The sequence below is a fragment of the Rugamonas sp. FW305-51 genome, from assembly GCF_058786935.1.
On sequence record NZ_JBYSZG010000041.1, the window covers coordinates 1 to 52,444 of the forward strand.

The window sequence follows — 52,444 nt, forward strand, 5'->3', positions numbered from 1 at the left end:
ACGCCACCGGCGCCTGGACCTACGCCACCGACACTGCCCACAACGAATTTGCGGCCGGCACCGACTACACCGACAGCATCACCGTGGCAACCGCCGACGGCACCACCCAGGTGGTTAGCGTCACCATCCATGGCACCAACGATGCCGCTGTCATCACGGGCACCAGCACCGCCGCGATGGACGAAACCGATGCCATCATCAACGCCAGCGGCAAGTTGAACGCCACCGACGTGGACAGCCAGGCCGACTTCGTCGCTCAAAACAACGTCGCTGGCGACCACGGCTACGGCAAGTTCGGCATCGATGCCACCGGCGCCTGGACCTACGCTACAGACACGGCCCACAACGAATTCGCCGCCGGAACGACCTACACCGATAGCCTGCTCGTCGCGACCGCCGACGGTAGCACGCAAACGCTGACTGTCAGCATTGCCGGAACCAATGACCTCGCCATCCTCGGGGCGGCCAATGTGAACCTGAATGAATCGAATAGCGCAAGCGATATTAGCGCCAGCGGCAAGCTGTCCATCAGCGATGTCGATACGGCCGGCATCTATGTCGCGATGAGCAATGTCACCGGCACCTTTGGCAAGTTCAGCATTGATCAGGCTGGCAACTGGAACTACGCCGCCGACAATGCGCACGACGAATTTGCTGCCGGCACCTTGCATACGGACAGCTTCGATATCTACAGCGCCGACCATACCAAGACGCAGGTCACCGTCAATATCGCCGGCAGCAACGACCAGGCCAGCATTACCGCCTCCAGCAGCGAAGATAACCTGGTCAAGGAAGACAGCGCCGGCAACAATACGGCGGGCGGTACCCTGCAAGTGACCGACCCCGACACGGGCGAAGCGAAATTTCATTTGCCTTCCAGCATGAATGGAACCTACGGCACGTTCAGCTTCAACGCCGACAGCGGCGCCTGGGGCTATACGCTCGACAACACCAGGACCGTCACCAATGCCCTGGCCGACGGGAGCAACGCCACCGATACGCTGGTGGTCCATTCGCTGGACGGCACGGCCGCGCAAACCATCACCGTCAACGTCAACGGCAGCGACGACGCGCCGGACACTTCACCGATCAATTTGTCGACGGTCGAAAACTCGACCATCCTGATTCCGGCCGTGCCCGACTACGTCACCGACCCCGATACGAATGACGTTCTGTCGCTGTCCGGCGTCAGCGGCGTTTCCTTCCATTGGGCAAGTGACACGACGAGCAGCGCGTTGATCAATCCGGTCACCAAGGCGACGGTGTCCTTGTCGGACTTGAGCGCCGACGTCACGATCGTATCCAACAACAGCGCGCTCACCATCACGCCATCGGCCCAACTCGATTGGATGTCGACCGGCCAGAAGCTGGTCGCAACGCTCAGCTACACCGTGCACGACAGCGTAGGCCTGGAATCGTCCAGCAATATTGAATTGACCATTTTGGGCTCGACCATCGACAAGGGCAAGAACCTGGTGGGAGGCAACGGCAACGACATCCTGAGCGGGGACACGAGCAATAACGCCGAAGATGTACTGCAAGGCGCCAACGGCAATGACACGCTGAGCGGCTATGGCGGCACCGACGCCCTGTACGGCGGCACTGGCGACGACAAGCTGTCGGGCGGCGCCGGCATAGACTATCTGTACGGCGACAGCGGCAACGACACGCTGGACGGCGGCACGGAGGGCGACTATCTGTTCGGCGGCAAGGGCAACGATCTCCTGACGGGCGGCTCGGGGGCCGACAAGTTCGTGTTCGAACCCCAGTACGGCAATGACCGTCTCCTGGACTTCCACCTGGCCGAGGGCGACAAGCTGTATTTCGCCGACTTCTTCGCGACACCGATGACGGCCGATGCCTTCGTGACCAAATATGTGACGGACACGGGCAACGACCTGCTCATCAGCTTGCCGGGCGGGTCCATCGTCCTGGTGGGTGTGGCGAACGTGAGCGGGCTGGCGGCCGCCATCAACTTCGGCATGCCGTCCTGACCCGGGAGCCGGCGCGGGGCATGGCGGCAGGCGCAGATTGGTCCTGCGCACGGCCCGCGCGCCGGCCAGCCGTGCCCCAGCTCGGCTTCCGCGCAGCTAGTGGACTGGAACGCTAGAATCGGTCCACTAGTGGTAATGGCCGGCCAGGCTGGCCACCACGGACAACAGCTCGGCCGGATCCACCGGCTTGGCCAGGTGCGACTGGAAGCCGGCCTGCAGGCTGCGCACCCGGTCGTCCGCGCGGGCGAACGCGCTCAGCGCCACCACGGGCCGCGGGTCGCCCCGCGCGCGCAGGGCGGCGATGAAGTCGTAGCCGTCCTGGCCCGGCATGCCGATATCGCAGATGACGACATGCGGATCGCCCTCGTCCACCGCCGCCAGCGCCTGCCCGACCGAGGCGGCGCAACTGGCCTGGGCCTGCTGCTGTTCCAGCATCAGCTGCAGCACGTGGCGGGCGTCCGGCTCGTCGTCCACCACCAGCACCCGCACCCCGTCGAGCATGGGCAGCGCCGTGGCGACCTCGGCCCGTTCGCTGGCGCGGGCCCGTATGGCGCGCGCCTCGGCCTCGTTGCGCACCCGGATGGGCAGGCTGATACAGAAGCTGGTGCCCCGCCCCGGGCCGGCGCTGCTGACGCTGATGTGGCCGCCATGCAGTTCGATCAGGTTCTTGGCCACCGCCAGCCCCACGCCCAGGCCGCCATGCCGGCGCCGGGTGGACGAGTCGGCCTGGCTGAAACGTTCGAACACGAAGGGCAGGAAATCGTCGGGGATGCCTTCGCCATTGTCGGTAATGGTCAGCACCATGTAGCCGCCGGCCTGTTCCAGCTGCAGGGTGATCCGGCCATCCCTGGGCGTGAACTTGACGGCGTTGGTGAGCAGGTTCCACAGCACTTGCTGCAGGCGGGCCGGGTCGCCGCTGACGAGGGGCGCGGCCGGGTCGGCCACGCACTCGAGCGCGATGTTCTTCGACTCGGCAGCCGGCATAATGGACTCGACGGCGGCGCCGATCACGGTGGCCAGCGCCACCGGCTGCATGTCGAGCCGGATCTTGCCCGACACGATGGACGACAGGTCCAGCAGTTCGTCGATGAGCCGGGTCTGCAGGCGCACGTTGCGGTCGATCACTTCGATACCCTTGCGCACGATGGCCGCGTCGCCGCAATTGCTGTCGAGGATCTGGGTCCAGCCGAAGATGGAATTGAGCGGCGTGCGCAGTTCATGCGACAGGGTCAGCAGGAATTCATCCTTCATCAGGTTGACGCGCTCGGCCTCCTTGCGCCCGGCCCGCTCCTTGACCAGCAGCTCGTTCACTTCGCGCTGGGCGGCCAGCACTTCGGCCGTGCGCTCGGCCACGCGCAGCTCCAGGCTTTCGTTCAAGGCCACCAGGGCCGTCTCGACCCGCTTGCGCTCGGCCAGTTCCCGCTCCCGGTCCTGCAAGGCCTGGTTCAACTGGTGCATGCTGGGAATTTTGAGGGCCCTGGGCACGAGCGGCCACAGCAGGAAGGCCGTCACGACGGATACGGAGGCCGTGGCCGCCTTGAGCAAGGCGTCGAGCCAGTAATTGGGATGCCAGATGGTCCAGATCGACAGGAAATGGGTGGTGCCGCAGGCGAAGATGAAGATGGAAAAGCAGACGAAGATCCACGAGAACTGCAGGTCGCTGCGCTTGCGCACGAAGTACAGCATGGCCACCGGGATGCTGTAGTAGGCCAGCCCGATCATGGAGTCCGACAGCACGTAAGTCCATAGCAGGTCGGGCGTCCACAGATAGCAGTGCCCGTGCGGCATGAAGCCGTCTTCGCTGAATTTATCCGCCAAAAAGCCCAACATATGCCGTCTCCGTCTTGTCGTTACCTGCCGGATTGCGCCTTACGCCGTTGCTGCGAATACAGATTGTACTGGCTTGTTACGAGGCCAACATAAATTTGGGCGATGGTGTCACACCTGAGTGACAGGTGTGATTTATCATGTACAAACATGCAAAAATACCCGGACGGCAAGCCGCCGCCCAACCAACCTTGAAAGGAAGCAGGAAATGACGTCATCCGCATTGCCACCGAATGATCTGCCCATCTACCGCCTGCTGACGGGACCGGACGACTCCGCGTTCTGCCGCCGCGTCAGCGAAGCGCTGGCGCTCGGCTACCAGCTCCATGGCTCGCCGGCCGCCACCTACAATGGCAAGCAAGTGATCGTTTGCCAGGCTATCGTCTGGCCCGGTGCCGGCAACGTGGCCGGACGGTGAACTAGTGGACGGGTGGCCACTGGCGCGCGGTATGCACCAGCGTCAGCACCCACACGGCATCGCCATGGATTTCATAAACGAGCCGGTAATGTTCATGCGCCAGCAGTTCGCGCGTGCCCGCGATCTTGCCGGGACGGCCTAACTTTGGGTGTGCCGCCAGCCGGTCGGCGGCAGCGCTGAAGAGACTGTCCATGCGGGCGGCGGCAAGTGGACTATCTGCGGCGATATGGTCCCAGACGTCGGAGCGGTCGTGTACCGCTTGTGGCGTCCAGATTACCTTCATTTCCGGTCCGCGACGGCGGCGCGACGCGCAGCAAACCGAGCTTCGACCTCATCATTGGCATGGCCTGCTCCCGCCGCCATTTCCGCACGGCCCGCTTCGACCTTACGCCGCAGAAACTCGTCATATTCGCGTGCTTCGCGCTGACGCTGTATGAATTCGCGCATCAACTCGCGCAGGATCTGCGATGCCGGGCGATGCGCCGCCTCTGCCTCAGCCATGAAATCGGCCCGCAGTTCAGGCTCCAGCTTCATCGTAAAAACAGCTTCCTTGGACATGGCGCCTCCGTCGAATATACCGCCAAAGTATATACGTTTTCATTACCCGATATCGGGCAACACTTGGGCGAGCCAAACAGAAAAATGGGGACGTAACACATTTTTATTGTGTTACGTCCCCAATTTTTGAGTCGGCATTGACCCCGGTTTTAGTGGTGGCTGCCGCAGCCGTGCGCCTTGGGCGGCGGCGCGGCCAGCGCGGCGCCGGGCTCGCGGCCGCTGTCGCCTTCGAAGCCGGAGGCGTGCAGCCGGGCCAGGTAGTCGGCCCACAGCCGGTCTTGCTCGCGGCCCAGCTTGTAGAGGTAGTCCCAGCTGTACAGGCCCGTGTTGTGGCCGTCCGTAAAGGTGGGCTGGACGGCGTAGTTGCCCACCGGGTCCAGCGCGGCGATGCCGACTTCGCGCTTGCCGAGCTGCAGCACTTCCTGGCCCTGGCCGTGCCCCCGCACTTCAGCCGACGGCGAATACACGCGCAGCAGTTCGAACGGGATGGTGAAGCTGGCGCCGTCGTCAAAGCTGACGTCGAGCATGCGCGACTTGTTGTGCACCGTCAGGCCGGTCGGCAGTGGAGTGGCGGGATTCATGGCTTCGTCTCTTTCAGGCGGTACGGACGCTCAGCCGCCCAGACGGGCGACGATGTCGGCGTGCAGTTGCGGCAGCAACGCGCGGCGCGCGGCCAGCACTTCCGGCAGCGAACTGCGCTGGGCGGCGGCCCACGTCGGGTTGGGGAAATGGGCGTCGTCCAGGTAGCGGGGGATCACGTGCCAGTGCACATGCGGCGTCATGTTGCCGAAGCTGGCCAGGTTGATCTTTTCCGGCACCATGATTTCGCGCTGGGCCAGTTCCACCTGCCACACCACGTCCATGATCCAGTGCCGCTCGCGCGGCAGCAGGTCGCTCATTTCCTTCACGTGGCTGTTCCAGATCACGCGGCAAAAGCCGGGATACTCGGGCTCGTCCACGGCGATCACGGAGACCTGGGCGTCGCGCCAGATCAGCGTGCCGGCCGGCGCCGTGCTGTTTTCCAGCGCGGCGTTCAGCTTGCACAGCTCGCAGCTTGTCGTCATACCAACACCCTTTCAATGCCGCCGTCGTTGGCGCGCTTGACGTAGTCGGGCATCCAGTTCTCGCCCAGCAGGTGGCGCGCGATCTCGACCACGATGTAGTCGGCCGTCGTGCCCGAGTCGTCATTGTAGCGCGACAGGCCCTGCAGGCAGGATGGGCAGCTGGTGAGGATCTTGACGTCGCCGCCGAAACCGTCGGCGCGCAGCTTGTCGGAACCCTTGACCATTTCCTCTTCCTTGCGGAAGCGCACTTGCGTGGAAATGTCGGGACGGGCCACGGCCAGCGTGCCGGACTCGCCGCAGCAGCGGTCGTTCTTTTCGATCTTGACGTTGTCCACGGTGGCGATCAGGGCGTTGACGGTCTTGGTCGACTCCTGGATCTTCATCGGGTTGTGGCACGGCTCGTGGTACATATAGCGGGTGCCCGTCACCCCTTCCAGCCTGACCTGTTTTTCCAGCAGATATTCGTGGATGTCCATGATGCGGCAGCCGGGGAAGATCTTCTCGAATTCATAGGTGGCCAACTGGTCGTAGCAGGTGCCGCACGAGACCAGCACGGTCTTGATGTCCAGATAGTTGAGCGTGTTGGCCATGCGGTGGAACAGCACGCGGTTATCCGTCATCATCTTCTCGGCCTTGTCGTACTCGCCGCTGCCGCGCTGCGGATAGCCGCAGCACAGGTAGCCCGGCGGCAGCACGGTCTGCACGCCCACTTCCCACAGCATGGCCTGGGTGGCCAGGCCCACTTGCGAGAACAGACGCTCGGAACCGCAGCCGGGGAAGTAGAACACGGCTTCCGTATCGGCCGTCGTCTTGCGCGGGTCGCGGATGATGGGGATGACCTTGTCGTCCTCGATGTCGAGCAGGGCGCGGGCCGACTTCTTCGGCAGGTTGCCCGGCATCTTCTTGTTGATGAAGTGGATCACCTGTTCGCGCACGGGCGGCTTGCCCACGGTCGGCGGCGGCGCCTTGGTCTGTTTCTTGGCGAACTTCTTGAGCAGGTCATGGCCCAGGCGCTGCGCCTTGTAGCCCCAGCCTATCATGGTGGTGCGGGTGGCGTTGATGGTGGCCGGGTCGGTCGCGTTCAGGAAGAACATGGAGGCGGCCTTGCCCGGATTGAAGGTGCGCTTGTCCATCTTGCGCAGCAGGTTGCGCATGTTCATCGACACGTCGCCGAAGTCGATGTTGACGGGGCACGGCGTGACGCACTTGTGGCACACGGTGCAGTGGTCGGCCACGTCCTCGAACTCTTCCCAGTGCTTGATGGAGATGCCGCGCCGGGTCTGCTCTTCGTACAGGAAGGCTTCGATCAGGGACGAGGTGGCCAGGATCTTGTCGCGCGGCGAGTACAGCAGGTTGGCGCGCGGCACGTGGGTCGAGCACACGGGCTTGCACTTGCCGCAGCGCAGGCAGTCCTTGACGCTGTTGGCGATGGCGCCGATGTCGCTTTGCTGCATGATCAGCGATTCGTGGCCCATCAGGCCGAACGACGGCGTGTAGGCATTGCGCAAGTCGGCGCCCATGCCTTCCAGGTTCAGCAGCTTGCCCTTGTTGAAGTGGCCTTCGGGGTCGATGCGCAGCTTGTAGTCGCGGAATTCGCCGATTTCATCTTCGGTGAGGAATTCCAGCTTGGTGATGCCGATGCCGTGCTCGCCCGAAATGACGCCGTTCAGGGAACGGGCCAGCTTCATGATGCGGGCCACGGCCTGGTGCGCATCCTGCAGCATTTCGTAGTGGTCCGAGTTGACGGGCAGGTTGGTGTGCACGTTGCCGTCGCCGGCGTGCATGTGCAGCGCCACGAACACGCGACCGCGCAGCACGCGCTGGTGGATGGCCGTCGCTTCGTCCAGGATCAGCTTGAAGGCAGCGCCGTTGAAGATCTGGCGCAGCTGAGCGCGGATTTCCTGCTTCCACGTGATGCGGATGGTGCGGTCCTGCACCACGTCGAACAGGGTGGCGTTGGGCTGGTCCTGCAGGCGCTGCGCGAACACGGGCAGCAGGCGCTCCAGGCCCAGCGCGGCCAGCTGCCCGGTGACGGCGGCCAGCGGCTGGTCCAGTTCCTTGAGCAGGAAGGTCCAGCGCGCCGTGACCTGCTCGAGCAGGTTGCTGGCCTGCTGGGCGCGGTCGCCCAGCATTTCCGCGTCGCCCACGCGGTCGTCGGAGGCGTCGTCGCTCTTGCCCACCGGCAGGTTACCGGCCGCAATGAACTCGGCCAGCTCGGCCGCCAGCTGCAGCTTGTTCTTGATCGACAGTTCGATGTTGATGCGCTCGATACCGTCCGTGTACTCGCCCATGCGGTTGAGCGGAATCACCACGTCTTCATTGATCTTGAAGGCGTTGGTGTGCTTGGCGATGGCGGCCGTGCGGGCCCGGTCCAGCCAGAATTTCTTGCGCGCTTCGGCGCTGACGGCCACGAAGCCTTCACCGACGCGGGTATTGGCCAGGCGCACCACTTCCGAGGCGGCCTGGGCCACCGCGTTCTCGTCGTCGCCCACGATGTCGCCGAACAGCGCCATCTTCGGCAGCACGCCGCGCTTGGACTTGGTGGAGTAGCCGACGGCGCGCAGGTAGCGCTCGTCGAGGTGCTCCAGGCCGGCCAGGCGGATGGTGCGGTACTGCTCGCCCTTGGCCGGCAAGCCGTCCAGGTAATCCTTGATTTCCACGATGGACGGGATGGCGTCGCGCGCCTGGCCGAAGAATTCCAGGCACACGGTACGGGCGTGCTTGGGCATCTTGTGCAGGATCCAGCGGGCCGACGTGATGAGACCGTCGCAACCTTCCTTCTGGATGCCGGGCAGGCCGGCCAGGAACTTGTCCGTCACGTCCTTGCCCAGGCCTTCCTTGCGGAACTTGCGGCCGGCGATGTCCAGCATTTCCGTCTTGAACGGCTGGCCCTTGGCTTCGCCGCGGGCATTCGGATGGGTCCATTCCAGCTTGAACTTGGCCACCGGCGCGTCGTGGATCTTGGACAGGTTGTGCTCGATACGGGTCACTTCCAGCCAGTCACCGTTCGGGTCCACCATGCGCCACGAGGCCAGGTTGTCCAGTGCCGTGCCCCACAGCACGGCCTTCTTGCCGCCCGCGTTCATGGCAATGTTGCCGCCGATGCACGAGGCGTGGGCCGAGGTGGGGTCGACGGCGAACACGAAGCCGGCCTTCTCGGCCGCTTCCGACACCTTGTTGGTGATCACGCCGGCGCCCGTGTAGATGGTGGCGTATTCGTGATCCAGGCCCGGCAGCACCTTCATTTCCACGGCGCCCATGTTGAGCAGCTTTTCCGTGTTGATGACGGCCGACATGGGCGTGAGCGGAATGGCGCCGCCCGTATAGCCGGTGCCGCCGCCGCGCGGGATGATGGTCAGCCCCAGTTCGATGCAGCCCTTGACCAGGCCGGCCATCTCGTCTTCCGTGTCGGGCGTGAGCACCACGAACGGGTATTCCACGCGCCAGTCGGTGGCGTCCGTCACGTGCGCCACGCGCGACATGCCGTCGAACTTGATGTTGTGTTTTTCCGTGTAGCGGCCCAGCACCTTGGTGGCGCGCTTGCGCAAGTCCCAGGTCTGGCGGAACTCTTCGCCAAAATCGGCCACGGCCTTGCCGGCCGCCTTCAGCAGCTGCTCCACGTTGGCGCTGCGGCGGCGGGCCACGTCGGCCGCCTCGCCCGCTTCGGCCGTGTCGACCAGCAGGCGGCGCTTGTCCACTTCCGCCAGGCGGTGATGCAGGGCGTCGATCAGCTCCTGGCGCCGCTTGGGGTTGTCCAGCATGTCGTCCTGCAGGTAGGGGTTGCGCCGTACCACCCAGATGTCGCCCAGCACTTCGTACAGCATGCGGGCCGAGCGGCCCGTCTGGCGCGCGCCGCGCAGCTCGTCCAGCAGACGCCAGGAGTCTTCGCCCAACAGCCGGATGACGATTTCACGATCGGAAAACGACGTATAGTTGTAGGGGATTTCACGCAGACGGGTCGGCGCGGGACCGTGGGGCGTTTCGGCTAGCAAAGCTTGGAGTTGTGCAGGGGCATTCATTATGAGATTGGACGTGTAAACTGAACCCAGAAGGTTCATTCTAGCGTATTGCGACGCACCATGCCGGAACAGCCTTAGCCGGCCTAAGGGCTATCCGTGACGTGCGATGCCGAAATTAATTTGCAAAACGAGGCAATCGTTGGCACGCTTCCGCAAATTAACAACACTTCAACGAACATTATTCAGGCTTATGTAAGGTTTGCGGAACGACGTTTGCCGCAAAAAATCAGCCGAACAGGGCGCCGATCCGGTGCCACAGGCCGTCAGGCACGTACAACAGGGCCGTCGTCATGCAAATATAGCGCGCCAGCTTGCCCAGCGCCATATAGGCCACGCTGGGCCAGAACGGCAGGCGCAGCCAGCCGGCCAGCGTGCACAGGGGATCGCCCACGCCGGGCAGCCAGGACAGCAGCATGGCCTTGGCGCCGTAGCGCTCGAGCCAGTGGAACCAGCGGCTTTCGCGCTCGGCCGCAAAGCTTTCCTTGGCCTGGTAGCCCATCCAGTAATCGACCATGCCGCCCAGGGTATTGCCCAGCGTGGCCACGGCCACCACGGGCACGAACAGGGCGCCGTTGGCCTTGATGACGGCGAACACGGCCGGCTCGGAGCCCAGCGGCAGCAGCGTGGCGGAAATAAAACTGACGAGGAAGACGGAGGTCAGCCCCACTTCGGGCGCGGCCAGCACGTGCAGCAGCCAGGTAATTGCAGAGGCGATCATCAGGTTTTTGAAAGAGGCGAAAGGTGTCCATTATAATTAAGCTCACCCGTTCAGCAGCACCAAGGAACAGTCCGGCCCTGCGCCCACCCGCGCCAGCCCGGCACACTGCCGCCCCCGGTCACCCGCCGGATAGGAGCAAGTCTTTGCATCGACCGCACCGGACTGGCATCCCCAGCCCGGCCCAGAATCACTTTGTTTGCAGACTATGACTATCGACTACCTGAAGAAGATCCTGACCGCCCGCGTCTATGACGTCGCCGCCGAAACCCCGCTGGAACTGGCCCCCACGCTGTCGCAGCGTTACGCCAACCAGATTTATTTCAAGCGCGAGGACATGCAGAGCGTGTTCAGCTTCAAGATTCGGGGTGCCTACAACAAGATGGCCCACCTGAGCGAAGCGCAGCGCAAGCGCGGCGTCATTTGCGCCTCGGCCGGCAACCACGCCCAGGGCGTGGCCCTGTCGGCCGCCCGCATGGGTTGCCGGGCCGTGATCGTGATGCCCACCACCACGCCGCTGGTCAAGGTCGATGCCGTCAAGGCCCGCGGCGGCGCGGAGGTGGAAGTGGTGCTGCACGGCGAGTCGTACACGGACGCCTACAACCACGCGCTGCAGCTGGAAAAGGAACAGAAGCTGACCTTCGTGCACCCGTTCGACGATCCGGAAGTGATCGCCGGCCAGGGCACCATCGGCATGGAAATCCTGCGCCAGCATGCCGGCCCCATCCACGCCATCTTCGTGCCCATCGGCGGCGGCGGGCTGATCTCGGGCATCGCCGCCTACGTCAAGCAGATCCGTCCCGACATCAAGATCATCGGCGTGCAGAGCCTGGACTCGGACGCCATGGCCCGCAGCCTGAAAGCGGGCGAGCGCGTCACGCTGGCCGACGTGGGCCTGTTCGCCGACGGCACGGCCGTGCGCCTGGCCGGCGAGGAAACGTTCCGGTTGTGCCAGCAGTTCGTGGACGACGTGATCCTGGTCGACACGGACGCCATCTGCGCCGCCATCAAGGACGTGTTTACGGACACGCGCAGCATCCTCGAGCCGTCCGGCGCGCTGGCCATCGCCGGCGCCAAGGCTTACGTGGAGCGGGCGGCCCTGACCAAGGACCCGATCGAGAACGTCACCCTGATCACCGTGGCCAGCGGCGCCAACATGAACTTCGACCGGCTGCGCTTCGTGGCCGAGCGGGCCGAGCTGGGCGAATCGCGCGAAGCCGTATTCGCCGTGACGATGCCGGAACAGCGCGGCAGCTTCAAGCGCTTCTGCTCGCTGATCGGTCCGCGCAACGTGACCGAGTTCAACTACCGCATCAGCGACGAGGACCAGGCCCACGTGTTCGTCGGCATCCAGATCGCCGACCGCAGCGAGTCCGGCGCCATGGCCCGCAAGTTCGAACAGAACGACTTCCGCGCGCTGGACTTGACGCATGACGAACTGGCCAAGGCCCACATCCGCCACCTGGTGGGCGGCAAGAGCAGCCTGGCGCAGGACGAGATCCTGTACCGCTTCGAGTTCCCCGAGCGGCCCGGCGCGCTGATGCGTTTCCTCGACAGCATGGCGCCGAACTGGAACATCTCGCTGTGCCACTACCGCAGCCAGGGTGGCGACGTGGGCCGCATCCTGATCGGCCTGCAAGTGCCGCCCGAGGAAATGGGCGATTTCGCCCGCTTCCTCACCACGCTGGGCTACCGCTACTGGGACGAGACGGCCAACCCCGTCTACAAGCTGTTCCTGGGCTAAGCCCTGCTGCAAAGGGGGCCAGTGCAAAGGGGGCCAGGACACTGGCCCCCTTTGCTTGCGCGAATGCGCTACCATGCGCCTTTGCACATCGACTTCCTCACCGCCATGACCAATACCGCCGACCTTGCCGACCTGTCGCCGTTAGGCAAGACTTCCGCCTACCGCACCGATTACGCGCCCGAACTGCTGTTCCCCATCCCGCGCAAGGGCAAGCGCGATGAGCTGGGCCTGCAGGGTACGCTGCCCTTCTTCGGGGTCGATATCTGGAACGCCTATGAACTGTCGTGGCTGAACCAGCGGGGCAAGCCGCAGGTGGCCATCGCCCGCTTCACGGTGCCGGCCGATTCGCCCAACATCATCGAGTCCAAGTCGTTCAAGCTGTACCTGAACTCGTTCAACCAGACCCGCCTCGACAGCCCGGACGCGCTCAAGGCCCTGCTGCAGCAAGACCTGTCGGCCGGTTTCGGCGCCAACGTGCATGTGACGTTGACCTTGCCGGACGCTTTCTCCACCATCGCCATGGGCGAGCTGGACGGCGTGCTGCTGGACCGGCTGGATGTGGAAATCGACAACTACCGCCCCGCGCCGGAATTGCTCAAGGCGAATCGCGACCAGCTGCCAGTGGAGGAAACGCTGGTGTCCCACCTGCTCAAGTCGAACTGCCTGGTGACGGGTCAGCCGGACTGGGCCAGCGTGCAGATCCATTACTGCGGCCCCCAGATCGACCAGGAAAGCTTGCTCAAATACCTGATCGGCTTCCGCGACCACAACGAATTCCACGAGCAGTGCGTGGAACGCATCTTCACCGACATCCTGCGCCAGTGCGCGCCCCAGCAGCTGGCCGTGTACGCGCGCTACACGCGGCGCGGCGGACTGGACATCAATCCCTGGCGCAGCAACTTCAGCAGTGCCCAGCGCCCGCCCAATCTGCGCGGCGCGCGCCAGTGAGCACCAGTGCGCGCCATGCAGCCTGAAGCACCAATAAGCACCCATAAGCGCCGGCGAGCCTGGCGCGCCGATCGCTGCCGGCGCGCATCGTCCGCCGCCCGACATTTGCGCTGGCGCAAGGACGTGCGCACAGGCCGTGGCGCGGCGCGCACGCGGCCGGCGAAAGTAATATAATTTTCAATGGGACAATAAAGCATCGGCGTATGATAGAAACATGACGAGTGCCGTGACCACGCGCTCATCAATTCCGGCCGCTTTATTGAAAACAGGAAAAAATCGGAAAAACGGCCCCGCGGCCTGGCAAAAAGCCGGCTTTTTCCGGATTTTCTGAATGGAAATGGCAAATGCTTACCCCAGTGCATTTTTTACAATGCCAAGACCACCCCTGCGCGCCTCGTGGCGGACGCTCCGGGACGGCCAGCGCAAGCGAATTCATGTTACACGGCGCAGAAACCAGCCTATAATTCTGCTCGCAAGCCACCTTTGTGCGTTGCACCATTTCATGTCGCGTTATGAACAACCTCAGCAAAATACTTTCTCTTGAAAACGTCCTGCTCGACCTGGAAGTGTCGAGCAAGAAGCGCGCCTTCGAACAGGCCGGCCTGATTTTCGAGAACAACTGCGGCATCGCCCGCTCCACCGTCTCGGACAATCTGTTTGCGCGCGAACGCCTGGGCTCCACCGGCCTGGGCCATGGCGTGGCCGTGCCGCACGGCCGCATCAAGGGAATGAAGAGCCTCAAGTCGCCGCTGGCGGCCTTTGTGCGCCTGGCTGAACCAATCCCGTTCGAATCGCCCGACGGCAAGCCCGTCAACCTGCTGTTCTTCCTGCTCATTCCCGACCACGTGACCCAGCAGCACCTGGAGATCCTGTCCGAGATCGCGGAAATGTTCTCCGACGACGCGTTCCGCACGGCGCTGACGACGGATCCCGATCCCAAATCCGTCCACGCGCGCATCATCAACTGGCAACCAAGCCTGCAAGCGGCGGGCTGATCTTCGGCGGGGCCGGGCGGCCATGCTAAACTAGACGCTGCCTATCATTCTTGCAAAGACCGCCCATGCTGCAAACCCCGCTGACGATACAAAGGCTGTACGACGACAATCGCGAAAGTTTGCAGCTCGGCTGGTTTGCCGGCTTCCCCGGTGGCGAACGCCTGATCTCGGGCGACGTCGCTTCCGCCGCCGATCAGGTGGGCCACCTGAACACCATCCACCCGGGCCGCATCCAGGTATTCGGCCACCAGGAAATCAACTACTACCAGCGTCTCAAATCGCTCACCCGCACCCATGTGATCGGCGAGCTGATCGCGGGCGGCCCGCCGGCCCTGATCATCGCCCAGGGCCTGGAAACGCCGCCCGACATTCTCGCCATCTGCGACGAAAAGAACATTCCCCTGTTCTCCACCCCGCTGCCGGCGGCGCAGGTGATCGACTTCCTGCGCGTCTACCTGTCCAAGAAGCTGGCCCAGCGCATCATCATGCACGGCGTGTTCATGGACGTGCTGGGCGTGGGGGTGCTGATCACGGGCGACTCGGGCCTGGGCAAGAGCGAGCTGGGCCTGGAACTGATTTCGCGCAGCCACGGCCTGGTGGCCGACGACGCGGTGGAATTCTCGCGCATCGCGCCCAACATGATCGAAGGCCGCTGCCCGGCCCTGCTGCAGAACCTGCTGGAAGTGCGGGGCCTGGGCCTGCTCGACATCAAGGCCATCTTCGGCGAGACGGCCGTGCGGCGCAAGATGCGCCTCAAGCTGATCGTGCACCTGGTGCGCCGCAGCGCGCTGGAAGAGGAAGTGGAACGGCTGCCGTTCCAGTTCCCCACGGAGGACGTGCTGGGGCTACCGATCCGCAAGGTTGTCATTCCTGTGGCGGCCGGCCGCAACATCGCCGTGCTGCTGGAAGCGGCCGTACGCAACACCATCTTGCAACTGCGCGGCATCGACACGCTGCAGGAGTTCATGGAAAGGCAACGACAGGCGATGAGCGGAGACTGAATGTTGCCAAGGAGTCGCGCCATGCATGGCGCAACCGTTACGCAGGCGCGCGGCATGCCGCGCGAATTCCCTGCTCCACCAACGTCAAGCCATGAGCGGGGATTGACGCCTTCCGCTATCATCTCCCCATGCGCATCGTACTAATCACCGGCATTTCCGGCTCCGGCAAGTCCGTGGCCCTCAACGTCCTGGAGGACACGGGCTACTATTGCGTGGACAACCTGCCCCCGGCCCTGCTCTCGAGCCTGGTCAGCACGCTGCTCAACGAGGGCACGGAAGCGCTGGCCGTGGCGGTGGACGCCCGCAGCGCCGAGTCGCTGGCCACGCTGCCGGCCGACGTCAAGCAACTGCGCGAGGCCGGCCACGACGTCAAGGTCATGTTCCTGACCGCCACCACCCACTCGCTGGTGGCCCGTTTTTCCGAAACCCGGCGCAGCCACCCGCTGTCGCACGAAATGCGGCCAGGCCAGAACCCGGCCTCGCGCCGCACCCTGATCGAATGCATCACCGAGGAACGGGAACGGCTGTCGGCCATCGAGCAGCTGGGCCACGTGATCGACACGTCCGAGATGAGCGCCAACAAGCTGCGCGCCTGGATCAAGGACCTGGTGGCCATCGAGCGGGCGCCGCTGACGCTGTTTTTCGAATCGTTCGCCTTCAAGGTCGGCGTGCCGCTGGACGCGGACTTCGTGTTCGACGTGCGCGCCCTGCCCAACCCTTATTACGACCTGGCCCTGCGCCCGCTGACGGGGCGCGACGCGCCCGTGATCGCCTTCCTGGACGCCCAGCCCAGCGCGGCCGACCTGCTCAACGACATCCGCAACTTCATCGAGAAGTGGCTGCCTTCGTTCAAGACCGACAACCGCAGCTACCTGACCGTGGCGCTGGGCTGCACCGGCGGCCAGCACCGCTCGGTCTACATGGCCGAACGGCTGGCCGCCTACTTCCACCCCACCGAGCGCGTGGTGTTGCGCCACCGCGAACAGTCGTAAATTCCTGCCACCAACTGGCAGGATTTGACTGTTTTTTGTCTTTTTTGCACACTCCGCCTGCCAGATACTGACGCTCATCCCGTCACCCTGGCCCGGAGTATTCCCATGCGCATTGCCAAACACACGCTCGCCGCCGCCCTGTGCGGCGCCGCCCTCCTGCTGGCCGGATGCGCCAGCGGCCCCGCCGCCATCGACGCCAACGCTTCCCAGCTCAATGCGCAGGACGGCATGATCGCGCCCTACCACGCCCGCTTCGGACGCAGCCAGCCGCTGGTGGCCGTGGTCGGCGACAACCGCAGCGCGGAGCTGAGCGATTACCTCGTGCCGTACGGGATACTCAAGCAGGCCGGCGTGGCCGACGTGCTGGCGTTGTCGACCGACGAGGGACCGCTCAGCACCACCACCGACATGGGCAAACCCGGCTTCCGCATCGAGGCCGAGACCACCATCACCCGCTTCGACGCGCGCTTTCCGGACGGCGCCGATTACGTCATCGTGCCGGCCACCCGCGACACGCCGGCGTTACGGACCTGGATCGCACAGCAGGCGGCAAAAGGGGCAACCATCGTCAGCATCTGCAACGGCGCGCAGATCGTGGCCAGGAGCGGCGTGATGGACGGCCACCATGCGACGGCGCACTGGTCGTCGGAACAGGACCGCATGGAGCGGCAATCGTCGATACGGTGGGTCAGGAACGCCCGCTACGTGGCCGACCGCAACTGGGTGTCGAGCGCTGGCGTGAGCGCCGCCATCCCCACCTCGATCGCGCTGGTGGAGGCGATTGCAGGCCGCGAGCGGGCCACCGCGCTGGCGCAGGAACTGGCCGTCGCCGACTGGAGTCCGCGCCACGACAGCGGCGCCTTCCAGCCCCGGTTCGGCCATAACCTGACGGCGCTGGCCACCACCGTCTACACCAACGGCTGGTTCCACCACGACGATGCGCTGGGCATCCGCGCCGCCGCCGGGGTGGACGAAGTCACGCTGGCGCTGACGGTGGACGCCTGGTCGAGCACGGGGCGCAGCCATGCCTGGCTGGTGGCCGACGACGGCGCGCCATTTCGCACCAGACACGGCCTGCGGGTGATCCCGGATCGCGCCATTGGCGACGCGGCCAGCCTGGACCGCATGCTGGCCCTGCCAGCGGCAACGCCAGCGGGCAAGGCGATCGACCAGGCCCTGGCCGGCATCGCCAGCCTGTACGGCCGCACCAATGCCTACGGCGTGGCCCTGCTGCTGGAATATCCCGACTTCCACGATTGAGCGGCGGCGCCAACTCTGGGATGATGGCGCTATTTCCCGTCACGGACAGCGCACCGCCTCCCATGCCAGCCCAGCCTCCTTGCCACATCGTCGTGCTCGCGCACGAGAACATGAACCTGCTCGACCTGACCGGCCCCGTGCAGGCGTTGGCCACGGCCAGCCGCCGCTGTTCCGGCACCGGCCCGGCCCTGTACGAGATCACCGTGGCGTCGGCCGATGGCGGCCTGGTGACCACCAGCGCCGGCCTGCAGGTGATGACGGTGCCCCTGTCGGCACTGGACGGCGTGGCGATCGACACCATCATCGCGCCGGGTGGTTGCAAGGGCCAGCAATACCATGCGCCGCCGCCGCTGGTCGCGTGGGTGCGGCAGCGGGCACCCACCGTGCGGCGGCTGTGCTCCGTCTGCACCGGCGCCTTCCTGCTGGCCGCGGCCGGCCAACTGGACGGCAAGCGCGTGACCACGCACTGGGAATGGGTGGAGCGCCTGGCCGCCCTGCATCCGGCGGTACACATCGATGCGGACCGGATCTACATCCAGGACGGATCGCTGTGGACCTCGGCCGGCGTCACGGCCGGCATCGACCTGACGCTGGCCCTGATCGAGCAAGACTATGGCCACAAGGTGGCGATGGAAACGGCGCGCCAGCTGGTCGTATTCATGAAGCGCGCCGGCGGCCAGTCGCAGTTCAGCACCCCGCTGGCGGCGCAGACGCAGGAAGGTGAACGCTTCACCGGACTGCATGCGTGGATCGCCGACAACCTGGCCGCCGACCTGCGGGTGGAACGGCTGGCCGAGCGGGCCGGCATGGCGCCGCGCACCTTCGCCCGTACCTATGCGGCCAAGCTGGGCCGCACGCCCGCCAGGACGGTGGAAGCCATGCGCATCGAAGCGGCCTGCCGGCTGCTCGAGCAAACCGACCAGCCCCTGAAGCGGATCGCTGCCACCACCGGCCACGGCGACGAGCAGAACCTGCGCCGCGTGTTCCTGCGCCGGCTGGCAGTGAGTCCCAGCCAGTACCGGCAGCGCCACGCCGCGCGTGCATGCGCATGACGCCACTCAGACCGCCGGCACGCCCCAGTGCACCACCTCGATGGTGTGACCGTCCGGATCGACGATCATGGTGCCGTAATAGCGCTCGTTGATGTCGGGCCGCGGGCCCGGCGCGCGCAGCGTGGTGGCGCCCAGCGCGCTGGCCGCCTGGTGGAAGCCCTGCGCCGCCTGGCGGCTGGGCGCGGCGATGGCGACGTGGCTGCGCTGGCCCGCCAGCGCGCCCTCGCCCGTGGCCGGGTAGAGGCAGAAACTCCACGCGCCGTCGGCGCCGTAGATCACCTGGCCGCTGTCCTGGTGCTGCATGGTGTAACCGAGCGGCGCGAAACAGGCGCTGTAGAAGTTGGCGGCGCGCGCCAGTTCGCGCGTGCCGATGGAGACGTGATCGATCATGATGCTGCTTCCCGTAAGAGTTCAGAGGCATCCATGATACGAAGCGGCGCCGATACGGCATTTCAAAATCGGCCCGCAAATGAGACATTGTTGCATCCGGCCGCGCCGCCGCTGACTACCTACAACGGCACCTTGGTTTCGAACTTGGCGCAGTTCATGGCCAGCAGGCTTTTGTAGTTGCTGACGTTGTTATTGGAGGTGAACACGCGCCGCGTGAAGGCCTGGAACGCCTCCATCGAGACGGCCGTCACCACCAGCATGAAGTCGAATTCGCCGGCCACCTCGTAGCAGGCCATCACGTCCGGCTCCTGCCGCATCAGCGCTTCGAACAGCTTCAGCAGCGACGTGTTCTGCTGTTCCAGCTGCACGGTGACGAAGGCCGTCAGCGGCCGGCCCACGCGCACCCGGTCCACCAGCGCCACATCCTTGACCAGGATGCCGGAGGCGCGCAGCTGGGCGATGCGGCGCTGGCAGGTGGCCGGCGAGGAGTACACCCGCTCGGCCAGCCGGCGCAGCGGGATGGAGGCATCCTCCTGCAGCAGGTTGAGGATCTCGATGTCGATCCGGTCCAGCGCCACCGTCACCGCGTCAATCCAGGTGGCGCAGCGGATGGGCGTAGTCCGGCCATACGGGGGCGAAGAAGCGCGCCACCATCTCCGGGGTCACGTCGGCCAGCGCGGCCGGCTGCCACTTGGGGGCATTGTCCTTGTCGATCACCAGCGCGCGCACGCCTTCGAGCACTTCGCCATCCTCGAAATTGTGGCGCACCAGGGTGCGCTCCATGCGCAGGCAGTCGGCCACGTCCAGCGCGGCGCCGCGCTTGAGCAGCTCATGGGTGACGGCCATCATCAGCGGCGAACGGGTCTGCATGGCGGCCAGCGCCTTCTGCGCGAACGGATCGGCATCCTGCGCCAGCGAGGCCATGATGGCGGCCACCGAGGGCGCAGCGAAATGGCGGTCGATCAGGGCCCGCTGCGCCTGCAGCATGGCCTGGCCCGCGTCGGCCCGCAGCGGGGCCGCGAAGGCGGCGATGGCCTCGCGCAGCCGGGCGCCCGGCGTGGCCTCGACCAGGGCCGCCAGCGCCGGCATCTGCGCCGCCGGCACGAAGTGGTCGGCCAGGCCCAGGTACAGCGCGTCGGCCGCGCCTATGGTCAGGCCGGTCAGGCCCAGGTAGTTGCCCAGCTGGCCGGGCGCGCGCGACAGGAAGTAGCTGCCGCCCACGTCCGGGAACAGGCCGATGTTCACTTCCGGCATGGCCATCCTGGTGCGCTCGGTGACGATGCGCACCCTGCAATCGGGTCCGCCCTGGGCCACGCCCATGCCGCCGCCCATCACCACGCCATCCATCAGGGCGATATAGGGCTTGGGGTAGTAGTGGATCAGGTGGTTGAGCGCGTATTCTTCCGTGAAGAAGTCTTCCAGCAGCGCGCTGCCGCCCTGCGGGCCGGCGCGGCCCACGTCGTAGAAGAAGCGGATGTCGCCGCCGGCGCAAAACGCCTTCTCGCTGGTGCTGCGGATGACCACCGCGTCGACGCCGGCGTCGTCGCGCCAGGCCAGCAGGGCGGCCGTCAGGTCGCGCACCATGGCCAGCGACAGGGAATTGAGCGCCTTGGGACGGTCGAGGGTGAGAAAGCCGGTACGGTTGCTGACACTGGTCTGGACGAATTCGCTCATGGCAAGTTGCGGAAAATGATGAAGCGCCTATTCTAACGCGCCCTGCCCGCGCTGCGCGCACCGCCAGCCTTCACGTCCGCCACCTGTCCAGCATCGATGCTCAGCGCCGCTCCAGCAGCTCGAACAGTCCCATGCCGGCCACCATGGCGCCCGTGAACAGCAACGCCTTGGCGCCGCCCGTGGTGAGCGAGGCCAGCGCAGGGCCGGGGCAGAAGCCGGCCAGGCCCCAGCCGGCGCCGAAGATCAGCGCGCCCAGCACCAGGCGGCGGTCGATCACGCGGGTGCCGGGCAGGCTCATGGCCACACCCAGCAGGGTAGCTGGCCGGGTGCCGGCATAGCGGAAGGCCAGCACGCCGACGGCGATGGCGCCGGCCATCACGAGGGCCAGCGACGGATCCCAGCTGCCGCCCAGGTCGAGAAAGCCCAGCACCTTGGCCGGATTGCTCATGCCCGACACGATCAGGCCGATGCCGAAGATCAGGCCGGCCAGCAATGCGATTACGATGGTCATGCGGTTCTCCTTATCCGAACACGTGGCGCGCGAGGTAGACGGTGACGAAGCCAGCCGCCATGAAGGTGGCCGTGGCCACCATCGAGCGCGGCGACAGGCGCGACAGGCCGCACACGCCATGGCCGCTGGTGCAGCCGGAACCATAGCGGGTGCCGAAGCCCACCAGCAGGCCGGCCGCGATCAGGGTGCCGCTGCCGGCATCAATCTGGACCGATGGCAGGCCCGCCACCAGGCCATAGACCAGGGGTGCGCCCACCAGCCCCAGCACGAACGCCACGCGCCAGCCGATGTCGCCCGCGCGCGGGCGCAGCAAGCCGCCCGCGATGCCGGCGATGCCGGCGATGCGGCCGTTAAACAGCAGCAGCAAGGCTGCCGACAGGCCGATCAGCGCGCCGCCGAGCAGCGCGCCCCACGGCGTAAATACGTTCCAGGCGATGGTCATTACTGGGCTCCTTTGCCGTCGTTACAAAATTGCTGGTACAGCACCTGCAGCACGGCCAGCGCGGCCGGGCTGGCGATCCGGTAGAAAATCTGCTTGCCTTCGCGCCGCGTGCTCACCAGCTCTTCCTGGCGCAGCACCGTCAACTGCTGCGACAGCGTGGGCTGGCGGATGCCCGTCAGTTCCTCCAGCTTGCCCACGCTGTATTCGTCCTGCGTCATCTGGCACAGCAGCAGCAGCCGGTCCGGATTGGCCAGCGCCTTGAGCAGGCTGCTGGCCTGCCCGGCCGAGGCCCGCAGGCTGTCGATATCGATGCTCGCATTGTCCATCTGTACTCCCCCACTCCCGCTATCCGTCATGGCAAACATTATACCAAATTATATATTATGTGCATGTATGGTTTCAAGCAGGCGTTTGGACAGTGGCGCCGAATGCTGGCACACTGCCCGCTTGCCTCGATACCCACCGAAAGGACTCCCCCATGACACAATCGACCCTCGCCGTGCAGTACGCCGACATCGCGGCGGCCGCGCAACGGCTGGCCGGCGTGGCGCACCCTACCCCGGTGCTGACTTCGCGCCAGGCCGACGAACGCAGCGGCGCGCAGCTGTACTTCAAGTGCGAGAATTTCCAGCGCGTGGGCGCCTTCAAGTTCCGCGGCGCCTACAACGCCATCAGCTGCCTGGACGAGGAGCAGCGGCGCCGCGGCGTGGTCGCCTTCTCATCGGGCAACCACGCCCAGGGCATGGCCCTGGCCGCACGCATGCTGGGGGTGCCGGTCACCATCGTCATGCCAACCGACGCGCCGGCCATGAAGCTGGCCGCCACCCGCGAATACGGCGCCGAGATCATCCTGTACGACCGCAAGACGGAAGACCGCGAAGTGATCGCCGCCCGCCTGGGCCAGGAACGCGGCCTGGCCGTGATCCCCGCCTACGACCACGCGCACGTGATCGCCGGCCAGGGCACGGCCGCCAAGGAACTGTTCGACAGCGTGGGCGAACTCGATTACCTGTTCGTGAGCACGGGCGGCGGCGGCCTGCTGTCGGGCAGCGCGCTGGCGGCGGCCACGCTGTCGCCGCGCTGCGCCGTGATCGGCGTCGAGCCGGAGGCGGGCAACGACGCCCAGCGTTCGCTGCGCAGCGGCCAGATCGTCCACATCGAGGTGCCCGACACCATCGCCGACGGCGCCCAGACCCAGCACATCGGCAAGCTGGTGCTGCCCATCCTGCAGACCCACGTGCGCGACATCGTCACCGTCAACGACGACCAGCTGCGCAGCCAGATCCGTTTCTTCGCCGAGCGCATGAAGATGGTGGTGGAAGGCGCCGGTGCGCTGGCCGCCGCTGCGGCCATGAACGGGGTGGTCGATATCCGCGGCAAAAAAGTGGGCGTGATCGTCAGCGGTGGCAATATCGATATGGCGCTGTTCGCCGAGTGCATGGCGCGCAGCGCGCCGCAGAACTGACCCCCAGCACGCATACGGTTTATACCATTTATACGGTTTAGACGAAAAGTACGCGACGTAGGGCCGCAAAAAAGGGCGCCAGATGCGCCCTTTGTTTTCTCAAGCCGGGACCGTCTTATGCGGTGGCGGCGGGTTCGAAGGTGTCCGGCAGATGCTTGATCGCATCGTGGCCGTGTTCCTGAACTTTGGATTTGTATTTCATGACCTGACGATCAAGCTTGTCGATCAGGGTGTCGATGGCGGCGTACAGGTCTTGCGACAGGCTCTCCACATACACGGTCTTGCCGGACATGCGCAAATTGATCTCTGCCTTCTGGCGCTTCTCTTTCTCGGTGAGGTTATCTACGGTCAGGATGACAGCAATATCAATCACTTGATCGAAGTGGCGTTTGATGCGCTCCAGCTTGTTCTGCACATATTCGCGAATGGCTGGGGTCACTTCGAGATGATGTCCACTGATGGTGAGATTCATACACACTCCTAAAGATGATGTCGCTTACGGTCAGTGCGCTGCCCTTTCAGGCCGGGCGCGCAGGAACCAGATAACTACAAAGACTTGCGGAGACTGACTGGCGGGATCTTTAATGCTTCGCGATATTTGGCAACAGTTCGTCGCGCAATCACCATGCCTTGTTCTCCCAGCATGTCCGCAATCTTACTGTCGGATAAAGGATTTTTAGGGTCTTCTGCTCCTGTCAATTGCACGATCAGTGCACGTATCGCCGTCGATGATGCTTCTCCCCCCGCTTCGGTGGCGACATGGCTGCCAAAGAAATATTTCAACTCAAACATGCCATGCGGGGTCAGCATATACTTCTGAGTTGTTACCCGAGAAATAGTACTCTCGTGTAGTCCCAGTGTATCAGCAATTTCACGCAACACAAGGGGCCTCATGGCAACGGCGCCGTGCGAGAAAAAATTCTTTTGCCGTTCCACTATGGCTTGCGCCACGCGCAGGATGGTGTCGAAGCGCTGGCGCATGTTCTTGATCAGCCATTTCGCTTCCTGCAGCTGGGCCCCCATGGCGCCCTCGCCCTTGCCCTGCTTGAGCAGGTTGGCGTACATGGCGTTGACCCGCAGGCGCGGCATGACGTCGTTGTTCAAGGTGACCTGCCAGCCGTTGCGGGCCTTCTTGACGATCACGTCCGGCACCACGTAGTCCGACACGTCCGAGGCAAACGCGGCGCCCGGGTGCGGATTGCACTGGCGGATCACGGCCTGCGCTTCGCGCAAGTCCTCGTCGTCGCACTGCATGGCCTTCTTGAGCTTGTTGAAGTCGCGCTGGGCGAACCAGGCCAGGTGCTGTTCCACGATGGCCAGCGCCATGCGGCGCGTCACCAGCGGCACGTGCGGCATGCGCTTGATCTGCAGCGCCAGGCACTCGGAGGCGTTGCGGGCGCCCACGCCCACGGGGTCGAAACTTTGCAATAACGACAAGGCCGTCTGCAGCTCCTCGGGCTCGATGTCCAGTTCTGCCGGCAGGCGGGCCAGGATTTCTTCCAGCGGTTCTTCCAGGTAGCCGTTTTCGTCGAGCGCGTCGATGATGATTTCCACCAGCGCCCGGTCGCGCATTTCCAGCACCGTCACCCGCATCTGCTCCATCAGGTGTTCGCGCAGGGTGCAGTGGTTTGCTTCGAGCTGGGGCCGGGAGTCCTCGTCGTCGGGCGTCTTGCTGCGCCCGGCGTCGCTCCAGTCCATGTCGCCCTCGGGCGCGGCGTCGCCGTCGGCGCCCTCGAACGGCTCGGCCTCGGCCGGCGCGGGCGCATCCTGCTGCTGGCCGGGCGGGCCTTCGGGCGGCGCCTCGGCCGGCGCGCTTTGCTGGCTGATGGCGCCGTCGGCCAGCAGCCGCACGGAATGGTCGAGCGGATCGTCGAGCCGCTCCAGCAGCGGATTGTCGGTCAGCAGCTGTTCCAATTCCTGGTGCAACTCCAGCGTGGACAACTGCAGCAGGCGTATCGATTGCTGCAGTTGCGGGGTCAGCGCGAGGTGCTGCGAAGTGCGCAGTTGCAATGACTGTTTCATGGCTTTACTTACATACCTTACATACGGAAGTGTTCACCCAGATACACGCGACGCACCGATTCGTTGGCGATGATGTCGTCTGGCCGGCCTGACGCCAATACCGTGCCCTGGTTGATGATATACGCGCGGTCGCAGATGCCCAGCGTCTCGCGCACATTGTGATCGGTGATCAGCACGCCGATGCCGCGTTCCTTGAGGAAGCGCACGATGCGCTGGATCTCAATGACGGCGATCGGGTCGACCCCGGCGAATGGTTCGTCGAGCAGCACGAAGCGGGGATTGGTCGCCAGTGCGCGCGCGATTTCGACCCGGCGCCGCTCGCCCCCGGACAGGGACAGCGCCTGGTTCTCGCGCAGCTTCTCGATTTGCAGATCGGCCAGCAGGGTATTGAGCCGTTCATCGATTTCGGCCTTGGATAAAGGCTTGCCGTTCACTTGCTGGATTTCCAGCACGGCGCGGATGTTTTCTTCCACCGTCAGCTTGCGGAACACGGACGCTTCCTGCGGCAGGTAGGACAGGCCCATCACGGCCCGCCGGTGGATGGGCAGCGACGAAATGTCGACGCCCGAGATGTCGATGGTGCCCGCGTCCGACGGCACCAGGCCCACGATCATGTAGAACGAGGTGGTCTTGCCGGCGCCGTTGGGGCCCAGCAGGCCCACCACTTCGCCGCACTCGACCTGCAGCGAGACGTCGTGCACCACCTGGCGCTTGCCGTAGCTCTTTTGCAGACCGCGCACGATCAGGGTGCTGCCGCAGCGTTGCATGTCCATGCTCATTTCCCCGCCGGCGGCACGGAAGCCGCTGCCGGCGCCGGGCTCTTGTTGGACGGCTGGATCACCATGGTGCCGCGGCCGGCACCCGGCTTGCTCTCGCCGGTGGCCGTGTTCTTGACGGCGAAGAATTCCTTGCGGCTGTCGTAGGAGATGAATTCGCCCTGCACTTCATCGCTGGGCTTGCCCGCCTCCAGACGCCGGATCCGGGCCTTGGCGAACAGCTTGACCAGCTCCGTCTTGCCGTCGTATTCGATGCGTTCGGCCTGGCCTTCCACCCACTGGTCGCCGGCGCCGTCGCGCTTCTGGCGGAAGGTGGCCGGGGTGCCGGGGGTGCTGGTCATGGTCACGTACTGGTAACCTTCCGGGTCTTCATGCACCACGGCCTTGGGCGACTTCATCTGCAAGGTGCCGCGGGTCAGGATCACGTTGCCGGTGGCGATCTTGATCTGTTTGACGTCGTCCACTTCCAGCTGGTCGAAGGCGATTTCAGTCGGCTTGCTGGAGTCCGCCTTTTCAGCGTGGGCCAGGCCGGCCGCCGCCCACAGCAGGGCCGCCGACAGGATGAGTTTTTTCATTGCGAATCCGTTCTATATCGTTCTGTATCAATGCGCCGCACGGGGCGGCAGGTGGATCTGGCCGCGCCCGCCCAGCGCGATCTGGCGCGTGGCGTTGTCGGCCTTCATGCCGGTGCCGCGGGCGCTGGAGGCGCCCAGCTGCAGCTCGACCGGCTGGTCCGTTTCCATTTTCTCGTCGTCCGGGTACAGCGTCAGCGCGGACGTGGTCATGCGCATGGCCTGGCTGTTGGCCGCGGCCGGGCGGACCACGCGCACGTCGCCGCTGAGCTTGACGCGGCTGTTATCCTGGTCCACCCGGGCCTGGTCGGCCCGCACGTTCATGGGCGGCTGGTCGCCCGCCAGGCTGTGCACGGTGGGATGGTCCACGTCGGACGAATCGTCGGCCGGGTGGTGGGTCAGCTTGTCGCCGGCGATGATGTAGCTGGGCTGGCCGGCCTTGTTCAGGCGCACGAAGCTGAAGCGCTCGATGATGTAGTCCGGCTCGTTGCGGTGGCTGTCGGCCTCCGCCTGGCGGCCCGCCTGGTTGACCACCTGCACCAGCCAGAACGTGCCGAGCGCGCATGCCACGCCGAACAGCATGATCAGGGTCAAACGCCAGCGGTGTGCCGTTTTCTTGTGCATGATGCCGCCTCAGACCAGGAACTGGGCCATGATCTTGTCGTAGTTGCCCTGGGCCCGCAGCAGGAATTCGCACACCTCCCGCACGGCGCCGCCCCCGCCCCGCGCTTCCGTCACGTGATGCGCGCGGCTGAGCACATCGGCCCGGCCGTTGGGTACGGCCACGGCGAAGCCGACCCGGGTCAGGATGGGCAGGTCGACCACGTCGTCGCCGATGAAGCCCACCTGGTCGGCCGTCAGGCCCGTCTTGGCCAGCAGGGCGTTGAACGGGGTCAGCTTGTCGTGCCCGCCCTGGTGCAGGAAACCGATGCCCAGGTCGGCCGCCCGCTTGACCACCTGCGGCGACACGCGCGCGCTGATGATGGCCGTCTGCACGCCCGATTCCTGCAGCAGCTTGATGCCCAGGCCGTCGTGCACATTGAAGGTCTTGAGCGCTTCGCCCTCGGCGCCGTAGTGCAGGCTGCCGTCCGTCAGCACGCCGTCCACGTCGAAGATCATCAGCTTGACCTTGGCGGCGCGGGCCACGTTTTCCAGTTTGTAGGCGTCTTTCATCAGATCACCTTGGCGCGGGTCAGGTCGTGGATGTGCAGTGCGCCCACCAGCTTGCCGGCCTCGTCCACCACCAGCATCTGGTTGATGCGGAACTGTTCCATCACGGCCACGGCGTCCACCGCCAGCTTTTCGGGCGTGATGGTGCGCGGGTTGGGGTGCATCACGTCGCGGATCACGACCTGGGTGAAATCCTGCACCTTCTCGATCATGCGGCGCAAATCGCCGTCCGTGAACATGCCCACGGGGCGGCCGTCGGCGTCCACGATGGCCGTCATGCCCATGCCCTTCTGGGTGATTTCCAGCAGCGCGTCCGTCAGCTTGACGTCGGCCGTCACGCGCGGCACGGCGTCGCCGCTGCGCATCACGTCGCGCACGTGGGTCAGCAGGCGCCGGCCCAGGGCGCCGCCCGGATGGGAGCGCGCGAAATCCTCTTCCTTGAAGCCACGCAGGTCCAGCAGGGCCACGGCCAGGGCGTCGCCCAGCGCCAGCGTGACGGTGGTCGAGGCCGTGGGCGCCAGGTTGAGCGGGCACGCTTCCTTGGCCACCGATACGTCCAGGTGCACGTCGGCCAGCTGCGCCAGGCTCGAATTGGGCTTGCCCGTCATGGAAATGAGGGCGCTGCCCATGCGCTTGACAACGGGCAGGATGGCCATCAGCTCCGCACTTTCGCCCGAATAGGAAATGGCGATGAAGGCGTCGTCGGCCGTCACCATGCCCAGGTCACCGTGCGCCGCTTCGGCCGGATGCACGAACAGGGCCGGGGTGCCGGTCGAGGCCAGCGTGGCGGCGATCTTGCGGGCGATGTGGCCGGACTTGCCGATGCCCGACACGACGACGCGGCCCTTGCAATTGAGCAAGAGCGACACGGCGCGGCCCACGCTGTCGTCCGTGGCCAGGCGCGCGTGCAGGGCGGCGATGGCGTCGGCCTCGATCTGCAGCGTCTCGCGGGCCAGTTCCAGGGCCCGGCTGGCAGTGGCCGGGTCAATTCGATCAAAAGCTTTCAGCATTGTTTTTTCATGGGTTACACTCATGCCGAAAGTATAGCCGAATTGGGTAAGCAAAAAACTTGCCAGTGGTAACAAAGGCTGACAAACAACGGAATCGACCACCCCATGATACGGAATTAAATGTTTTCATCCCTGGAACTGACTCTCTTGCTGCTGGGCGCGGCCGTGCTCGGCGTGGTCGCATTCCGGATGATGCATATGCCGCCCATGCTGGGCTACCTGGCCGTAGGCATCCTGATCGGCCCCCACGCGCTGGGCCTGGCCGAACAGAACGAGGCCAGCCAGACACTGGCCGAATTCGGCGTCGTGTTCCTCATGTTTTCCATCGGCCTGGAATTTTCCACGGCCAAGCTGATGGCCATGCGCAGCATCGTGTTCGGGCTGGGCATGGCCCAGGTGGGACTGACCATCGCCCTCACCATGGGCTTCGGCTGGCTGATCGGCAGCCTGCTGCCGGCCAGCCTGCACCTGGGCTGGCAGGCCGCGTTTGCGCTGGGCGGGGCGCTGGCCATGTCGTCCACCGCCATCGTATCCAAGATGCTGACGGAGCGGCTGGAACTGGAAAGCGCCCATGGCCGCAAGATCATCGGCATCCTGCTGTTCCAGGACCTGGCCGTGGTGCCGCTGCTGATCCTGATTCCGTCGCTGACGGAGCAGCCCGACCGCCTGCTCGAAACGCTGGGCTGGGCCAGCCTGAAGGCGGTGGCCGTGCTGGTGCTGCTGCTGTTCTTCGGCCAGAAGCTGATGCGGGGCTGGTTCACCATCGTCGTCAAGCGCCGTTCGCAGGAACTGTTCATGCTCAACCTGCTGCTGGTAACCCTGGGCGCGGCCTGGATCACGGAGCGGGCCGGCCTGTCGCTGGCGCTGGGCGCGTTCGTGGCCGGCATGCTGATTTCGGACACGGAATACAAGCACCAGGTGGAGGAAGACATCAAGCCCTTCCGCGACGTGCTGCTGGGGCTGTTCTTCATCACCATCGGCATGCTGCTCAACGTGCGCCTGGTGCTGGAAAACTGGTGGCTGGTGCTGCTGTTGCTGGCCGGCCCCGTGCTGCTCAAGTTCGCCCTGATCGCCGGGCTGGCCAAGCTGTACGGCGCCACCGACGGCGTGGCCCTGCGCACGGGACTGGCGCTGGCCCAGGCCGGCGAATTCGGCTTCGTGCTGCTGAACCTGGCCGGCGGCAGCCATCTGCTGGCGCCCGACATCGTGCAGGTGGTGCTGGCCTCGATGGTGCTGTCGATGCTGGCCGCGCCCTTCATCATCGCCAAGTCGGACCAGATCGTGATGAAGGTGTCGAGCAATGAATGGATGATGCAGTCGCTGGCCCTGACCAAGATCGCCAGCCGCACCATGTCGACCCAGAAGCACGTGATCCTGGCCGGCTTCGGGCGCAGCGGCCAGAGCCTGGCCACCTTGCTGGGCGAGGAGAAGATAGCCTACCACGCGCTCGACCTGGACCCGGAGCGGGTGCAGGAGGCGCAGACGGCCGGCGCCAACGTGTCCTACGGCGACGCGGCCCGGCGCGAAAGCCTGGTGGCGGCCGGCATCTACCGCGCCAGCGCCATCGTCATCACGTACGCCAGCACGCCGTCGGCACTCAAGGTGCTGCACCTGGTGCATGAACTGGCGCCCACCCTGCCCGTCATCGTGCGGGCCCATGACGATACGGACCTGGACCGGCTGAAGGCGGCCGGCGCGACGGAAGTGGTGCCGGAACTGATGGAGGGCAGCCTGATGCTGGCCTCGCACGCCTTGGTGCTGCTGGGCGTGCCGCTGCGGCGCGTGGTGCACCGGGTGCAGACGGCGCGCGAGGAACGCTACGCCTCGCTGCGCGGCTACTTCCACGGCGCCAGCGACAGCAGCGAGGAGGCGGACCTGGTGCGCCTGCATTCGGTCACGCTGGGCGAAGGGGCGGCCGCCATCGGCAAGTCGCTGGGCGAGCTCAATCTGGACGACACGGGGGCGGAAGTGGCCAGTATCCGGCGCGGCATGGGCCGCATGGAGGTGGCGCCGCAGACCATGCTGGCGCCCGACGACGTGGTGGTGGTGCGCGGCCCGGCTGACGCCGTCAGCGGGGCCGAGAGCCGGCTGCTGCGCTGAGCGTGGCGCTCACGCCGGCACGTGGCGGATGACGCGGTTGCGCCCGCCCGCCTTGGCCTGGTACAGCGCGCCGTCGGCGCGCGAGATCAGTTCACGGGCCACCAGTTCCGGTTCGCCTGCAGCCAGGTCCGGGTCGAGGCAGGCCACGCCGATCGACACCGTGACGGACAGCTGCACTTCATGCGCCAGGTTGATCATGGTGCCGGCCACGCTGGCGCGGATGCGCTCGGCCACGAAGGCGGCGCTGTCGAGGTCCGCATCGATCAGCAACACGACGAATTCCTCGCCGCCGAAACGGGCCAGTGCGTCCGACAGGCGCAGTTCGTCCTTGATGCGGGCCGCCACTTCGCGCAGCACTTCGTCGCCGCCCTGGTGGCCCACCGTGTCGTTGACGCGCTTGAAGTGGTCGATGTCGATGTACATGAAGGCGATCGGATAGCGCTGGCGCCGCGCGCGGGCGATCTCCTCGAGCAGACGCCGGTCCAGGTAGCGCCGGTTGTAGACGCCCGTCAGCGAGTCCGTCAGGCCGATGTACTTGAGCATCTCGTTGCTGATCACGTTTTCCAGGCAGATGGCGATGATGGAGGCCATATGCTCGATGAAGTCCGTGCCCAGGCTGGGCGTGAAGCGGGCCGGGTCCACACTGCCCAGGTTGAGGCAGCCGATGATGCGCTTGTTGCGCATCAGGGGCACCAGGGCCACGCTTTGCAGGGCGGCCGGCGCTGCGGGGAACGGCAGTGCATGGCGCACGGGATCGTACATGCCCAGCTGCGGGCGCGGCGGCGGCGTGCCGGCCGTGCGGCGGCCCAGGTCGAAACCGAGTTCGTCGAGCTGCTCGACGAAGACCAGTTGCGGAAAGTCGGCGAACACCACGCCTAGCTTGCCCATCACGGTGCGGATGTCGGCATCCTCGTCGATCAGGGTCAGGGTCACGCTTTCCAGCTCGGAGATGACGGGCAGGGTGCGGAAGATGGTGCCCACCAGTTCGGGGAAGGTGGCGGCGCCCACGATCTCCAGGTCGAACGCCTGGTGGCGGCACATGATCGAGTGGTTGCGCTCGGCCTGCTCCAGCAGGTAAGCCATGCGGGCACGCAACGCCTGGTTCTCCGCCGCCAGCTCGCCGGCCCGCGTGGCGGGATCAGCGTGGGACGGCAGCGCGCCTGTGACTGTGTGCGTCATATAAACCCTTACTCGATAGCGACTGCGACCAATGACCGTGCCGGAGCGTTGCTGTCTTTATCATCCGGCAAGTCACAACATTACGCCAAGTAAGGATGCTTGGAAATGCCAAAAAGTAAATTCCGTTACAAAAACGCCAATTCGACATCGACTTCCTGCCCCAGCCGGATGCGCTGGCCGGCGCCGGCCACGACGATGCTGTTCATGCCGAAGCAGATGGCGCCGTCCAGCTCCGGCTTGGCACGGTAGCTGCGCAGCAGGTCCACCGGGTCGGGGCCGGCCTGGCCCGTGTCCTGGTCCACGGACGGGATGGGACAGCGCGAACATGGCTTGACGGGACGCAGTTCCGCTTCGCCCAGGCGATAGGCGGCCGCATAGTCTTCCTCGAACGCGTCCAGGCCAGCGATGACCAGGTTGGGGCGGAAGCGGTTCATGGGGACGGGCGCGCGGCCGGCCGCCACCAGCCGGCTATTGAGGTCGTCCAGCGAGGCGGCGCCGGCCACCAGCACCGGATAGCCGTCGGAGAACATGGTGGTGGCCGCCACGCCCCGGGTCCACTTCTCGCTGACCTTGCGCAGCGCATCGGCATGGAAGCGCACCAGCCGGCACGGCACGCCGATGGCGTTGCTGAACCAGGCGGCGGTCAGCTCGTCGCAGTCGTAGGCCAGCACGCTGTCGTCCCATACCTGCACCGTTTTCGCGACGGCGTCCCCGGGGTCGGGCAGGCCCAGCGGAATTTCCAGGCGCAGCATGCCGGGCGCCCGCAGTTCCAGCGTGTCGCCCTTCAGGCGGGGCACGATCAGGGCCATGCGCGGGTGTTCGCGCTGGGTCATGAAGCGCCCTTCCCCATCTACCACCATCCATTCGCGGTCGTAGATCTGCTGGGTCATCAGACCCGCTTCGGTCAGCGTGGCTTCCTGCAGCGCCAGGCCGGCGCAGGATTTGATGGGATAGAGGGTGATGGCGGTCAGCGTAGGCATGTGCAGGCAGGCAGCGCCGTGGGCGTTGCGGCAAAGTTGTGCAAAAGTGAAGTATGGCAGAAAGCGCGCGATGCTGTCTCGCGGCGCGGACCGGGGGGGGGGGCGGGGGCATGGCGCGTGGCGCCATGCCCGGAGGCGCCATGCCCGGAGGCGCCAAGGCGGTGCGCCTTGGGCCGGGTACTTGATACGGGCGCTTACGCTTCGGACTTGGCGTCCTTGCGCGGACGGCGGCCCCGCGGCTGGGGCTTGCGGGCAGGCTTGGCGGCCGATTCCGCGTCCTGTGCGGCGGCGGCAGGCGCCTCCGCAGCCGGGGCGGCCGTCTGGACTTCGGCGGCCGGGGTCACCGCTTCCGCAGCGCCGGCCACGTCGGCGGCAGCCGGCTTGGCCTTGCCCTTGGCCGCAGGCTTTTTCTTCGGCGTGGCCTTGGCGGCGGCGCGGCCACCCTTGGCCGGCTTGGCGGACTTGGCGGGCTTGGCCGCGTCGGCTGCCACCTCAGTCACGTCAGCCGCTTCCGCTGCTGGCGCGTGGTCGATACGCTGCTCGAGCACATCTTCGGCATGCCGGGCGGCGATGGCGCTGTCGTCAGCCTGCGCCGGCATGGCGCTGGCCGCTTCAGCCGATGCGTGCCCGCCCTTGCGTTCTGCCTGTTTGCGGCCACCGCGCTTGCCGCGGCCATGACGACCTTCCTGGCGCGGCTCCACCACCTCGGCCGGAATGTCGATGATGTCGCTGCTATCGCTGACGTCGCCCGTCTCGATCACTTCGACCAGTTCCACCACTTCCACCACTTCGAACGGCTCGGCCTCCAGCACTTCAGGCTCGGCATCGAGCACCAGTTCCGCGGCGCGCTCGTCGGCGCGCTCGGCATGGCGGCCAGACTGGCCGCGGCCACGGCCACGGCCGCGACGGCCATCCTGGCGCCCTTCCGGACGGCCTTCCTGGCGCGGCGTTTCCGCCGCGTCGCCCGCTGCGCCGCCATCGGCCGCGCCGGTGCCGTCGGCCAGGCCGTTGCTGATGGCCGCACCGCTGCTGCGGTACACATAGGCGCCCGATTTCTCGTCACGGCCAAATTCCAGCAGGCCGCGCGCGCGCGCTTCCTCCAGCAGGTTGCCGAAGGTGCGGAAGCTGTAGTACGACTCGCTGAAGTCGGGCTTGCGGCGCTTGATCGCCTCTTTCAGCACGGAAGCCCAGATCTTGCCGCTGTCGCCACGCTCGGACACCAGCGCGTCGAAGGTGCCGACCACGATTTCCATGGCCTGGTTGCGGCGCTTTTCCATGTCGTCGCGGCGGCGCTTCTCCTCTTCCGGGGTGCGCTTGACGGCCGGCGGCGCTTCGCGCGGATCTCGCTTGGCGGCGGCGCGGCGGCTCTCGCGCACCAGGTCGTCGTAGAAGATGAATTCGTCGCAGTTGGCCACCAGCAGGTCCGAGGTGGACTGCTTGACGCCCACGCCGATCACTTTCTTGGCGTTCTCGCGCAGCTTGGACACCAGCGGCGAGAAATCGGAATCGCCCGAGATGATGACGAAGGTGTCCACGTGCGACTTGGTGTAGCACAGGTCCAGCGCATCGACGACCATGCGGATGTCGGCCGAGTTCTTGCCCGACTGGCGCACGTGGGGGATTTCAATCAGCTCGAAGTTTGCCTCGTGCATGGGCGCCTTGAAGGCCTTGTAGCGGTCCCAGTCGCAATAAGCCTTCTTGACGACGATGCTACCCTTGAGCAACAGGCGCTCCAGCACCGGCTTGATATCGAACTTGTCGTAATTGGCGTCGCGCACGCCGAGCGCCACGTTTTCAAAATCGCAGAACAGCGCCATGCTGACGTTATCGTTGGAGGAAGCCATGTGGAATGTGTTTTTCTAGTGAGGAGAGTGAGGCTGGCGCAGCCGCGCGCCGAAGGCAATGCGGAGATTATACCGAACTGGCATGGCGGCGTTGGTGAATTGGCCAGCCGTGCCCGCGCCACCAGCCGGCCGCGGCCCGGTGCTCAGCGGCCGGCGCCGGACCCGGGGCGCTGCTGGCCGGCGCCAGAGGCCGCAGGCTGCTGGCCAACGCCGCCTTCCCTGGCCGGCTCCCCTTTGGCCCAGCGGCTGACGGCCGCGTTGATATCGTCCAGCGATTTGGCGCCCAGGATCAGGGCCCCGATGATGAGCAGGGCCACCATGTTGGCAATGACGCCCGTCACGGCGTCGCGCATCCAGCCGCGCATGGTCTTGCGTTCGTCAAACTGGCGGCGCACGTCTTCCTTCATGGCCGCCGCCAGGGCGCCGAGCGCGACTTCCACCTTGATTTCGTTGATCTTCTTTTCCGTGCCCATGGTCAGGACCTGCTGGCTGAGCGCCCGGCCCCGTTCCAGATAGCCATGCAAGGCGTGCGGCAGCAGGTTCATGGAGCGGAACGCGTCCAGCGCGGCCGCATCGGGTAACTGGCCGCCGTGGTCGGCCATGTACTGTACCGTCCATTCCACCTTGTGCCGTTTGTAGATGGTGTAGGCGAAAGCACCGGCCATGTCGCCGCCCTCCTCCATCAGGGCCTGGAAGATGTGGTCGGCCACGTCAGCCTCCACGCTCCAGGCTCTGGCTGGCGCGGATGCCAATTTCCTTCAGCTCGTCGGCGGTGTAGGTGATGTGGTCGAGCAGGCGCCGGTCGGCATTGGACAAGCCGAGGTAGGGCAGTTCGTCGCTCTGGCCGACAGTGGACGCCGGCGCTTTCTTGAGCGAGCACAGCAGGTCAACCGCCTTGCACTTCCAATAGTCCAGGCTGGTCCAGTCGGTGCCGGAGGTGACGAGTGCGGTCGCGGGCAACAGCTGGCGCAGGGCGTCCCAGCGCCTATCCGGCTGGCCTTGGGCCGATGCGGCCCAGTCCATGAACGCCGGCGCGTCCAGCCGGGCCTTGGCGTACAGCTCGGCGAGCGCCTTGAGCTCTTCCGGGCTGAATTTCAGCTCCGTGCCCGCAGCCGCTTGCTGGCGATGCCGGGAGACGGTCTCCTGCAGCGCCTTGCGGGCGTCCAGCGTGTTGAGCACGTCCAGCGTTTCGGCCATGCTGAATGGTTTGAATTTGGCAATCATGGTGGCCTCCGTTTCCAGCCCCTGAATGGCCAGCATAGCACGAAGCGGAGCGCCCGGTCTGCGCGGCGGCAAAGGTGAAACGCCGCCGCGGCCGACGGGGATGTCGGGCACGCAATAGCTTTTTTACCACACATCATCAAATTCCCATCAGGAAATTGCTTTTGCATACCAACAAACCATTTCGTCATGGAAATTGTTAGTTTAGTATGCATTGATGCGGCCCGCCCGCTGACCTTTGTTGACGAGAAGCGGCATGCGCAGAGCTGGCAAACCCAAGGTATACCCGAACGGTCGCGGCCGCCCCGCAGCCATGGCACCGATAGGCCAGCCGTCCGGCGGCACACCCGGTCGCTTGGGGGGCCGGGCCCTCTGGCGCATTGCACCGCTTGCCATCCTGCTGGCCGGCTGCGGCACGACCTACACGGTCGACGACGGCAGCCCGGTCGATGAAAAACTGCTGGCGCGCATCCGCACCTACGGCAAGGGGCAGCAGGTATTGCGGCCCAACGTCGTCAAGACGGCACAACTGAAGGACCCCGATTGCAGCACGCAGTACGAACTGCCGTTCGTGACGGCGTCGTCCTACGACCTGCCGAAGGAAAAGAAAATTGCCTGGGTACGGGGGCTGGGCGTGGATGAACGCCTCACCGTGATCGCTGCCACGCGCGAGTCCGGCCTGGCATTGGGCGAGCACATCGAAAAAGTGGACGGCTACAGCAAGGCCGATACGGCCAAGATGCTCGAAGAACTGGAGAGCCTGCGCGACGGCGGGCGCGCGTTCAAGATCACGCTGGCCGGCGGCCGGACGATACCGGTCACGCCGGTCGAAGTGTGCCGTGGCCACGTCAACCTGGCCGCGCCGGAGGCAGAGGAAGCGCAAAACTATCACTGGCTCCAGAGCACCCACCCGCTGGACCTGTTCACGCTGGAGCTGACGCCCGACGAGGCGCTGTGGCTGGTCTTGTGGACCCAGGGCTTGTCCGAGGAAGCGGGCGCCCGGATGAAGGTCTACCACTACGGCCTGAAGATCGTGCGCACCGGATTCACGGTCGCCACCGTGGTCAGCGGCGTGGGCGCCATCGCCAACGCCGCCAACACGGCCGCGGCGGCGGCGGCCACCGCCCAGGCCAGCCGGACCGCCGGCCAGGCGGCGCTGCAGGCGGCCGCCAAGGTCGCCGCCGACCAGGCCGCGGCCGCGCTGCGGCAAAAGACGCTCGATACGGTGCAGACCCTGGCCAGGAACCAGGCGCAGGCCATCGCCATCGATTCGCTCAAGGCCGCCAGCTTGTTCAAGGATAGCCTGAGCGGCGTGTCGTGGGTGGCCGGCACCGGCTTCTACATGGCCGACCAGTGGGCCATCGAGCGCATGGCCAGACTGGGACGCGACCCCATTGCCGCCTACACGCTGCATTACAAGCTGGCCTCCAGGGCGATGGCGCAGAACGCCTTCGTGTTCGATGCGGATCGCCTGAAATGGATGATGGGCTACTCGGACAAGCATGCCATGACGGAGCGCGTGCAGCTGGCCATGAATGGCGAGGATCCGGACGGGCCGATCACCTACAGCGTGGCCAACTCCGTCGATCCCGATGGCCTGGTGACGTATGTATCGGACGAACCGCTGCCCGCCAAGGCCGCAGCCGCCTTGGCCGCCGCGCCGGCCATCCGCGTGGTGGCCGGCGACGCCATCATCGAAGGGGCATTTGTGCTCGACCCCAACCAGGCCACCTACTCCGGCAACGGCAAGGTGATGTGGGCCAACGGCGACGTCTATGTGGGCGAACTGGCGGCCGGCTACCGCATGGGGACGGGACGCATGGACTGGGCCAACGGCGACCGCTACGAAGGCCAGTGGCGGTCCAACCTGCGCCACGGCAAAGGCACGCTGACCTGGAAGAACGGCGACAGCTGGAGCGGCAACTTCAGGGAAGACGAGCAGACGGCCGATGGCGTGCTGACCCGCAACGGCGCGCCGGCCGGGCAGGCGGCAGCGACCAATAACGGATAGCCAGCAGCGCTCTTCCTGTGCTGGTTCCTGGAGAGCGTTTGTACGCGAATAGCCAGAAGGCTACTCCGCGTCGTCATGATCAGTGTCAGCCGCATCGGACGTATCCTTGCGGCTCTGCAAGAAGCCCGTCACCGTCCCAATAATCGTCGTCGTTAAAACGATACCCGCAAGCCAATCCTTGTCCATCGAAGCGAACAATGCCGACATGGCATAGCCTCCAGTAATGAGGCTCCAAGCCATCCAGTGAACTCGACGGTTGTCCCCCTGCTGGGCTTCCAAGGCTCTGGCCTGAAGTTCCCGCGAGTGTCTGGAATCCTCTTCAAAAACGCGAAGAATCCGTTCTGGCGCATCCGCCACAACCTCGCCATATTTCTTGAATATATCTGGATGGGGAATTGGCCCATTGAACGAAGTGCGTTCTTGATGAAGAGCCAATACGCGCTGCTGCACTGGGTCGGTTCCCGGCAGGATCGTAGTCGCTACATGAGGCAACGGCCCCTTGGGCTTGCTCACCCGAACAAGAGCAGGCTGATCACCTACGTTGCTTGGCTGAGAAGTGGATGAGACGTGGTTAGATTTTGCTTGTTTATTTGAGATTTTTTTGTTTCTCGACATCGCGTCCAACCTTCGTGATGGCGTGGTTCAGCTCTTGACCAACACGAGTCCAAGAGGCGCGCATCATACGCTCGGCCCCAGTGCGAACAACAATCTTGTCATACCCACCGTGATTCCGAAGGGAAAAAACAGTCGGCATTGCGGTTAAGAGTTTTTGTTTCATAAAATGAATAATACACTGATTCCTCTTGACAGATCGCCCCATTGTCCTGGGGTCGTGACAACAACCAGAGATTCTGGTCAATCCTTACGAAATCTCAACCACCATTGGCGCCCTGCCCCTCCGGGAGCGTGCCGCATAGCAGGGCCGCCGCACGATGGCGGAATCGTGTTGCAATGCAACAATTATCATCAGGCCATCGCATCATCCCAGAAAACAAAAAGTGCCTGATTTCACAGGAGAATCAGGCACTTTTCGAGGCTCAAGAACGCTATATGAAGTTCTATGGCATCCGAAATCTCTCTCAGGGCAACTTAGACGTTGAACAGGAAGTTCAGCACATCGCCATCCTTGACCACATATTCCTTGCCTTCGGCGCGCATCTTGCCCGCTTCCTTGGCGCCCGCCTCGCCCTTGTAGGCGATGAAGTCGTCGTAGGAAATGGTCTGGGCGCGGATGAAGCCGCGCTCGAAGTCGGTGTGGATCACGCCGGCCGCCTGCGGCGCCGTGTCGCCCACGTGGATGGTCCAGGCGCGCACTTCCTTCACGCCGGCCGTGAAGTAGGTCTGCAGACCCAGCAGCTTGTAGGCGGCGCGGATCAGGCGGTCCAGGCCCGGCTCTTCCATGCCCATGTCGGCCAGGAAGGCGCCCTTGTCGGCGTCGTCCAGGTCGGCGATTTCCGATTCGATGGCGGCGCAGATGGCGACGATGGGCGCGTTCTGGGCGGCGGCGAAGGCGGTCAGCTGGTCAAGCAGCGGATTGTTGGTGAAGCCGGAATCGGACACGTTGGCCACGTACATGGCCGGCTTGGCCGTGATCAGGCACAGCGACTTGATGAGCAGCATCTCGTCGGCGTCCAGGCCCAGGGTGCGCACCGGCTTGCCTTCGTTCAGGTGCGGCATCAGGCGCTCGCACAGGGCGACCAGCTTGGCGGCATCCTTGTCGCCGGAGCGGGCTTTCTTGTTTTCGCGGTGGATGGCTTTTTCCACCGTGCCCATGTCGGCCAGGGCCAGCTCGGTCTGGATCACTTCGATGTCGTCCAGCGGGCTGATCTTGCCGGCCACGTGGATCACGTTGTCATCCTCGAAGCAACGTACGACGTTAACGATGGCATCGGTCTCGCGGATGTGGGACAGGAACTGGTTGCCCAGGCCTTCGCCCTTGGAGGCGCCCGCCACCAGGCCGGCGATGTCGACGAATTCGACGATGGCATTGACCATGCGCTCGGGCTTGACGATCTCGGCCAGCTTGTCCATGCGGGGATCGGGTACTTCGACCACGCCCACGTTGGGCTCGATGGTGCAGAACGGGTAGTTTTCGGCCGGGATGCCGGCCTTGGTCAGGGCGTTGAAGAGGGTGGACTTGCCGACGTTAGGCAGGCCGACGATGCCGCATTGGAGACTCATGTGAACCTTTAATTATCAATCATGCCGGCGAGCGGCACTGAAAAACGGCCGGCGAGGCGGCGTTTACTGGAATTTTTGCTGTTTTGCAGCGTTCAAGGGTCAATTGTAACTCTCTCGCCACCGCTATTCAAAAAAATCCCCGACAATGGGGGCTAAAATGGACGCTTTATCCACCAAACAGGAAACCGCATGATCTTGCGTAACGCCGGACGGGAACAATTCCGCCACTTCATGACTATCCCCACCCGGTGGATAGATAACGACCAATATGGCCACGTCAACAACGTCGTGTACTACAGCTATTTTGACACGGCCGTGAACCAGTTCCTGATCGAACGGGGCGTGCTCGACATCCACAACGACCAGGTGGTCGGCTATGTGGTCGACAGCGCCTGCGCCTACTTCAGCCAGCTGTCCTTCCCCGACCTGCTGCACGTGGGCCTGCGCGTGAGCAAGCTGGGCAACTCCAGCGTGCGCTACGAGATCGGCATCTACCGCAACGACGAGCCGGTGCCGGCCGCCGCCGGCCACTTCGTGCACGTCTACGTGGACCGCGACACCAACAAACCCGTCACCATTCCCGACCACGTGCGGGCCGTGCTGGCCACCCTGTAAAGGCGAACGATCTGGGTTATCCTGTCACCACCCAAAAACAGGAGACCCTCGATGCCGCTTTCCCCTATCCGTGCCAAGCTGGCCACCACCGCCCTGCTCGCCAGCCTGATCGGCTGCGCGCTGTGCAGCGTTCCCGCACTGGCCGCCGCGCCAGCCACCGCCATGGCGCAGTCGCCCGCGCAACAGAAGCTGGACCGGCTGGCCGACGCGTTCTACCAGGCCCGCGCCCGCTTCGACCCGCTGCTGTACGCCACCGCCAACGGCGACAGCCGCTATGACGACCAGATCGGCATGAACATCGCGCCCAAGGTGCGCACCCGGCAGTTCGCCCTGTACCACCGCATGCAGCGGCAATTGCGCGCCATCCCCCGCGCCACGCTGGGCGACAAGGATCAGCTCAACTACGACCTGCTGGCCTACGAACTGCAGTGCGCGCTGGACCTGGCGCCCTTCCCCGAGCACCTGCTGCCGCTGAACCAGATGGATAACGTGCCCAGCACGCTGGCCAACTACGCGGGCGGCACGGGGTCGCAGCCGCTGTCCACGCCCAAACAGTACGACGCCTACCTGAGCCGCCTGAGCCAGCTACCGGCCTGGATAGACCAGGCCATCGCCAACATGCGCGAGGGCATGCGCACCGGCGTCGTGCAGCCGAAAGCGATCACGCTCGCCATGCTGCCCCAGTTCCAGCAGCTGCGCAGCGCCACGCCGGAAACGAACATCTTCTACACCCCCATCAACAACCTGCCGGCCGGCTTTTCCGCCGCCGACAAGCAGCGCCTGACGGCGGCCTACCGCCAGCTGATCGCGGCGAAACTGGCACCGGCCCTGGAGCGCCTGAGCACCTTCCTGGAAAAGGACTACCTGCCGGCCAGCCGCGCCAGCACCGGCCTGGACGCCCTGCCCAACGGCGCGGCCTGGTACCAGGCCCGCATCAAGGACGCCACCAACCTGCCCCTGACGCCGGACGCCATCCACGCGCTGGGCCTGAAGGAAGTGGCCCGCATCCAGCAGCAGCTGGTCGAGCTGGGGCCCAAGCTGGGCTACGACGGCCCCACCAGCGGCCTGCCGCAATGGGTCAGCGCGCAGGAGAAATACAAGCCGTTCACCAGCGACGCCCAGGTGCTGGACGCCTACCGCAAGATCAACGACGCCGTGCTGCAAAAGCTGCCCACCTATTTCAGCCTGCTGCCCAAGGCCAGGCTGGACCTGCAGCTGGAGCCGGAACTGACGCGCGCCACGGCGTCCGACCACTACACGCCGGTGGCGGCCGACGGCTCCCATCCGGGCGTGTTCTGGCCGGTGGTGAACGACGCGCACAAATACAGCACCTTCGGCATGGTCAGCCTGTTCCTGCATGAAGGCTTGCCGGGCCACCACCTGCACGCGGCGCTGCTGAAGGAATTGCCGCTGCCGGACTTCCGCAAGTTCGACACGGAGAACCCGAACAGCGCCGCCTTCACGGAAGGCTGGGCGCTGTACAGCGAAACGCTGGGCAAGCAGTTCGGCCTTTATGAGCAGCCCGAGTTCTACTACGGCCACCTGAACGCGGAAATGCTGCGCGCCGTGCGGCTGGTGGTGGATACGGGCATACATGCCAAGGGCTGGACCCGCGAGCGGGCCATCCAGTACACGATGGAGACGCTGGGCTTCAGCGAGGCGCGGGCCCGCAACCAGATCGAGCGCTACATGGTGATGCCGGCCCAGGCGCTGAGCTACAAGATCGGCTCGCTGAAAATCCTGGAACTGCGCGAGCGCGCCCAGCAGGCGCTGGTCGACAAGTTCAGCTATCCGGCCTTCCACGCCGTGGTGATCGGCGACGGCACCCTGCCGCTGCCCATCCTGGAGGCGCGCGTCGACCGCTGGATCGCGGCGAGCCGGTAATCCTGCCGGACCGGGCCGCACGCGGTAGCGCTTGCGGCCCGGCTCAGCTGTCCTGCACTTCCCGCCCCCAGGCATACAGTCCGTCCAGCACCGGCGTCAGACTGCGGCCCCGCGCGCTGAGCGCGTACTCCACCCGGGGCGGCACTTCCGCATAAACGGTGCGCACCACCAGGCCGTCGGCCTCAAGCTGGCGCAACTGTTGCGTGAGCATTTTCTGGCTCACCGGCGGGATATTCCTTTGCAGCTGTCCGAAGCGCATCGTCCCCGATGCCAGCATATGCAGGATGACCGGTTTCCACTTGCCGCCGATCGCGTTGATGGCCGCCACCATCGGACAGTCGAGGGGATTTTCTATGTGCCACTGCTTCGTCATGGGAACCTTTTCCATACTCAGGCACCAAAAAGTGCGTACTTGTCAGAATTTCAGCATTGATTGATGATGCAGCCGACAGATCATACGACCGGCCATCGAGGACCTCCCCATTATGAACGCTGCACACATCATCCGCATCCCCATCCTGCCGTTCGGCATGGTCAACGCCCACCTGATACGGGGAGCGCAGGGCTGTGTTCTGGTCGATACCGGCTTGCCTGGATCGGAAGGCAAGATCGGCAAGGTGCTGGCCAGGGAAGGCCTGACGTTCCGCGATATCCGGCTGATCGTCATCACCCATGCGCACGTGGACCATGCGGGCAGCGCGGCCCGGCTGCGCGAACTGTCGGGCGCGCCCATCGTGGCCCACGAGGGTGACCTGTCCCATCTGCGCCGCGAGCTGCCGATGACGTTTTGCGCCACCGGCTGGTTCGGCCGCCTGTTCCTCCGGACCCGGCTGATGTACCAGCCCTACGTGGGCTTCACGCCGGACCTGCTGCTGTCAGGGCGGGCGGAACTGGACCTGGCGAGCTATGGGGTGCAGGGCACGGTGCGGCATGCGGCCGGGCACACGGCCGGCTCCATTGCCGTCGAACTGGGCAGCGGCGACGCCCTGGTCGGCGACCTGATCGCGTCGGGAATACTGCTGGGTGGACTGGCCCGCACGGGGCACGCCAAACGGCCGCCATTCGAAGACGACCCGGCCACCACGGCGCAAGCCTTGCTGAACCTGGCGGACGCGGGCGCGCAACGCTATTACATGGGGCATGGCGGCCCGCTGGCAGCGCACGAGGTGCGGCGCCACGCGCACCGCTTGCAGGCGCTGGCTGGCGCCAGCATGGCCAAGGAAGCCACGGCAAGCGCGGCAGGTCCGCGGTCCTGAGCGGTCCTGAGCGGACGGGCGCCGGACGGCGCCGCCGTCAGGCCGTATGCAGTTTCATGGTGGCCGCCTCGAATTTGCCTTCGCAAATCTGCGGTATCACGTGCAGGCTTTTTTCGATCGCTTCCTCGATCAGCATCTGGTCTTCGCGGCGCGGACGGTGCAGCACGAAGTCGGCCACCTGCTGCTGCAGGCTGAGCGAACGGGGATGACCTATGCCCAGCCGCAGCCGCCAGTAATCCTGCGTACCCAGCGCGGCCGTGATGTCCTTCAGGCCGTTGTGGCCGCCGGCCGAGCCGCCCTTCTTGAGGCGGGCCACGCCCGGCATCAAATCGAGCTCGTCATGCACGACCAGCACTTCGTCCGGCGCGATCTTGTAGAAGCGGGCCAGCGCGCCCACGGACTGGCCGGAGCGGTTCATATAGGTTTGCGGTTCCAGCAGCCACACTTCGTTGCCGCCAATGGCGGTCTTGGCCACCAGCGCGTTGAAGCGGGTCTCGCGCTGCAGGCGCGCGCCCGGCAAGCTGTTGGCCAGGTTGTCGACCAGCCAGAAGCCGGCGTTGTGGCGGGTTTGTTCGTATTCGGGGCCGGGGTTGCCGAGGCCGACGATCAGGCGTATGGGCATGGCGTTTCTGTCGTTAGGAAATCTGGATTATGGCGCAAGGCATGCTGCGTGCGCACAGCGCCGTAAAAAAACCCGCCAGGCTTGCGCCGGCGGGTTTTTCGTTCACGACCGCATCACTGCGGCGCAAGATTACTTCTTGGCTTTGGCAGCTGGCTTTTCTTCAGCGGCAGGAGCGGCAGCGGCTGCTTCAGCAGCAACGTGGCCGGCTGGCACGGAAGCGGTAGCAACGGTCAGGTTCGAACCGTGGGTCACGGCGGTCACGCCGGCTGGCAGGACCAAGTCGCCGATGTGCAGCGAGTGGCCGACGTCGATGTTTGCCAGGTCAACGGTAACGAACTCTGGCAGGTCTTTCGGCAGGCACGACACTTCGATCTCGTTCAGCACGTGGCTGATGGTGGCGCCGTGCAGCTTGACAGCTGGCGATACGTCGGCGTTGGCGAAGTGCAGCGCAACTTTCATGTGCACTTTGGCGTTGGCGTCAACGCGCTGGAAGTCAGCGTGCAGGACCAGTTGCTTGTATGCGTGGACTTGGAAGTCGCGCAGCAGCACTTGCTGGACTTTGCCGTCGATTTCCAGATCCAGGATCGACGAGTGGAACGCTTCTTTTTTCAGCGCGTGGTACAGGGCGTTGTGGTCCAGCGAGATGGTCACTGGCGCTTCGGTACCGCCGTAGACGATGCCTGGGGTCTGGCCGGAATTACGCAGGCGGCGGCTCGCTCCGGAACCTTGCAATTCGCGTTTGAATGCAACAACTTTCATGTGATACTCCAAAAAATACAGGGCTAACGCCCCGTGTTATGAAGCGCCCCGCGACCAGGGCGCCTCGAGAATGAGCAGACTGCGCTCATGAATCCGGAAAAGCACAACGGCGCTCCGGCTCAAAAGCCAGGCGCCGCCGTTACTGCTGATGCTGTCGTTTATCTCAGTCGATAAACAGGGAGATCACGGAATCGCCCTTGATGATGCGTTTGAACGTCTCGGCCAGCAGCGGTGCGCAGGTCAGCTGGCGGATCTTGCCGCAAGCCTTGGCCGCTTCGGACAGGGGGATGGTGTCCGTCACCACCAGTTCGTCCAGCGACGAGGTGGTGATGCGCTCGATGGCCGGGCCCGACAACACAGGGTGGGTGCAATAGGCGATCACTTTCTTGGCGCCGCGCTCTTTCAGCACTTCCGCTGCCTTGACCAGGGTGCCGGCCGTGTCGACCATGTCGTCCATGATCACGCAGTTGCGGCCTTCCACTTCACCGATGATGTTCATCACTTCGGACACGTTGGCCTTGGGACGGCGCTTGTCGATGATGGCCAGGTCGCAGCCCAGGCGTTTTGCCAGGGCGCGCGCACGTACCACACCGCCGACGTCCGGCGAGACCACCAGCAGGTCCTGGTAATTCTTTTTCTGCAGGTCGCCCAGCAGGATGGGCGAAGCGTAGATATTGTCGACCGGGATGTCGAAGAAGCCCTGGATCTGGTCTGCGTGCAGATCCATGATCAGGACGCGCTCGACGCCCGCTTCTTCCAGCATGTTGGCCACCACCTTGGCCGAGATGGCCACGCGCGCCGAACGGGGGCGGCGGTCCTGGCGGGCATAACCGAAGTAAGGAATGGCGGCCGTGATGCGGCCAGCCGATGCGCGTTTCAGAGCGTCAACCATCAGGATCAGTTCCATCAGGCTGTCGTTGGTCGGAGCGCAGGTCGATTGCAGCACGAACACGTCTTTACCGCGGACGTTTTCGTTGATTTCAACCATCACTTCGCCGTCCGAGAACTTCGAGACGTTTGCCTTGCCGAGTGGAATGCCGAGGTTTTTTGCGACTCCTTCTGCCAACGCAGGATTAGCGTTGCCGGTAAAAACCATCAGGTTTTCGTAAGCCATTGGGAGTCCCAGAGATAGAGTGTGAAAATTTTTGAAAAGTCGCCAGCGGCTTGCCCGCGTGACGCTGTACTAAGAATGATCCGCGCTGGGCGGGCTCATCTTTTTTCCCTGGCTGGAGGCTGACTTCGCCTCGACAGAACCGCAAGGAAAATTGAATGGCAGGGGAACAAGGATTCGAACCTTGGTATGCTGGAATCAAAATCCAGTGCCTTAACCAGCTTGGCGATTCCCCTACGCAACTGACTGCTTGTCGTTACATGCCCGGCATTATACCGAAAAATTCACGCTAAGCAAAATCTTTTTTCCTACTCACAACAAGCTGGCGATGGGATGCTTGTCCAGTGCTTTGGCTTTCCAGGCAACCCACTTGGCAGGCACATTACTGAGCACCGCGTCCGCTTCGACTTCACTGCCGACCGCACAAAACACACAAGCTCCGGAGCCAGTCATCCTGGCGTCACCGTAAGCAGCGAGCCATTCTATCGCCTCTGCTACCGGCGGGAATAACTGCGTTGCCACTTGCTGCAAATCGTTCTTTCCGTACCCTGTCAAACCTGTTTGTTTTTCGAGGTAGCTGGAAAAGTCCGTTATTATGACGAGCGGCGCATTCCTTGTCAAATGTTCCGAGCAAAAAATTTGCGCCGTGGGCACCGCCACGCCCGGCTCGATCACCACATACCAGCAGTCCGGCGCCTTGACCGGCTGCAGCGCCTCGCCCACCCCTTCCGCGAAGGCCGTCTGGCCGAAGATGAAGAACGGGATGTCCGCGCCCAGCGGCAAGCCCAGCGCCATCAACTCCTCGCGCGTCAGGCCGGCCTGCCACAGATGGTTCAATGCCATCAGCGTGGTGGCCGCGTCGGACGAGCCGCCGCCCAAGCCGCCGCCCATGGGCAGGATCTTGTCGATGGCGATGTCGACGCCGGGCGGCAAGGCGCCCGTGCGGCGCAGCACTTCGGCCTGCAGCAGGCGGGCGGCGCGGATGATCAGGTCCTGCTGCTCGGGCACGCCCGCCACTTCTGTGACGCGGCGGATCTCATGGTCGGCGCGCAGCGTGTAGTGCAGCGTGTCGCCGCGATCGATCAGCTGGAACACGGTCTGCAGCAAATGGTAGCCGTCGGCGCGGCGGCCGTTCACGTGCAGGAACAGGTTCAGTTTGGCCGGGGCCGGGCAATTCTTCAGGCTTTGCATGTCGGAATACAGTCAAAAATTCAGGGAGCGGCGGGAGCGTCGATGACGATGCGGATCTGCATGTCTTCCAGGCCGCCCAGCGTGCTGCGGGCCATGTCGATGCGGCGCGGGCGGGGTACGGCGTCGCCCTCGTCCTGCCACGACACGTAATCGAGCCGCCAGCCGTCGCGCGTGGTCACGCTGCTGCGGGCGGGACTGGCCGCGAACCGGCTGCCGTCGGCGGCGATGGCATAGCCTTGCAGCCAGTCGCGCAAGCCCGACACGGGCAAGGTCCAGCCCAAGGTCTGCGCGCTCAGGCTGTCGATGTCGCCGGCCACGCGGGGCGCCTTGCCCGCTTCCGTCAGGCTGGCGTAGCCGGGCGCGACGGTAATGGTGGCGATGGTCGAGCCCAGCGGCGAGGCCAGGCTGACGTCGGTGCGGGCCGCCGTCTGCAGCCAGCTGAACTTGCCCGACAGCGTTTCGCGCTTGCCGTCCTTGCTGTAGTTGACGGACAGCCGGCCATTGAACTCGATGGCGGCCCGATACGGCGCGACGGCGCTCTGCGACAGGGGAGCGGACGAGGTGGCGCAACCTGCCAGCGCGGCGCAGGCGGCCAGCGCCGCCAGGGGATACAGGAATTTAGGCATCGGTACTTACAGGCTTTGGTTCAGGCGCGCCAGCGTGCTTTTGAGGGCGTCGTTCTTGGGGTCCTTGGCCTTGGCTTCGGACCACATCTTGCGCGCACCCGTCTGGTCGCCCTTGACCCACAGCACTTCGCCCAGGTGGACGGCGATCTCGGGATCGTTGCGCAGGGCGTAGGCGCGGCGCAGCATCTCCTCGGCTTCGACCAGGTGGCCCAGGCGGAACTGCACCCAGCCCATGCTGTCCATGATGAAGGGGTCGCCCGGCGCCATCTTGAGCGCCTTGTCGATCAGGGCATAGGCTTCCGTCAGGCGCACGTTGCGCTCGGCCAGCGAATAGCCCAGCGCGTTGAGGGCGTGGTGGTTGTCGGGCGCCGAGTCGATCACCTGGCGCAGGCTTTTTTCCATCACGTCCAGCTCGCCCAGCTTTTCCGCCGCCAGCGCGAAGTCGTACAGCAAGTCGGCGTTCTCGGGGAAGCGCTTGAGCGCGTTCTGCAATACGACGAAGGCGGTGCGGCTGTCGCCGGCGTCGCGCAGGATCTGGGCGTCGGTCTGGACGATCTGGGCCTGCTCCACCGGGTCGGCCGTCTGCAGCGCTTCGAGCTGCTTGCGGGCTTCGTCCACTTCGCCCTTGCGGGCCGTGAGCTGGGCCCGTTTCAGGCGGGCCGTCAGGTAGACCCGGCTGTCGTTGCTCTCCACCTTCTCCAGCCACACGGCGGCGCCGTCGAAGTCGCCCCGCTCTTCGGCCAGCTGGGACAAGATCATCAACACCTTGGACGGGTCGCGCTCATCGCCGGGGTGCTCGCCCAGCACGACGATGAAGCGCTTGAAATAGTCTTCCGCGCCGGCCAGGTCCTGGCTTTGCATGGCCGTCACGCCCAGCGCGTACAGCGTGGCCAGGTTGTCGGGCTGCTCCTTGAGCAGCAGCAGGAATTGCTTGCGCGCTTCGTCGTACTGCTTGTTGTCGACCAGGATGCGGGCATAGGCGGCCCGCACTTCGCGCGCGCCGGCGTGTTGGGCCAGGAAGCCGGTCAGGATCTGGACGGCGCCGTCCATGTCGGGCGCAACCTGGGCCTGGGTCAGTACGGCCAGTTCGGAGTCCGGCCGCAGGCGCAGCGCGGTGGCCGCTTCGGCGCGGGCCCGCTCGCTGTCATTGTTGGCGAAGGCGCTCTGGGCCAGGATCAGGTGCGCTTCCAGCATCTCGCCGTAGGGCGCCAGCACGCGCTCGGTGAGCGCGTAGGCGGCCGCCTTGTCCTTGGCGCGCAGCAGGAATTGCTGCATCTGGAACATCGCCAGGCCCCGCGCGGCCGGCTTGGCCGCCTGCAGGCGCTGGGCGAAGATCTGCTCCGCTTCCGACAGGTCGTCGTTGACGACGGCAAAGCCGAGGAAATACTGCACCGCCTCTTCCGAGTTCGGCGCCAGGCCGCGCCACAGGCGGATCGCGGCCAGCGCTTCCCCGCCCTGCTTGGCCGTCAGCGCCATTTCCGCCGCCCGCTTGGCCAGGCGCGGATCGCGCGTCTGCTGGGCCAGCGCCATCATCGTCATGTACGGGCCCTGCCACTGGCCGCGCTTGAATTCCAGTTCCGCCTTGGTCAGCTTGTACAGCATGTCGCTGGTCAGTTCGACGCCGGGCAAGGCCTCCTCGGCCGCAGCCGGGGCCGGGGCGGGCGCCTCCGGCTCCGGCGCCGGCGGCGCGGCCGCCTCGGCGGGGACGCGGGGCGCGACGGCGCACGCCGACATCAGGACGGACAGGGTTACAATGGCGAAAGCGTTTTTCAAAGGGAAATCCTGGCAGGTCGGACTGAACGGGCTGACCGTGGCGGCAGCGCTTGGGTCAGATTTTACGCTCAACGCGGCGCTCGCGTCTGCCCCTGTGTGATGTTGCATGCTTGGGGCCGCAAATAAAAATGATGCGTTTGCGCGCCAGGCTAGGCGCCAACCGGAGCGATAGCCCGCTATCGCGAGGATTGGCAACGACGCATGGCACGCAAAGGCGCATTTTTATGCGGCAACAAGCGTGCAACATCACACACGTGTGTAACGAAATATTCCGCCTGGCCAAGACTGACTTCCCCCTTAACAGCGAGACCTGATCCCCGATGCCAGAATTGCCAGAAGTTGAAGTCACCCGCCGCGGCGTGGCGCCCTACCTGGAAGGCCGTACCGTGCGGGCCGTGGTGCAGCGCCGCGACGGCCTGCGCTGGCCGTTTCCGCCGCGCCTGCCCGACGAGCTGCCCGGCCACCCGGTGCGCGCCACCGGGCGGCGCGGCAAGTACCTGCTGCTGCACTTCGACCATGGCACGCTGATCATCCACCTGGGCATGTCGGGCCACCTGCGGGTGCTGCCGGAGCATGTTGCGCCGGGCAAGCACGACCATTTCGACCTGGTGGTCGACGGCCCGGACGGACTGCAGGTGCTGCGCATGACGGACCCGCGCCGCTTCGGCGCCGTGCTGTGGCATGGCAAGGACGAAGGCGAGCTGGCCCAGCACGCGCTGCTGCGGGGCCTGGGCGTGGAACCGCTGGAGGATGGCTTTTCCGGCCAGCTGCTGTATGCCCACACGCGCGGGCGCAGCGCGGCCGTCAAGCAGGTGCTGCTGGCCGGCGACATCGTGGTCGGGGTGGGCAATATCTATGCGTCGGAAAGCCTGTTCCGGGCCGGCATCAACCCCAGGACGCCGGCCCGCCGCATCAGCCTGGCCCGCTACGACAGGCTGGCACAGGCCGTGCGCACCGTGCTGGCCGAGGCCATTGTCCAGGGCGGCAGCACCCTGCGCGACTTTATTAGCGTGAACGGCCAGTCCGGATATTTCCAGCAGTCCTATTTCGTCTATGATCGTGCTGGCGTGCCGTGCCGGGTGTGCGGCACGCCCGTACGCCAGATCAAGCAGGGGCAGCGTTCCACCTTCTATTGCGTCGTATGCCAGAAATAGCAAAAACATTAACGGACCAGCCGGGCAAAGGGAGCATCATGGTGCGGGATTTCCAACAATACAGTGCGTGGCGCGAAGGGGTCGTCACGGCCTTGAAGAACTACCAGGGCTGGGTCAACGGCGCCGAACTGGTGGACCAGGCCACCGAGCAGCGCATCGCGCGCACGCTGGCGCGGCTGGCCGACGACAAGCTGTCGGTGGCCTTCGTGGCCGAATTCTCGCGCGGCAAATCGGAACTGATCAACGCCATCTTCTTCGCCGACTACGGCCAGCGCATCCTGCCCTCGGCCGCCGGCCGCACCACCATGTGCCCCACGGAGCTGATGTACGACCCGGCCTGGCCGCCCTCGATCCGCCTGCTGCCGATCGAGACCCGGGCCGAGAACCTGTCCACCAGCGACTACCGCGACCAGCCCGGCGCCTGGACCGTGATTCCGCTCAACCTGGAAGCGGGCCAGGACATGCACGAAGCGTTCAAGCAGGTGAGCCTGACGCGCCACGTGCCCGTGGCCGAAGCCAAGCGCTACGGCCTGTACGACGATGAAGACCCGGACATGCCCGTCACGCTCGACAACGAGGGCCTGGTCGAAATTTCCCTGTGGCGCCACGCCATCATCAATTTCCCCCACCCGCTGCTCAAGCAGGGCCTGGTGATCCTCGACACGCCGGGCTTGAACGCCATCGGCACCGAGCCGGAACTGACGCTGAACCTGATCCCCAACGCGCACGCCGTGCTGTTCATCCTGGCCGCCGACACGGGCGTGACCAAGAGCGACATCGAAGTGTGGCGCAACCACATCGGCGCCGGCGCGGGCCGGCTGGTGGTGCTCAACAAGATCGACAGCATGTGGGACGAGCTGCGCAGCGACGCCGAAGTGAACGCCGAGATCGCGCGCCAGCAGACCCACGCGGCCCACATGCTGGGCCTGGAGCCGCGCCAGGTGTTCCCCGTCTCGGCCCAGAAGGCGCTGGTGGCCAAGATCAATGCCGACCCGGCGCTGCTGGCCAAAAGCCGCCTGCCGGCGCTCGAGCAAGCCCTGTTCGACGAGCTGATCCCGGCCAAGAAGGATATCGTGCGCAAGCAGCTCAGCGCCGAACTGCACGCGCTGAGCGCGGCCCAGCTGTCCATGATCACCACCCGCATCCGCGACATCGTCGAGCAGCTGCATGAACTCAAGAGCCTGCGCGGCAAGAACCAGAGCGTGATCTCGCACATGATGCGCCGCATCGACGTGGAGAAAAAGGAGTTCGACGCCAGCCTGTTCAAGCTGCAGGCCACGCGCTCCGTGTTCACCCGCCTGTCCACCGAGCTCTACAC

General features: G+C 65.1%; 51 protein-coding genes and 1 tRNA gene. 17 read left to right on the forward strand and 35 right to left on the reverse strand.

All coding sequences use genetic code 11. The annotated features are described in order from the left end of the window. On the forward strand, window positions 1–1,994 hold a 1,994-nt coding region (locus AC3WOS_RS22345), incomplete at its 5' end, for a VCBS domain-containing protein (RefSeq protein ID WP_492718665.1). 126 nt (window positions 1,995–2,120) lie between these two features. On the opposite strand, the gene AC3WOS_RS22350 is transcribed toward AC3WOS_RS22345, so the two are convergent. After that, the gene (locus AC3WOS_RS22350) at window positions 2,121–3,824 is read right to left on the reverse strand and encodes an ATP-binding protein (RefSeq protein WP_492718667.1); all 1,704 of its coding nucleotides are present in this window, start codon (window positions 3,822–3,824) and stop codon (window positions 2,121–2,123) included. 205 nt (window positions 3,825–4,029) lie between these two features. On the opposite strand from AC3WOS_RS22350, the gene AC3WOS_RS22355 reads away from it, so the two are divergent. Next, on the forward strand, window positions 4,030–4,239 hold the full coding sequence (locus tag AC3WOS_RS22355; protein ID WP_492718669.1) for a DUF1737 domain-containing protein: 210 nt from the start codon (window positions 4,030–4,032) through the stop codon (window positions 4,237–4,239). A gap of 1 nt (window position 4,240) precedes the next feature. Here the strand turns inward: AC3WOS_RS22355 and AC3WOS_RS22360 are convergent, their stop codons facing one another. From AC3WOS_RS22360 to AC3WOS_RS22385, 6 genes are all read right to left on the reverse strand, one after another. Next, window positions 4,241–4,522, reverse strand: coding sequence for a type II toxin-antitoxin system RelE/ParE family toxin (locus AC3WOS_RS22360; RefSeq protein ID WP_492718671.1), 282 nt, complete (start codon window positions 4,520–4,522; stop codon window positions 4,241–4,243). Further along, entirely contained in the window at window positions 4,519–4,797 is a 279-nt protein-coding gene (locus AC3WOS_RS22365) for an antitoxin of toxin-antitoxin stability system (protein ID WP_492718672.1), read from the reverse strand. The genes AC3WOS_RS22360 and AC3WOS_RS22365 overlap by 4 nt, the downstream gene beginning before the upstream one ends. Before the next feature lie 149 nt (window positions 4,798–4,946). Beyond that, entirely contained in the window at window positions 4,947–5,378 is a 432-nt protein-coding gene (locus AC3WOS_RS22370; protein ID WP_492718674.1) for a gamma-butyrobetaine hydroxylase family protein, read from the reverse strand. Window positions 5,379–5,408: 30 nt separating this feature from the next. Beyond that, complete coding sequence (locus AC3WOS_RS22375; protein WP_492718676.1) at window positions 5,409–5,861, reverse strand: HIT family protein; 453 nt, start codon at window positions 5,859–5,861, stop codon at window positions 5,409–5,411. Next, a complete protein-coding gene (locus AC3WOS_RS22380) occupies window positions 5,858–9,880 on the reverse strand; it encodes a DUF3683 domain-containing protein (protein ID WP_492718677.1) in 4,023 nt (1,340 codons plus the stop codon). The genes AC3WOS_RS22375 and AC3WOS_RS22380 overlap by 4 nt, the downstream gene beginning before the upstream one ends. A 226-nt stretch (window positions 9,881–10,106) precedes the next feature. After that, on the reverse strand, window positions 10,107–10,598 hold the full coding sequence (locus AC3WOS_RS22385) for a YqaA family protein (protein WP_492718679.1): 492 nt from the start codon (window positions 10,596–10,598) through the stop codon (window positions 10,107–10,109). Between the two features lie 205 nt (window positions 10,599–10,803). Between AC3WOS_RS22385 and ilvA the strand changes: the two genes are divergently transcribed. The 7 genes from ilvA to AC3WOS_RS22420 all read left to right on the forward strand — a co-directional run bounded on the left by ilvA (window position 10,804) and on the right by AC3WOS_RS22420 (window position 18,587). Then, window positions 10,804–12,339, forward strand: a complete 1,536-nt coding sequence (gene ilvA / locus AC3WOS_RS22390) for a threonine ammonia-lyase, biosynthetic (RefSeq protein ID WP_492718744.1) — start codon at window positions 10,804–10,806, stop codon at window positions 12,337–12,339. 105 nt (window positions 12,340–12,444) lie between these two features. Beyond that, complete coding sequence (queF, locus tag AC3WOS_RS22395) at window positions 12,445–13,287, forward strand: NADPH-dependent 7-cyano-7-deazaguanine reductase QueF (RefSeq protein WP_492718681.1); 843 nt, start codon at window positions 12,445–12,447, stop codon at window positions 13,285–13,287. A 512-nt stretch (window positions 13,288–13,799) separates the two neighbouring features. Then, window positions 13,800–14,282 (forward strand): PTS sugar transporter subunit IIA, encoded by a 483-nt coding sequence (locus AC3WOS_RS22400; protein ID WP_492718682.1) that lies wholly within the window; start codon window positions 13,800–13,802, stop codon window positions 14,280–14,282. Window positions 14,283–14,347: 65 nt separating this feature from the next. Next, window positions 14,348–15,283: an HPr(Ser) kinase/phosphatase gene (gene hprK / locus AC3WOS_RS22405; protein WP_182151306.1), complete on the forward strand. Its 936-nt coding sequence runs from the start codon at window positions 14,348–14,350 to the stop codon at window positions 15,281–15,283. A gap of 128 nt (window positions 15,284–15,411) precedes the next feature. Next, window positions 15,412–16,275: an RNase adapter RapZ gene (rapZ, locus tag AC3WOS_RS22410; protein ID WP_492718684.1), complete on the forward strand. Its 864-nt coding sequence runs from the start codon at window positions 15,412–15,414 to the stop codon at window positions 16,273–16,275. Window positions 16,276–16,380: 105 nt separating this feature from the next. After that, entirely contained in the window at window positions 16,381–17,535 is a 1,155-nt protein-coding gene (locus tag AC3WOS_RS22415; protein WP_492718685.1) for a DJ-1/PfpI family protein, read from the forward strand. 62 nt (window positions 17,536–17,597) lie between these two features. After that, window positions 17,598–18,587: a GlxA family transcriptional regulator gene (locus AC3WOS_RS22420; protein WP_492718687.1), complete on the forward strand. Its 990-nt coding sequence runs from the start codon at window positions 17,598–17,600 to the stop codon at window positions 18,585–18,587. Between the two features lie 6 nt (window positions 18,588–18,593). Here AC3WOS_RS22420 and AC3WOS_RS22425 read toward each other — a convergent pair whose 3' ends face one another. From AC3WOS_RS22425 to AC3WOS_RS22450, 6 genes are all read right to left on the reverse strand, one after another. Next, entirely contained in the window at window positions 18,594–18,977 is a 384-nt protein-coding gene (locus AC3WOS_RS22425; protein ID WP_492718688.1) for a VOC family protein, read from the reverse strand. Between the two features lie 119 nt (window positions 18,978–19,096). Next, window positions 19,097–19,555: an Lrp/AsnC family transcriptional regulator gene (locus AC3WOS_RS22430; RefSeq protein WP_492718746.1), complete on the reverse strand. Its 459-nt coding sequence runs from the start codon at window positions 19,553–19,555 to the stop codon at window positions 19,097–19,099. A gap of 10 nt (window positions 19,556–19,565) precedes the next feature. After that, the gene (locus AC3WOS_RS22435; RefSeq protein ID WP_492718689.1) at window positions 19,566–20,651 is read right to left on the reverse strand and encodes an enoyl-CoA hydratase/isomerase family protein; all 1,086 of its coding nucleotides are present in this window, start codon (window positions 20,649–20,651) and stop codon (window positions 19,566–19,568) included. Between the two features lie 100 nt (window positions 20,652–20,751). Continuing rightward, on the reverse strand, window positions 20,752–21,162 hold the full coding sequence (locus tag AC3WOS_RS22440; RefSeq protein WP_492718691.1) for a DUF6691 family protein: 411 nt from the start codon (window positions 21,160–21,162) through the stop codon (window positions 20,752–20,754). Between the two features lie 10 nt (window positions 21,163–21,172). Continuing rightward, window positions 21,173–21,604: a YeeE/YedE family protein gene (locus tag AC3WOS_RS22445; RefSeq protein WP_492718692.1), complete on the reverse strand. Its 432-nt coding sequence runs from the start codon at window positions 21,602–21,604 to the stop codon at window positions 21,173–21,175. Then, window positions 21,604–21,930 carry a metalloregulator ArsR/SmtB family transcription factor gene (locus AC3WOS_RS22450; protein ID WP_492718694.1) on the reverse strand — a complete coding sequence of 109 codons (327 nt, stop codon included), beginning with the start codon at window positions 21,928–21,930 and terminating at the stop codon, window positions 21,604–21,606. The genes AC3WOS_RS22445 and AC3WOS_RS22450 overlap by 1 nt, the downstream gene beginning before the upstream one ends. A 152-nt stretch (window positions 21,931–22,082) precedes the next feature. Here AC3WOS_RS22450 and AC3WOS_RS22455 point away from each other — a divergent pair, with 152 nt between their 5' ends. Then, window positions 22,083–23,069: a threo-3-hydroxy-L-aspartate ammonia-lyase gene (locus AC3WOS_RS22455; RefSeq protein ID WP_492718695.1), complete on the forward strand. Its 987-nt coding sequence runs from the start codon at window positions 22,083–22,085 to the stop codon at window positions 23,067–23,069. A gap of 115 nt (window positions 23,070–23,184) precedes the next feature. Here AC3WOS_RS22455 and hpf read toward each other — a convergent pair whose 3' ends face one another. The 7 genes from hpf to AC3WOS_RS22490 form a co-directional block, all read right to left on the reverse strand. Next, window positions 23,185–23,541, reverse strand: coding sequence for a ribosome hibernation-promoting factor, HPF/YfiA family (gene hpf / locus AC3WOS_RS22460; RefSeq protein ID WP_182161972.1), 357 nt, complete (start codon window positions 23,539–23,541; stop codon window positions 23,185–23,187). A gap of 74 nt (window positions 23,542–23,615) precedes the next feature. After that, the gene (locus tag AC3WOS_RS22465; RefSeq protein WP_492718697.1) at window positions 23,616–25,091 is read right to left on the reverse strand and encodes an RNA polymerase factor sigma-54; all 1,476 of its coding nucleotides are present in this window, start codon (window positions 25,089–25,091) and stop codon (window positions 23,616–23,618) included. 17 nt (window positions 25,092–25,108) lie between these two features. Beyond that, window positions 25,109–25,864 (reverse strand): LPS export ABC transporter ATP-binding protein, encoded by a 756-nt coding sequence (lptB, locus tag AC3WOS_RS22470; protein WP_492718699.1) that lies wholly within the window; start codon window positions 25,862–25,864, stop codon window positions 25,109–25,111. A gap of 2 nt (window positions 25,865–25,866) precedes the next feature. After that, window positions 25,867–26,442, reverse strand: coding sequence for a lipopolysaccharide transport periplasmic protein LptA (gene lptA / locus AC3WOS_RS22475; RefSeq protein WP_492718700.1), 576 nt, complete (start codon window positions 26,440–26,442; stop codon window positions 25,867–25,869). Window positions 26,443–26,469: 27 nt separating this feature from the next. Continuing rightward, the gene (lptC, locus tag AC3WOS_RS22480; RefSeq protein ID WP_492718702.1) at window positions 26,470–27,063 is read right to left on the reverse strand and encodes an LPS export ABC transporter periplasmic protein LptC; all 594 of its coding nucleotides are present in this window, start codon (window positions 27,061–27,063) and stop codon (window positions 26,470–26,472) included. 9 nt (window positions 27,064–27,072) lie between these two features. Further along, window positions 27,073–27,612, reverse strand: coding sequence for a KdsC family phosphatase (locus AC3WOS_RS22485; RefSeq protein ID WP_492718704.1), 540 nt, complete (start codon window positions 27,610–27,612; stop codon window positions 27,073–27,075). Next, window positions 27,612–28,619 carry a KpsF/GutQ family sugar-phosphate isomerase gene (locus AC3WOS_RS22490; protein WP_492718705.1) on the reverse strand — a complete coding sequence of 336 codons (1,008 nt, stop codon included), beginning with the start codon at window positions 28,617–28,619 and terminating at the stop codon, window positions 27,612–27,614. The genes AC3WOS_RS22485 and AC3WOS_RS22490 overlap by 1 nt, the downstream gene beginning before the upstream one ends. Before the next feature lie 120 nt (window positions 28,620–28,739). Here AC3WOS_RS22490 and AC3WOS_RS22495 point away from each other — a divergent pair, with 120 nt between their 5' ends. Continuing rightward, complete coding sequence (locus tag AC3WOS_RS22495; protein WP_492718706.1) at window positions 28,740–30,719, forward strand: monovalent cation:proton antiporter family protein; 1,980 nt, start codon at window positions 28,740–28,742, stop codon at window positions 30,717–30,719. 9 nt (window positions 30,720–30,728) lie between these two features. On the opposite strand, the gene AC3WOS_RS22500 is transcribed toward AC3WOS_RS22495, so the two are convergent. The 5 genes from AC3WOS_RS22500 to AC3WOS_RS22520 all read right to left on the reverse strand — a co-directional run bounded on the left by AC3WOS_RS22500 (window position 30,729) and on the right by AC3WOS_RS22520 (window position 35,946). Then, on the reverse strand, window positions 30,729–31,898 hold the full coding sequence (locus AC3WOS_RS22500) for a GGDEF domain-containing protein (protein ID WP_492718708.1): 1,170 nt from the start codon (window positions 31,896–31,898) through the stop codon (window positions 30,729–30,731). 125 nt (window positions 31,899–32,023) lie between these two features. Further along, window positions 32,024–32,878, reverse strand: a complete 855-nt coding sequence (locus tag AC3WOS_RS22505) for an MOSC domain-containing protein (protein ID WP_492718710.1) — start codon at window positions 32,876–32,878, stop codon at window positions 32,024–32,026. A gap of 194 nt (window positions 32,879–33,072) precedes the next feature. Continuing rightward, complete coding sequence (locus tag AC3WOS_RS22510) at window positions 33,073–34,722, reverse strand: NYN domain-containing protein (protein WP_492718712.1); 1,650 nt, start codon at window positions 34,720–34,722, stop codon at window positions 33,073–33,075. 143 nt (window positions 34,723–34,865) lie between these two features. Next, window positions 34,866–35,432 (reverse strand): hypothetical protein, encoded by a 567-nt coding sequence (locus AC3WOS_RS22515; protein WP_492718714.1) that lies wholly within the window; start codon window positions 35,430–35,432, stop codon window positions 34,866–34,868. A gap of 1 nt (window position 35,433) precedes the next feature. Beyond that, on the reverse strand, window positions 35,434–35,946 hold the full coding sequence (locus tag AC3WOS_RS22520) for a hypothetical protein (protein ID WP_492718716.1): 513 nt from the start codon (window positions 35,944–35,946) through the stop codon (window positions 35,434–35,436). Window positions 35,947–36,256: 310 nt separating this feature from the next. On the opposite strand from AC3WOS_RS22520, the gene AC3WOS_RS22525 reads away from it, so the two are divergent. Further along, window positions 36,257–37,954 (forward strand): MORN repeat-containing protein, encoded by a 1,698-nt coding sequence (locus AC3WOS_RS22525; protein ID WP_492718718.1) that lies wholly within the window; start codon window positions 36,257–36,259, stop codon window positions 37,952–37,954. A 60-nt stretch (window positions 37,955–38,014) separates the two neighbouring features. Here AC3WOS_RS22525 and AC3WOS_RS22530 read toward each other — a convergent pair whose 3' ends face one another. Next, entirely contained in the window at window positions 38,015–38,569 is a 555-nt protein-coding gene (locus AC3WOS_RS22530; RefSeq protein WP_492718720.1) for a DUF2335 domain-containing protein, read from the reverse strand. A gap of 474 nt (window positions 38,570–39,043) precedes the next feature. Continuing rightward, window positions 39,044–40,135 (reverse strand): redox-regulated ATPase YchF, encoded by a 1,092-nt coding sequence (gene ychF, locus AC3WOS_RS22535; protein ID WP_492718721.1) that lies wholly within the window; start codon window positions 40,133–40,135, stop codon window positions 39,044–39,046. Window positions 40,136–40,324: 189 nt separating this feature from the next. Between ychF and AC3WOS_RS22540 the strand changes: the two genes are divergently transcribed. After that, on the forward strand, window positions 40,325–40,750 hold the full coding sequence (locus AC3WOS_RS22540) for an acyl-CoA thioesterase (protein WP_492718722.1): 426 nt from the start codon (window positions 40,325–40,327) through the stop codon (window positions 40,748–40,750). 51 nt (window positions 40,751–40,801) lie between these two features. Continuing rightward, window positions 40,802–42,634, forward strand: coding sequence for a DUF885 domain-containing protein (locus AC3WOS_RS22545; RefSeq protein WP_492718724.1), 1,833 nt, complete (start codon window positions 40,802–40,804; stop codon window positions 42,632–42,634). A 43-nt stretch (window positions 42,635–42,677) separates the two neighbouring features. Here the strand turns inward: AC3WOS_RS22545 and AC3WOS_RS22550 are convergent, their stop codons facing one another. Beyond that, entirely contained in the window at window positions 42,678–43,022 is a 345-nt protein-coding gene (locus tag AC3WOS_RS22550) for a winged helix-turn-helix transcriptional regulator (RefSeq protein WP_492718726.1), read from the reverse strand. A gap of 97 nt (window positions 43,023–43,119) precedes the next feature. On the opposite strand from AC3WOS_RS22550, the gene AC3WOS_RS22555 reads away from it, so the two are divergent. Further along, a complete protein-coding gene (locus AC3WOS_RS22555) occupies window positions 43,120–43,890 on the forward strand; it encodes an MBL fold metallo-hydrolase (protein ID WP_492718728.1) in 771 nt (256 codons plus the stop codon). A 37-nt stretch (window positions 43,891–43,927) separates the two neighbouring features. Here the strand turns inward: AC3WOS_RS22555 and pth are convergent, their stop codons facing one another. The 7 genes from pth to AC3WOS_RS22590 form a co-directional block, all read right to left on the reverse strand. Continuing rightward, the gene (gene pth / locus AC3WOS_RS22560; protein ID WP_492718730.1) at window positions 43,928–44,512 is read right to left on the reverse strand and encodes an aminoacyl-tRNA hydrolase; all 585 of its coding nucleotides are present in this window, start codon (window positions 44,510–44,512) and stop codon (window positions 43,928–43,930) included. A 129-nt stretch (window positions 44,513–44,641) separates the two neighbouring features. Continuing rightward, window positions 44,642–45,271, reverse strand: coding sequence for a 50S ribosomal protein L25/general stress protein Ctc (locus AC3WOS_RS22565; protein ID WP_492718732.1), 630 nt, complete (start codon window positions 45,269–45,271; stop codon window positions 44,642–44,644). A gap of 163 nt (window positions 45,272–45,434) precedes the next feature. Beyond that, complete coding sequence (locus AC3WOS_RS22570) at window positions 45,435–46,385, reverse strand: ribose-phosphate pyrophosphokinase (protein ID WP_492718734.1); 951 nt, start codon at window positions 46,383–46,385, stop codon at window positions 45,435–45,437. A 156-nt stretch (window positions 46,386–46,541) separates the two neighbouring features. Beyond that, a tRNA-Gln gene (locus AC3WOS_RS22575) sits at window positions 46,542–46,618 on the reverse strand. Window positions 46,619–46,694: 76 nt separating this feature from the next. Further along, window positions 46,695–47,573 carry a 4-(cytidine 5'-diphospho)-2-C-methyl-D-erythritol kinase gene (gene ispE / locus AC3WOS_RS22580; RefSeq protein WP_492718736.1) on the reverse strand — a complete coding sequence of 293 codons (879 nt, stop codon included), beginning with the start codon at window positions 47,571–47,573 and terminating at the stop codon, window positions 46,695–46,697. Window positions 47,574–47,593: 20 nt separating this feature from the next. Then, a complete protein-coding gene (locus tag AC3WOS_RS22585) occupies window positions 47,594–48,199 on the reverse strand; it encodes an outer membrane lipoprotein LolB (RefSeq protein WP_492718738.1) in 606 nt (201 codons plus the stop codon). Window positions 48,200–48,205: 6 nt separating this feature from the next. Further along, window positions 48,206–49,933 carry a tetratricopeptide repeat protein gene (locus tag AC3WOS_RS22590; protein WP_492718748.1) on the reverse strand — a complete coding sequence of 576 codons (1,728 nt, stop codon included), beginning with the start codon at window positions 49,931–49,933 and terminating at the stop codon, window positions 48,206–48,208. Between the two features lie 359 nt (window positions 49,934–50,292). Here AC3WOS_RS22590 and mutM point away from each other — a divergent pair, with 359 nt between their 5' ends. After that, the gene (gene mutM, locus AC3WOS_RS22595) at window positions 50,293–51,126 is read left to right on the forward strand and encodes a bifunctional DNA-formamidopyrimidine glycosylase/DNA-(apurinic or apyrimidinic site) lyase (RefSeq protein WP_492718740.1); all 834 of its coding nucleotides are present in this window, start codon (window positions 50,293–50,295) and stop codon (window positions 51,124–51,126) included. Window positions 51,127–51,164: 38 nt separating this feature from the next. After that, window positions 51,165–52,444, forward strand: a 1,280-nt coding sequence (locus AC3WOS_RS22600) for a dynamin family protein (RefSeq protein WP_492718742.1), incomplete at its 3' end; no start/stop codon positions are given.

Excerpts from the sequence above, each read along its gene's own strand:
- AC3WOS_RS22350 (WP_492718667.1), bottom strand. The coding sequence starts at position 3,824 with ATGTTGGGCTTTTTGGCGGATAAATTCAGCGAAGACGGCTTCATGCCG.
- AC3WOS_RS22355 (WP_492718669.1), top strand. The coding sequence starts at position 4,030 with ATGACGTCATCCGCATTGCCACCGAATGATCTGCCCATCTACCGCCTG.
- AC3WOS_RS22360 (WP_492718671.1), bottom strand. The coding sequence starts at position 4,522 with ATGAAGGTAATCTGGACGCCACAAGCGGTACACGACCGCTCCGACGTC.
- AC3WOS_RS22365 (WP_492718672.1), bottom strand. The coding sequence starts at position 4,797 with ATGTCCAAGGAAGCTGTTTTTACGATGAAGCTGGAGCCTGAACTGCGG.
- AC3WOS_RS22370 (WP_492718674.1), bottom strand. The coding sequence starts at position 5,378 with ATGAATCCCGCCACTCCACTGCCGACCGGCCTGACGGTGCACAACAAG.
- AC3WOS_RS22375 (WP_492718676.1), bottom strand. The coding sequence starts at position 5,861 with ATGACGACAAGCTGCGAGCTGTGCAAGCTGAACGCCGCGCTGGAAAAC.
- AC3WOS_RS22380 (WP_492718677.1), bottom strand. The coding sequence starts at position 9,880 with ATGAATGCCCCTGCACAACTCCAAGCTTTGCTAGCCGAAACGCCCCAC.
- AC3WOS_RS22385 (WP_492718679.1), bottom strand. The coding sequence starts at position 10,598 with ATGATCGCCTCTGCAATTACCTGGCTGCTGCACGTGCTGGCCGCGCCC.
- ilvA (WP_492718744.1), top strand. The coding sequence starts at position 10,804 with ATGACTATCGACTACCTGAAGAAGATCCTGACCGCCCGCGTCTATGAC.
- queF (WP_492718681.1), top strand. The coding sequence starts at position 12,445 with ATGACCAATACCGCCGACCTTGCCGACCTGTCGCCGTTAGGCAAGACT.
- AC3WOS_RS22400 (WP_492718682.1), top strand. The coding sequence starts at position 13,800 with ATGAACAACCTCAGCAAAATACTTTCTCTTGAAAACGTCCTGCTCGAC.
- hprK (WP_182151306.1), top strand. The coding sequence starts at position 14,348 with ATGCTGCAAACCCCGCTGACGATACAAAGGCTGTACGACGACAATCGC.
- rapZ (WP_492718684.1), top strand. The coding sequence starts at position 15,412 with ATGCGCATCGTACTAATCACCGGCATTTCCGGCTCCGGCAAGTCCGTG.
- AC3WOS_RS22415 (WP_492718685.1), top strand. The coding sequence starts at position 16,381 with ATGCGCATTGCCAAACACACGCTCGCCGCCGCCCTGTGCGGCGCCGCC.
- AC3WOS_RS22420 (WP_492718687.1), top strand. The coding sequence starts at position 17,598 with ATGCCAGCCCAGCCTCCTTGCCACATCGTCGTGCTCGCGCACGAGAAC.
- AC3WOS_RS22425 (WP_492718688.1), bottom strand. The coding sequence starts at position 18,977 with ATGATCGATCACGTCTCCATCGGCACGCGCGAACTGGCGCGCGCCGCC.
- AC3WOS_RS22435 (WP_492718689.1), bottom strand. The coding sequence starts at position 20,651 with ATGAGCGAATTCGTCCAGACCAGTGTCAGCAACCGTACCGGCTTTCTC.
- AC3WOS_RS22440 (WP_492718691.1), bottom strand. The coding sequence starts at position 21,162 with ATGACCATCGTAATCGCATTGCTGGCCGGCCTGATCTTCGGCATCGGC.
- AC3WOS_RS22445 (WP_492718692.1), bottom strand. The coding sequence starts at position 21,604 with ATGACCATCGCCTGGAACGTATTTACGCCGTGGGGCGCGCTGCTCGGC.
- AC3WOS_RS22450 (WP_492718694.1), bottom strand. The coding sequence starts at position 21,930 with ATGGACAATGCGAGCATCGATATCGACAGCCTGCGGGCCTCGGCCGGG.
- AC3WOS_RS22455 (WP_492718695.1), top strand. The coding sequence starts at position 22,083 with ATGACACAATCGACCCTCGCCGTGCAGTACGCCGACATCGCGGCGGCC.
- hpf (WP_182161972.1), bottom strand. The coding sequence starts at position 23,541 with ATGAATCTCACCATCAGTGGACATCATCTCGAAGTGACCCCAGCCATT.
- AC3WOS_RS22465 (WP_492718697.1), bottom strand. The coding sequence starts at position 25,091 with ATGAAACAGTCATTGCAACTGCGCACTTCGCAGCACCTCGCGCTGACC.
- lptB (WP_492718699.1), bottom strand. The coding sequence starts at position 25,864 with ATGGACATGCAACGCTGCGGCAGCACCCTGATCGTGCGCGGTCTGCAA.
- lptA (WP_492718700.1), bottom strand. The coding sequence starts at position 26,442 with ATGAAAAAACTCATCCTGTCGGCGGCCCTGCTGTGGGCGGCGGCCGGC.
- lptC (WP_492718702.1), bottom strand. The coding sequence starts at position 27,063 with ATGCACAAGAAAACGGCACACCGCTGGCGTTTGACCCTGATCATGCTG.
- AC3WOS_RS22485 (WP_492718704.1), bottom strand. The coding sequence starts at position 27,612 with ATGAAAGACGCCTACAAACTGGAAAACGTGGCCCGCGCCGCCAAGGTC.
- AC3WOS_RS22490 (WP_492718705.1), bottom strand. The coding sequence starts at position 28,619 with ATGCTGAAAGCTTTTGATCGAATTGACCCGGCCACTGCCAGCCGGGCC.
- AC3WOS_RS22495 (WP_492718706.1), top strand. The coding sequence starts at position 28,740 with ATGTTTTCATCCCTGGAACTGACTCTCTTGCTGCTGGGCGCGGCCGTG.
- AC3WOS_RS22500 (WP_492718708.1), bottom strand. The coding sequence starts at position 31,898 with ATGACGCACACAGTCACAGGCGCGCTGCCGTCCCACGCTGATCCCGCC.
- AC3WOS_RS22505 (WP_492718710.1), bottom strand. The coding sequence starts at position 32,878 with ATGCCTACGCTGACCGCCATCACCCTCTATCCCATCAAATCCTGCGCC.
- AC3WOS_RS22510 (WP_492718712.1), bottom strand. The coding sequence starts at position 34,722 with ATGGCTTCCTCCAACGATAACGTCAGCATGGCGCTGTTCTGCGATTTT.
- AC3WOS_RS22520 (WP_492718716.1), bottom strand. The coding sequence starts at position 35,946 with ATGATTGCCAAATTCAAACCATTCAGCATGGCCGAAACGCTGGACGTG.
- AC3WOS_RS22525 (WP_492718718.1), top strand. The coding sequence starts at position 36,257 with ATGGCACCGATAGGCCAGCCGTCCGGCGGCACACCCGGTCGCTTGGGG.
- AC3WOS_RS22530 (WP_492718720.1), bottom strand. The coding sequence starts at position 38,569 with ATGTCGAGAAACAAAAAAATCTCAAATAAACAAGCAAAATCTAACCAC.
- ychF (WP_492718721.1), bottom strand. The coding sequence starts at position 40,135 with ATGAGTCTCCAATGCGGCATCGTCGGCCTGCCTAACGTCGGCAAGTCC.
- AC3WOS_RS22540 (WP_492718722.1), top strand. The coding sequence starts at position 40,325 with ATGATCTTGCGTAACGCCGGACGGGAACAATTCCGCCACTTCATGACT.
- AC3WOS_RS22545 (WP_492718724.1), top strand. The coding sequence starts at position 40,802 with ATGCCGCTTTCCCCTATCCGTGCCAAGCTGGCCACCACCGCCCTGCTC.
- AC3WOS_RS22550 (WP_492718726.1), bottom strand. The coding sequence starts at position 43,022 with ATGGAAAAGGTTCCCATGACGAAGCAGTGGCACATAGAAAATCCCCTC.
- AC3WOS_RS22555 (WP_492718728.1), top strand. The coding sequence starts at position 43,120 with ATGAACGCTGCACACATCATCCGCATCCCCATCCTGCCGTTCGGCATG.
- pth (WP_492718730.1), bottom strand. The coding sequence starts at position 44,512 with ATGCCCATACGCCTGATCGTCGGCCTCGGCAACCCCGGCCCCGAATAC.
- AC3WOS_RS22565 (WP_492718732.1), bottom strand. The coding sequence starts at position 45,271 with ATGAAAGTTGTTGCATTCAAACGCGAATTGCAAGGTTCCGGAGCGAGC.
- AC3WOS_RS22570 (WP_492718734.1), bottom strand. The coding sequence starts at position 46,385 with ATGGCTTACGAAAACCTGATGGTTTTTACCGGCAACGCTAATCCTGCG.
- ispE (WP_492718736.1), bottom strand. The coding sequence starts at position 47,573 with ATGCAAAGCCTGAAGAATTGCCCGGCCCCGGCCAAACTGAACCTGTTC.
- AC3WOS_RS22585 (WP_492718738.1), bottom strand. The coding sequence starts at position 48,199 with ATGCCTAAATTCCTGTATCCCCTGGCGGCGCTGGCCGCCTGCGCCGCG.
- AC3WOS_RS22590 (WP_492718748.1), bottom strand. The coding sequence starts at position 49,933 with ATGTCGGCGTGCGCCGTCGCGCCCCGCGTCCCCGCCGAGGCGGCCGCG.
- mutM (WP_492718740.1), top strand. The coding sequence starts at position 50,293 with ATGCCAGAATTGCCAGAAGTTGAAGTCACCCGCCGCGGCGTGGCGCCC.